Genomic DNA, 57,671 nt, shown 5'->3' on the forward strand with positions numbered 1-57,671 from the left:
TCACCGAGCGCGTTTTCAAAAACTGACGGCGCTTAGCGCCGTCATCCTGCGTGCGTGAAATACTCGGGCGAAGATGCGAAGCATTTTCGCGTATTTCACGCCGGCGCCACAGCGCCGGTGCGAGTCGCAGGATCCACAAACCAATTCACTTTTCAAAACCCCCAACATAAGGAGAACCCCGTGGCAGAGATGTACTACGACGCCGACGCCGACCTGTCGATCATCCAGGGCAAGAAGGTAGCCGTCGTTGGCTACGGCTCGCAGGGTCACGCGCACGCAATGAACCTGCGCGACTCGGGCGTCGAGGTCGTTATCGCCCTCAAGGAAGGCTCGAAGTCGATCCAGAAGGCCGAAGAGGCTGGCTTCACCGTTAAGACGGTGGCTGACGCGGCTGAGTGGGCCGACCTCATCATGATCCTCGCCCCCGATCAGCACCAGCGTGCGATCTACAACGAGCAGATCAAGGACAAGCTGACCGCGGGCAAGACCCTCGCGTTCGCCCACGGCTTCAACATCCGTTTCGGTTACATCGAGGCCCCCGAGGGCGTCGACGTGATCCTCGTTGCTCCCAAGGCCCCCGGCCACACCGTGCGCCGCGAGTTCGAGGCTGGCCGTGGCATCCCCGACATCATTGCCGTCGAGGTTGACGCGACCGGCAACGCATGGAACATCGCACTGTCGTACGCGAAGGCGATCGGTGGCACCCGCGCCGGCGTCATCAAGACGACCTTCACCGAGGAGACCGAGACCGACCTGTTCGGCGAGCAGGCAGTGCTCTGCGGTGGCATGAGCCACCTCGTGCAGGCCGGCTTTGAGACGCTCACCGAGGCTGGCTACCAGCCCGAGATCGCCTACTTCGAGGTGCTGCACGAGCTCAAGCTCATCGTCGACCTGATGTGGGAGGGCGGCATCGCTAAGCAGCGCTGGTCGATCTCTGACACCGCTGAGTTCGGTGACTACGTCTCGGGCCCCCGCATCGTTGACGCGGGCGTCAAGGAGCGCATGAAGGAGGTCCTCACCGACATCCAGACCGGTGCGTTCGCGAAGCGCTTCATCGAGGACATGGACAACGGTGGCGTTGAGTTCCAGGCCATGCGCGCCAAGGAAGAGCAGCACCCCATCGAGAAGACCGGTGTTGAGCTGCGCAGCCTGTTTGCATGGCAGCAGACCGACGCCGACTACGTCGATGGTTCGGCTGCACGCTAAGCACTAGCGGGTACAAGGGCGCTTGGAAATCCAGGCGCCCTTTGCTGTCCCCGCGGTGCAGGGCTGGCTCTAACCAGCGCGCTTCGTGCGCGCTGTAGCCCGAGCGGTCCACGGGTCCTCGGGCCACGGATGTTTCGGGTACCTACCGCGCATCTCGCGCCGCACCTGTTGGTACGGCCCGTCCCAAAACGATCGCAGGTCGTCGGTCACAGCGAGGGGCCGCCGCGCGGGCGAGAGCAAATGAAACAGCACAGGCACACGACCATCGATGAGTCGGGGACTCTCGGCCAGCCCAAACAGCTCCTGTAGTTTCACCGCCACCACAGGGCGGGCATCGTCGAGGTCGTATGTGATGCGCACACGCGAGCCCGAGGGCACCACGAGGTGCTCGGGCACGAGTTCATCGAGGCGCGCCGCTTCAGGCCACGGCAGCAGCCGGCGGAGCGCCTGCGCGAGATCGAGCCCCGCGAGCGCAGCGCCGGGGCGCAGCTTGGAAAGATCCGGCACGAGCCAGTCGTCGAGCCGCGTGAGCAGCGCGTCGCTGCTCACATCGGGCCAGGGCGCGCCGAGAACGCGGTGGAGCAGTGCGAGCCGCGCGCGCAGCGCACTCGCGCCGTCACTAAAACTGAGTGCTTCGAGCCCTTCTGTGCGCACGTACGCGGTGTAGGCGGGCCCAATGTCACTGGGCTCTGCCCGCACAGGGGAAGAGGCGAGTACGATTGCGCCCAGCGTGCGCTCCTCGCGCACCCGCAGCTTGCCGGCCTCGATCGTCGCGGCCCGCGAGGCAGCAACGAGCCTGTGCGCCACTTCGACCGCGACCTCTTCGCCCAACGGTGCCGCGAGCCGAATCACGGCGCCCGTGCCGTCGGCGGCGCGGCCCCCCGTGAGCTGTACCTCGTGCACCGCGAGCCACTCGTGAGCTGCGAGTTCGCTACCCTCGGGCAGGGCGGCCCGCGTGCCGCTCGCGAGCAGGTAACTGCGCGCGTGCTCGCTCGTGCGGCGCGCGACCCACTCGGGGCGGCCGAGGGCGACGATGGTGCCCGGGGCGAAGTCGTGGGCTCCGGATCGGGCCGTGGTAGGAGCACCCGAGCCTTCGGTATGGGCCGCCGCGGCGTTTGATCCACGGGTGCTCGAGCCGCCCGCGCGGGCAATGCGTTCGAGACGCTGTACCTCGCGCTTCCAGCGCGGCGCCCCCGGGTGCCGCCCGGCGCGCAGCGCGCGCAACAGCTGAGTTAGATCAGCGTGCGGATCACGGTGGTCGTCAGAAACCGCGGCCACCACCTCAGCCGCGAGTCGGGGGTCATGCACCGCCCGCGCTCCCTCGGTGAGGGCGCGGGCCGATCTCGCGCCGATCGGCAACAGCGCGACCGCGCGGCCCGCCGCCGTCGTGTACCCCGCGTCGTCGATCAGATCGAGCGCACGCAGCGTGCGCGCAGCTTGGCGTATGGCGGCCTCGGGCGGGGGAGTCAAAAGCGCAAGCCCCGCCGCCTCGGGCGTACCCCACGCCGCCAATAGGAGGGCCGCATCGGTGAGGTCTGCCGAGGCGATTTCGGGCTGGCCTGCCTGGCGCATGTGCGCATACTCGGCTTCAGAATACGCTCGCACGACGCGCCCGGGACCCTGGCGGGCGGCGCGGCCCGCACGCTGTTCGGCGCTTGCGCGCGACGCGCTCACGGTTGTAAGCCCCGCCATGTCGCGCCCGCGATCGCGGCGCACCTCACGGGCGAGCCCCGCGTCGACGACGAGCCGCACCCCGGGCACCGTCAGTGAGCTTTCGGCGAGCGACGTGCTGACGATGATGCGCGGTGGGTCTGCAGGGCCGCGGCCACGCACGGCCCGATCCTGCTCGCGCGCGGGCACCCGGCCGTGAAGCGGCAGGATCTCAGGGGAGGTTGCGCCTGATCCGGAGCTTGAACGTAGCAGCGCGACGAGATCGTCGACCTCACGTGCACCCGGCACGAACACGAGCGCGTCGCTGTGCGCGGGGTCGTGCGCGTGGGCATCGCGCTGTGCCTTGAGCGTGACGTGGGCTAAATGTGCGAGGTAGTCGCGCGTCACGCCGCGTTGATCGAGCCGTAAGCCAGCGAACGGTTCGTGGGTGACAGTGAGTGGATGCAGGACCGACGGCACCTGCACAACGGGGGCGCCGCCCAGCAGCTCAGACACGCTCGCAGCATCGAGCGTCGCAGACATTGCCACGACAATCAGATCATCACGTAGCGCGCGGGCTTCGGCTGCCATGCCGAGCAGCAGATCACCCTCGACCGTGCGTTCGTGCACCTCGTCGAGTACAACCGCTGCGACCCCCGGCAGCTCGGGGTTGTCGATGAGGCGCCGCAGTAGCACACCGGGAGTGACCACCTCGACCCGGGTGCTGGCGCTCACGTGACGCTCGCCCCTCATCGTGACGCCCACCAGTTCGCCGAGCGGGGTGCCCGATAGCTCTGCGAGCCGGTGGGCGGCGGCCCGAGCGGCGATGCGCCGCGGCTGCGTGAGAATCACGCGCGGTATGGGGCCCGTATCAGCGGAAGCTGCCTGCGCGATCAAATTCGCCACGAGCGGGGGTACAAAGGTCGTTTTGCCCGTGCCTGGCGGGGCGGTGACGACGAATGCGCGGGCCGCCGCGGCGCGTTCAAGCTCTTGTTGGGCGCGTGAGACGACGAGTCCGTGGCCGATGCGGGCGAGGTCAAAGGGAAGCGCAGTCACGCAGCTAGCTTACGAGGCGGGGCGTGTGGCGCGATGTGTGGCGCGATGTGTGGCGCGGTGCATGGCGCGGTGGGGAAGGCGTGCCGGGCTCGGCAGACTCAAAGATGAGTTTAGCTAGTGTGGTGATCGTGCGAAATAAGAACGATGGCGGGGCGCGCGAGAGCCGCCTTGTGAGCGGGTGGACTGTCGAGGGTGCTCCCGAACAGGCGAGTTCCGGGCAGGGGGCACCCGAGCAAGGGGCGACGCCCGAGGCGCCAATGGCCGCGCCCGCGCTTGCTGCAGCTGAGCAGCAAGTCGACGAATCGGGTGCGGGCGGGAGTGAACCTACGGGGGAGCGCGCGCAAATGTCGAACGCGACGCTCGTGGTGCTGGGGGTATTTGGTGGCATCTACCTGATGTACACGTGGGTCTGGTTTAGCTGGGCCGAGTACTACGCGAGCGCAAACGACCTCGTCGCCGCGTCGAGCGGATCGCTCGGCGGCGTGCTGCAGCAGATCGTGTTCTGGATCGCGCCGCTCGCGCCGATCGGATGGTTTTTCACCGCGCTACTGATGAACCGGGGTGCTTCGACGCTGCGGCTCGCGCTGTGGATCGTGCTGGGTGCGGTGGTGCTGGTGCCGCTGCCCATGATTATGTGGGGTGCATAACATGACACGCCGAATTATTTCTTGGGCCGTGTGGGCAATCATCACCGGCCTGTATGTCTACATGGTGGTAGCTGCCGTGGGCAACATCGTGCTGCTGCCCCAGATGGTGGCGAGCATTGGGGTATCGATAACCGGGGCTGGCTGGTTCTGGATGATATTTGGTGTCGCTCTGCCGCCGCTCGCGTATGCGCTCGCGCTCGTATTCGCCCGGCGCAGTGGCACCGCGGTGCGCTTACTCGCGCTCGCGACCGGGTTGTGCGCGGCCGCCGCGATTCAGCTTGAAGTGCTGCTGCTGGTGCCACAGTCGAGCTTCTTCGGCTAGTTTTGGGGCCGAATGCGTCGCTGCGTGACGCCGCGCGTCATCGTGCTGTCGCGTGAGACCCTAGAATGGAACCCCGGCCCGTGTTTGCACAGGCTGGGTACCCAATGCCGCTGACCCGAAGGATTCGCTTGATGTCTGCGCCGGTCGTGCTGATCGCCGAACAACTTTCGCCCGCTACCATCGCCGCACTCGGCCCCGACTTCGAGGTGGTGCACGTCGACGGTACTGACCGCGACGCGCTGCGCTCGGCGTTGGCCACGGCGAACGCCGTGCTTGTGCGCTCGGCAACACTGATTGATGCCGAGGCGCTCAGCTGGGCACCCCAGCTGCAGGTCATCGCCCGCGCTGGCGTGGGCCTCGACAACGTCGACATCAAGGCTGCCACGCAGGCCGGTGTGATGGTCGTCAATGCCCCGACCTCGAACATCATCAGCGCTGCTGAGCTGACGGTGGCCCACATTCTGGGTCTCGCACGCCACCTGCCGCGTGCGCACTCGTCGCTGTCAGAGGGACTTTGGAAGCGGTCGTCGTTCACCGGTACCGAGCTCTACGAAAAGACCGTCGGCATCGTCGGCCTCGGCCGCATCGGCGCCCTCGTTGCCGAACGTCTGCGTGGTTTTGGTGTTGAACTCATCGCGTTCGACCCCTACGTCACCGCAGTGCGGGCACAGCAGCTGGGCGTCGAACTGGTGTCGCTTGACGAGCTCGTAAAGCGCGTCGACTTCCTCACGATCCACATGCCGCGCACGCCTGAGACGCTCGGCATGATCGGTGCCGAGCAGATGCGCGCCATGAAGTCGACCGCGTACGTGGTCAACGTAGCTCGCGGCGGCCTCATCGATGAGGCGGCGCTCGCTGATGCTCTCAAGGCCGGCGAAATTGCCGGAGCCGCTCTCGATGTGTTCATGCAGGAGCCCCCGGCCGATACCTCACTCACGGGTCTGCCGAACGTCAACGTCACCCCGCACCTGGGCGCTTCGACCGCAGAAGCACAGGAGAAAGCCGGTGTGTCTGTCGCGAAGTCGGTGCGCCTCGCACTCGCGGGCGACCTCGTGCCCGACGCGGTGAACGTCGCGGGCGGCGTGATCGATGAGTATGTGCGCCCCGGCCTGCCCCTCACCGAGAAGCTTGGCCAGGTCTTCGCCGGTCTCGCGGGAGCACCGATCGCTTCTCTCGACATCGAAGTGCACGGTGAGCTCGCTGAGCGCAACGTTGAGGCCCTGCGCCTGGCAGCCCTCAAGGGCGTCTTCTCCAAGGTGGTGAGCGATCCCGTCTCGTACGTGAACGCGCCGCTGATCGCTGAGCAGCGCGGCGTCGAGGTGCGATTCTCGAAGGACGCGATCTCAGAGAGCTACCGAAACGTCATCACGCTGCGTGGGGCGCTGACCGATGGCACTGCGATTTCGGTGTCGGGCACGCTCACCGGCCCCAAGCAGGTTGAGAAGATCGTTGAGATCAACGGCTACGAAATCGAACTGCCGATCCCAGAGCACCTGGTCGTCTTCAGCTACACCGATCGCCCCGGCATCGTTGCGGTATACGGCGGCATTCTTGGCGAGGCGAGCGTCAACATCGCGGGCCTGCAGATCGCGCGCGACGATAAGAAGGGCACGGCGCTGTCGGTGCTCGCGGTCGACGCTCCGGTCGAAGAACACGTCATCACATCGCTGCGCGCAGCGATTGGCGCAGAACGGATCCACACGATCGACGTCGACGCTCAGTAGCTCGTCCTCGTCGTAAACGGCACCGTCTCCCCGCATTCACGGGGTGGCGGTGCCGTTTTTCGTGCACAGTGATAGCCTGGTCTAGTGGGCAAAAGCCCACGGTACGACATTCGAGCGCGCAGGCTGCGGGCTGGTCTTCGGTGGTAGTTCCCTCTGTGATGCACGCTCCCAGGGTGGCCTTCTACTGAACATCAGCAGTGCGGCACACGCTGTAACCTACGCCGCGCGCTCACCCGAACAAAGGAGATCCCGTGGAGGGTCCTGAAATCAAGTTCGCCGAGACCGTTCTCGACAACGGCCGCTTTGGCAAGCGTACGATCCGTTTCGAAGCCGGCCGTCTCGCGCAGCAGGCGCAGGGCGCGGTTGCCGCGTACATCGACGAAGAAACCATGCTGCTGTCGGCCACCAGCGCGTCGAAGAACCCGAAGGATCACTTCGACTTCTTCCCGCTGACCGTTGACGTCGAAGAGCGTTCATACGCCGCGGGCAAGATTCCCGGCTCGTTCTTCCGTCGCGAGGGTCGCCCCTCGACCGAGGCGATCCTCGTCTGCCGCCTCATCGACCGCCCGCTGCGCCCGTCGTTCGTTGACGGCCTGCGCAACGAGGTGCAGATCGTTGTGACCGTCATGTCGATCGCTCCCGGTGAGTTCTACGACGCGCTGGCGATCAACGCTGCAAGCGCCTCGACCCAGATCTCGGGTCTGCCCTTCTCAGGCCCCATTGCCGGCGTGCGCCTGGCACTGATTCCCGGCTCGGGCGACAACGCAGACCAGTGGGTCGCGTTCCCCAACGCTGAGCAGGTGGGCGAGGCAGTGTTCGACCTGATGGTCGCTGGCCGCGTCGTCACCAAGGCAGACGGCACCGAAGATGTCGCGATCATGATGGTCGAGGCTGAGGCAACTGAGGGTTCATGGAACCTCATCAAGGCTGGCGCTACCAAGCCCGACGAGGCGATCGTTGCCCAGGGTCTCGAGGCAGCTAAGCCTTTCTTGACCCAGCTCGTGAAGGCACAGGAGCAGCTCGCCGCACAGTCGGCAAAGGCCGTGCAGGAGTACCCCGTGTTCCTGCCCTACACCGACGAGGCATACGCCGCGGTGGCGGAGCTCGCGCAGGCAGAGCTCGAGAACATCTACCAGATCGCTGCCAAGCAGGAGCGTCAGGACGCCGATGACGCACTGAAGTCGCGCGTCAAGGAGGCTATCGCAGCCAAGGTCGCTGCAGGCGAGCTGGCCGCAGAGGTTGAAGCTCAGGTTTCGGGTGCGTACAAGGCGGTCACGAAGAAGGTCGTACGCGGCCGCATTCTCGCCGGTGGCAGCCGCATGGACGGCCGCGGCCTGCGCGACATCCGTGCGCTTGACGCAGAGGTTCAGGTCATTCCTCGCGTGCACGGTTCTGCGATCTTCCAGCGCGGCGAGACCCAGATCTTGGGCGTCTCGACGCTCAACATGCTCAAGATGGAGCAGCAGATCGACTCGCTGTCGCCCACGACCAGCAAGCGTTACATGCACCACTACAACTTCCCGCCCTACTCGACCGGTGAGACCGGCCGCGTAGGTAGCCCCAAGCGCCGCGAAATCGGCCACGGCTTCTTGGCAGAGCGCGCACTCGTGCCCGTGCTGCCGAGCCGCGAAGAGTTCCCCTACGCGATCCGTCAGGTGTCTGAGGCGCTGAGCTCGAACGGTTCGACCTCGATGGGCTCGGTCTGCGCATCGACCCTGTCGCTGCTCAACGCTGGTGTGCCGCTGCGCGCGGCCGTCGCGGGTATCGCTATGGGCCTCGTGTCTGACGAGGTCGACGGCGAGACCCGTTACGCCACCCTCACCGACATTCTCGGTGCAGAGGACGCGCTCGGCGACATGGACTTCAAGGTCGCTGGTACCTCTGAGTTCGTGACCGCGCTGCAGCTTGATACCAAGCTCGACGGCATCCCCTCTGACGTGCTCATCGGCGCGCTGGCGCAGGCCAAGGAGGCGCGCGACACGATCCTCGGCGTGCTGAACCAGGCGATCGACACCCCCGACGAGATGGCGCCCACCGCGCCCCGCGTCATCACGGTGAACATCCCCGTCGACAAGATCGGTGAGCTGATCGGCCCCAAGGGCAAGACGATCAACGGTATTCAGGACGCGACCGGCGCCGACATCTCGATCGACGACGATGGCACCGTGTACATCGGTGCGGTTGATGGCCCGTCGGCTGAGGCTGCACGTGCGCAGGTCAACGCGATCGCTAACCCGCAGAACCCCGAGGTGGGCGAGCAGTACCTCGGCACCGTCGTGAAGAACGCCGCATTCGGCGCCTTCGTGTCGCTGCTGCCCGGCAAGGACGGCCTGCTGCACATCTCTGAGGTGCGCAAGCTCGTTGGCGGTAAGCGCATCGAGTCGGTCGACGAGGTGCTCTCGGTGGGCCAGAAGGTGCTCGTCAAGATCACCAAGGTCGACGACCGCGGCAAGCTCTCGCTCGAGCCCGTCATCGAGGAGCAGGCGGCAGACGCCACTGACGAGGCTCCCGCGGCCGAGTAACCTCGCGCCGCGATCCGGCAGCTTGTGCCGGATCCGGATCATGTGTTCGCCCGCCGCACCCTTCGGGGTGCGGCGGGCGAACGTGATTGAGCGGTATGCTGCTCGCAACGACCGCGAGGAGTGTGCGATGCAGCTATACCGTGCGAGCGTGTGTGACACGCCAGTCAGCCCGTTTGCTGGGGGCGCGCTGCGCTCGGAGGAGGACGCGGGCCTACTTGTGCGCGATGGCGTGATCATCGATCGTGGGCCATTTGACGGCGTACGTGACAGGTGGCCCCGCGCCGAGGTGATCGAACTGCGCGGCGGGGTGTTGATTCCTGGACTCATCGACACCCACGTGCACTACCCGCAGGTGCGGGTGATTGGTGAGCTTGGACGGCCACTGCTCGACTGGCTCGATGCGTGCGCGCTGCCCGAAGAAACTCGGCTTCAAGACGTCGCTTACGCGCGCGAGATCGCGCACGAGTTTGTCGCGGGGCTGGTGCACGCGGGCACGACCACGGCGCTTGTGTTTGGCTCGCACTTCGCCGCCGCTACCGACGCGCTGTTTACTGAGGCGACGCGGGCGGGCCTGCGTATCACGGCGGGGCTCGTGACGAGCGACCGGGGGCTGCCCAGCGCGCTCCTGACAACGCCGGATCGAGCGCGCGCCGAAGCCGAGGCGCTCATCGCCCGCTGGCACGGTGTGGGCCGCACCCGCTACGCGGTGACACCGCGCTTCGCGCTGTCTGCCTCGGCGGAGCTGCTCGCCAGCGAGGGTGAGTTGCTCGCCGCCCACGAGGGGCTCTTTTTCACGTCGCACCTCAACGAGAATGCCGCCGAGATCGACGTCGTCGCGGGGCTGTTTCCCGAGGCGCGAGACTACCTCGACGCGTACGACCGGGCTGGGCTGGTGGGGGAGCGCAGCGTGTTTGCGCACAACGTGCTCCCGAGCGAGGCCGAGCTGGCGCGCCTTGGCGGGGTGGGGGCCGCGGTTGCGCACTGCCCGACCTCGAACTCGTCGCTCGGCAGCGGCGTGTTTGCGTTTGGCAGGCACATCGACCACGGGGTGCGTGTGGCGCTCGGCACCGATGTGGGGGCGGGCACCGGGTTCTCACTTTTGAAGGAGGGGGCACAGGCGTACTTTATGCAGCGGCTTGCGCACGGCGGCGGGTTCGAGCTGTCTGCAGCGCACCTGCTGTATCTCGCGACGAAAGCCGGTGCCGAAGCGTTGGGGCTCACGGGAGACACCTCGGTACGGGTGGGCGAGCTTTCACAGGGGTGCAACTTCGACGCGGTGTGGGTGCGCCCCGAGGCGGGTTCGACGCTCGATGTCGGGCTGAAGCACGCCCCCGGGCCAGATGCGGCGATCGCACGAGTGTTCGCGCTCGGCACGCCCGCCGACATCGCGCGGGTGTGGATCCAGGGAGAGGAGACGCTGCGGCGATAGGCTGAAGTAATGCGCGAACCCATTCTTCTGCCCCTCGACCAGCCCGAACTCTCGGTTGACTTAAGCGGTGGCCTCGTACGCCGCACGGTGCACCCGAGCGGCTTGCGGGTGCTCACCGAACACATGCCCGGCGCCCGCAGTGCCACGATCGGGTTTTGGGTGGGGGTCGGCTCGCGTGACGAGCAGGCCGAGAACAATGAGGCCCCCGGTAGCCTCGGCTCCACGCACTTTCTCGAGCACCTGTTGTTCAAAGGCACGCCCACACGTGACGCGTTTGAGATTGCGACGAGCTTCGACCGCATTGGCGCCGAACACAACGCTCTGACCGCAAAGGAATACACCTGCTATTACGCGAAGGTGCGTGATGCAGACGTGACACAGGCCGTCACCGTGCTCACCGACATGGTCGCGAACTCGGTGATCGACGAGGGCGAGTTTGAGACCGAGCGCGGCGTGATTTTGGAAGAAATCGCGATGGCAGCCGACGACCTCGCAGACGTGGCGGGCGAGCGCCTGTTTGAGGCCGTGTTTGGCGAGCACACGCTCGGACGGCCCATCGGTGGCCACCCCGAGACGATTAAAGACGCTGTGCGCGACGACGTGATGCTGCACTACCGCGAGCGCTACGATCCGACCACTCTGGTCGTTACCGCTGCTGGTGCGGTTGACCACGACCAGCTTGTAGACCTGGTGCTCGAAGCGCTCAATGCGTCACCCGAGGAGCGGTGGCACACCGGTCGATCCGGCACGCCCGTGCGTCGTTCGCAGGCTGCGAGCAGCGTCACGCGCGGTGAGCGGCTGCACATCACCGAGCGGCCGAGCGAGCAGCTCAACCTCATGATCGGTGCCGAGGGACTGCAATCGAACGACCCGCGACGCTTCGCCTATGGGATCATGAACTCGGTGCTCGGCGGAGGCATGTCGAGCCGCCTGTTCCAAGAGATTCGTGAGAAGCGCGGTCTCGCTTACACCGCGTACTCGTTTGGTGCGAGCTACTCTGACGCCGGACTCTTTGGCATCTACGCGGGGTGCGCCCCCGAGCGTGCGCAGGAAGTGCTCGAACTCAGCCGCATCGAGCTGGGTCGCATGGCCGAGTCAGGCGTAACCGAAGAGGAGCTGGAACGCTCACTCGGTCAGATTGCGGGTTCATCGGCGCTCGCGCTCGAAGACTCTGATACGCGCATGGGGCGCCTCGGCCGCGCCGAAATTGGCGGCGGTGAGCTCTACGACCTTGACACCTCACTCGAGCGGTTCCACGCCGTCACCGCCGAAGATGTGCGTGCGATCGCCGCCGAGATCGCGTCGCGGCCGCAGACCGTCGTCGCGGTCGGTGACGTGTCGCGGGCGGGTACCTTAGAAGCATGAGTGTTCGAGTAGCAGTTGCTGGCGCCACGGGGCGCCTGGGAACGTTAGTGTGCGAGGTCGTCGAAGCGACGCCCGGGTTTGAGCTTGTGGCGCGGCTGCGCAGCACGTCGGCCCCTGAAGACGGGGCGAACGCCGACCTGGTCGTCGACGTCAGCCACCCTGACGCTTCAGCTGGCATCGTGGAGCGTGCGCTCGAGCGTAGCCAGAAGGTGATCATTGGCACGAGCGGCTGGTCTGCCGACCGGCTCGCCGAGTTGCGCTCGCGGCTTGATAAGACGCCCGACGCCGGTGTCATTGTTGTGCCTAACTTCTCGCTGGGCTCGGTGCTGGGCACGGCGCTCGCGCGCATCGCCGCCCCGCATTTTGATGCCGTTGAGATCATTGAGGCGCACCACCCGCACAAGGTTGATTCGCCCTCGGGTACTGCGGTGCGCACAGCCGAGCTGATGGCCGAGGCACGCGGCGGTAAGCCGACAGAGGCGCCGTTTGCCGAGCAGCCGGCGCGCGGGCAACTCGTCGCGGGAATTCCCGTGCACAGTCTGAGGCTCGCGGGCGTCGTAGCGAAGCAAGAAGTGCGGTTCGGTGGCCCCGGCGAAGTGCTTACGATCACACACGACACCCACTCGGGGGAGGCGTACCGCGCCGGTATTCACGCCGCGCTTCAGGCTGCCCCGGGCTGCACCGGTCTCACGGTCGGGCTTGACGCAGTGCTCGGACTCGGCGGCATCGCGTGATGAGCGCGCGGGCGCGGGCGATCGCGAGCGTCGCCCTCATGAGTGCGTTGCTTGCCCTCTACTTTGTGTTCACAGGGGTGCGAGCGGTAGCGCTGCTTGCCTCGGGCAGTATCGTGCCGGTGCTCATGGGGCTGGCGATGTTGATCCTGCCCCTCATTGGCGCGTGGGCGCTGTGGCGCGAGCTGCGCTTTGGGCAGCAAGCCACGGCCCTCGTTGACCGGCTTGCGGACTCGGGCGACCTGCCCGAGGAGCTGGCAGCGGCCCGCGAGGCGGGCACGCGGCCCGACCGAGACGCGCTCGACGCCTCGTTCGATCGCTACCGGGCTGCGGCCGAGGCGGCGCCGGATCAGTGGCAGTCGTGGGCGAGACTCGGGCTAATGTACGACGCCTGTGGCGACCGAAAGCGTGCTCGTGCAGCTATTCGACAATCGATATCGGTGGATTCTGGGAAAAATTGAGATGAATCACGCGCCGATTAGTATTTTGACGCCGAGATACATAGACTCGATCCCCGTACGAGAGTGGTTTTAGCGACGCGAGATTTTTCGCGCCAATAGTTCCCTCCACACTGGAGCATACGCGCGCAATAGGGCGCGCCAGAAAGCATGAAGTCACATGGCGAAATATGACCTAAATGCCCCGACACCGGAGACGCGAACGCTTGATTCGCACACCGGTATCAGCAAGAAGGGGCTCCCCTCGGGCACAGTGGGTGTGCTCGGGGCTCTTGTGATCGGTCTGTCGACCTGTGCCCCCGCATACACGCTCACCGCGGCCGTCGGCCCGGCCGCGAGCGAGGTGGGTTACCAGACTCCCGCGATCTTCCTCATGGGTTTCATCCCCATGCTGCTGGTCGCGATCGGCTACCGCGCGCTGAACTCGGCGATGCCGGACTCGGGCACCTCGTTCACCTGGGCATCGCGGGCGTTTGGCCCGTGGATCGGGTGGATGGCGGGTTGGGGGCTCATTGCCGCCACCGTGCTGGTGCTTTCGAACCTGGCAGGAATCGCGGTCGAGTTCTTGTTCCAGTCGATCAGTATTCTTGTGGGTGACCCGTCAATTGCTGAGCTCTCGGGTAACCGCTTTATCAACATTGCCGTGTGTCTCGTGTTCATGGCGATCGCGACGTTCATCTCCTACCGCGGCATGACTGAGACCAAGATCTTCCAGTACATCACCGTTGCGTTCCAGATGGCGATCCTGATCTGGTTTATCGTTGCCATGTTTGTGGGCGCAGCAGACCCCGCCAACAGCGAGGGTCGCATGCCCGAACTGTCGTGGTTTAACCCGCTTGAGGTGTCGAGCGTGAGCGCGTTTGCCGCCGGAATTGCTGTCTCGATCTTCGTGTACTGGGGCTGGGACACGGTGCTCACGATGGGCGAAGAGACCAAGCCTTCGAAGGGTCGACTGTCGACCGAGAGCAAGGCCGCAATGATTCTCGTGGGCATTCTCGTGGTCCTCTACGTGGGTACGGCGACAGCGACGGTTGCGTACGCAGGTCTGGGCGACGGGCCTACGGGGCTCAACAACCCGAAGATTGCTGAGAACGTGTTTGCGGCGCTCGCGAACCCGGTGATGGGACCCGCAGCGATCTTGCTTTCGGTCGCGATCTTGGTGAGCGCGCTCGCATCGATCAACTCAACCGCGATTTCGCCCGCGCGCACCCTGCTCGCGATGTCGCACTATGGTGCGCTGCCGGCCGCGATCAAGAAGATTCACCCCAAGTACAAGTCGCCGCACGTAGCGCTGCTGCTGTCGGCTCTGGTCGCCTCGGCGTTCTACGCTGTGATGCGTTTCATCAGTGAAGACGTGCTGTGGGACACGATTACGGCGCTCGGCATGATGGTCTGCTTCTACTACGGCATCACCGCGCTTGCGAGCCCCTGGTACTTCCGCAAGACCGCCTTCAAGGAGGGCGTGGGGGCTGCATTCTCGAAGTTCATTCTGCCGGGCCTCGGCGGTGTGCTGCTGCTGGTTGTGTTCGTGCAGACGACGCTTGACAGCATGGACCCGGAGTTTGGTTCAGGCAGCAACATTGCCGGTGTCGGTCTCGTCGGGATCATCGGCGTGGTCGTGCTTGGGCTCGGTGTTGTGCTGATGTTTGTGCAGGCGCGGGTGGCGCCCGCGTTCTTCCGCGGTGATGTGCTGTCGAAGGCTGATGCCACGTCTGACACTTCTGCGATGGCGCTGTTCGACGACGGCCTCGGCTCGTAGGGTTCGTTTGTGAACGGGGGTGCAGCGCCATTTTGTGGCGCTACACCCCCGTTTTCGTCGTTATCCCGCGGGAGCTTGTTCCCCTTCGTCATCCTGCGGGAGCTTGCGACTCGCAGGATCCATGCGCTGGATGCTGCGACTCGTTCCTCGCGCAGCATGACGGGGAGGGAAGTCGCGCAGCATGACGGGGAGGGAAGTCGCGCAGCATGACGGGGAGGGAGGCCGCGCAGCATGACGGGGAGGGAGGCCGCGCAGCATGACACGGGGAAGCACACACAGGCACGAGGGGTAAACTCGCGGGGTGAGTACTCCCGAGATTCTGACCCCGTACGAAGACCTGCTGCGCGAGGTTCTCGAGCACGGCACCCCCAAGTCTGACCGCACCGGCACTGGCACGCGGAGCCTCTTCGGGCGACAGATTCGGTTCGACCTCGCAGAGTCCTTTCCGCTCATCACGACGAAACGCGTGCACTTTAAGTCGGTCGCGGTCGAACTACTGTGGTTCTTGCGCGGCGAGAGCAATGTCTCGTACCTGCGCGACAACGGCGTGACGATCTGGGACGAGTGGGCAGACGCGCAGGGCGACCTGGGCCCCGTATACGGGGTGCAGTGGCGCTCCTGGCCGACCCCCGCGGGTGAGCACATCGACCAGATCTCACAGGTGATCGAACAGATCCGCTCGAACCCCGATTCGCGCAGACTTATCGTGTCGGCCTGGAACGTCGCGGAGCTCGACCAGATGGCGCTCGCCCCCTGCCACGCGTTCTTCCAGTTTTACGTCGCTGACGGCAAACTCTCGTGCCAGCTATACCAGCGGTCGGCCGACATGTTTCTCGGTGTGCCCTTCAACATCGCCTCGTACGCGATGCTCACCCTCATGGTGGCGCAGCAGACCGGGCTCGAGCCTGGCGAGTTCGTGTGGACTGGCGGTGATTGCCACATCTACAACAATCACATTGAGCAGGTAGAGCGTCAGCTTGCCCGCGATGCGTTCCCGTACCCGAACCTGAAGATCACGCAGCGAGATTCGATCTTCGACTACGAGCTCGCGGACTTCGAGGTCGTCGGTTACGAACATCATCCCGGCATCAAAGCGCCGGTAGCGGTATAAGAGAGAGCGCGACAGGTGGCACGCACGAGGCTGGGTCTGATCTGGGCGGAGGCCCGCGGCGGTGTTATCGGTAAGGCCGGCACGATGCCCTGGCACCTTCCCGAAGACCTCGCACACTTCAAACGCACAACAATGGGTGCGCCCGTCATTATGGGACGCCGCACTTGGGAGTCGCTGCCAGGCTCCGTGCGCCCGCTGCCGGGGCGCCAAAACATCGTGGTCACGCGCAACAGTGCGTACGAAGCGCCCGGAGCCACTGTTGTGGCATCTGTCGAAGCGGGGCTGCGAGCCGCAGACGCGGCAAGCGACGGCGTCGCTGATCCGGTGATCTGGAACATCGGGGGAGCCGAGCTATTTGGTGCGTCCATCGCGGCGGCGACCGAGCTGGTCGTGACACGCATCGAGGCCGACATTGAGGGCGGCGATACTTATGCCCCCGCGATCGGCGAGGGCTGGCAGCTCGCCACGCGCGGCGAGCTCACCCGCTCGGTAACGGGCCTCGAGTTCCGGATCGAGCGCTGGCTGCTGTCCGGCTGAGCCCAGAATGGCATCGGGATCCGGAGCCTGGGCAGGAACACGCCGCGCGTACGGTAGCCTAGACGGGTGGCAACTCATGAGAACCCCTTCGGACAGGTACTGGTAGCGCTCGTTACGCCTTTTCAGGCTGACGGTGAGGTTGATTGGGCTGCCACCGAGAAGCATATAGACGAGTGCATTCGTAACGGTGCCGACGGCATCGTAGTGACGGGCACCACAGGAGAAACCAGCACGCTCACCGACCCCGAGAAGCTCAAGCTCGTCGAGGTCGCGAAGTCGGTTTCGGGTGGCCGCGCGAAGATCATCACGGGCGGTGGCTCAAACGAGACCGCACACGCGATTGAGCTGTACAAAGCGAGCGAGAAGGCTGGCGCAGACGGTGTCATGATCGTCACGCCCTACTACAACAAGCCGACCCAGGCGGGTCTACTGACGCACTTCCGCATGGTGGCAGACGCCACCGACCTGCCGGTCATCTTGTACGACATTCCGGGCCGCACCGGTGTGCCGATTGAGTACGAGACGATTCTGCGCCTCGCGAAGCACCCGAACATTCTGGCCGTCAAGGACGCGAAGGGTGATTTCAGCCAGGTCAGCCGTGTGCTCAACCAGACTGACCTCATGTACTTCTCGGGTGACGACGCGAACGTGCTGCCGCACCTCGCGATCGGAGCTACGGGCCTCATCGGTGTCACCGCGAACGTCGCTGCTGCACCCTACCGCGCGATCATCGACGCGGTGAACGCGGGCGATCTGCATACAGCACGCAAGGTGCACCAGCAGCTCGAACCGCTCGTGCGTGCGGTGATGACGCACGTTCCCGGCACTGTTGCCGCAAAATACATTCTTCACGGCCTCGGCCGTATTGGCAGCCCCCGGGTACGGCTGCCCCTCGTAGGCCCCGAAGAGTGGGAGGCCGCCCTCATTGAGGACGAGCTCGCGCTCATCAAGGACGTTCCGGGCGTCGACCTTTCAAACTTCAGGCCGGACCGCAATGCGGCTGCCGGCGGTGCCCTGCCCCAGATTGCAGGCACCACCCGCTAATAAACAGGAGGCCCCGTGCCCAACCCCCCTTACGCCCCTCCCGCTCTCGCGAAGGGCGCACTCCGCATCACTCCGCTGGGTGGTCTCGGAGAAGTAGGCCGCAACATGACGGTCTACGAGATCAACGGCAAGTTGCTGATCGTCGACTGTGGTGTGCTGTTTCCTGAGGAGCACCAGCCAGGCGTCGACCTCATTTTGCCTGACATCTCGAAGATTGAGCACCGGCTCAGCGACATTGTGGCGGTCGTGCTGACCCACGGCCACGAAGACCACATTGGTGCCGTGCCGTACCTGCTCAAGATGCGCGAAGATATTCCGCTCGTCGGTTCGAAGCTGACCCTCGCGTTTGTTGAGGCGAAGCTCAAGGAACACCGCATTCGCCCGAAGACTCACGTGGTGCGCGAAGACGAACACGCTAAGTACGGCCCGTTTGACCTTGAGTTCATCGCGGTGAACCACTCGATTCCCGACGCGCTTGCGGTCGCGATTCGTACCGAGGCTGGGCTGGTGATTGGCACTGGCGACTTCAAGATGGACCAGCTGCCGCTTGACGGCCGTATCACCGACCTGCGCGCGTTCGCGCGGCTCGGCGAAGAGGGCGTCGACCTCTTCATGACCGACTCCACGAACGCCGATGTGCCCGGGTTCACCTCTCCCGAGAAGAACATCGGACCCGTCATCGAACAGGTGATCTCGAAGACGCGCGGCAAGGTCGTAGTGGCGAGCTTCTCGAGCCACGTGCACCGCGTGCAGCAGGTGCTTGACGCAGCCTACGCGAACGGTCGCCGCGTCGTGCTGCTCGGCCGCTCGATGGTGCGCAACATGAAGATTGCTGCCGATCTGGGGTACCTGACGGTGCCCGAGGGCGTTATCGTCGATCTGAAGAAGAGCGGTGACATTCCCGACCACCGCATCGTCTACATGTCGACCGGTTCACAGGGCGAGCCGATGGCGGTGCTCAGCCGCATGGTGAACCGCGAGCACCAGATCGAGGTCGGCGAAGACGACACCGTGATTCTTGCTTCGAGCCTGATCCCAGGTAACGAGACCAGCGTTTACCGCATCATCGACGGGCTCATCAAGCTCGGCGCAAACGTGGTGCACAAGGGCAACGCTAAGGTTCACGTTTCGGGCCACGCTTCGGCTGGCGAGCTGCTGTACTGCTACAACATTGTGCGCCCCAAGAACGTGATGCCGATTCACGGTGAACACCGCATGCTGGTCGCTAACGCAGCGCTCGCAATCGAAACCGGTGTGCCGCAGAACCGCACCGTGATCGCTGAAAATGGCACTGTTGTCGACCTAGTTGACGGCGTGGCACGTGAAGTGGGCCAGCTCGAGATCGATTACATCTACGTAGACGGCAAGAGCGTTGGTCGTGTCACTGACGACGATCTGCGTGACCGTCGCACGATGGCAGAAGAAGGCTTCATCTCGGTCGTGACCGTGGTTGAGACCACGCTCGGCCAGATCGTCTCGGGCCCCGAGATTCACGCCCGCGGCGTAGCAGAAGATGCCCGTGTGTACGACAAGATCAAGCCACAGATCGCTAAGGCGCTCGAAGATGCCATGAATGACGGTGTCACCGATCGCCGTGGCCTGCAGCAGGTCGTGCGTCGCACCGTTGGCCGGTGGGTCGGCACGAAGCTGCGCCGCAAGGCAATGATCGTTCCCGTCGTGGTGGTGGTGTAACGAGTGACCCGGATTCCCGGTACGGCCGGGGGCGTAAAGCCGAGCGACGTGATTGCTCGGCTTGCGACCCCGGCTGAGGTCGTTTCGTGGGATGCGCTTATCGCGCAGAACCCTGGCGGCGGCGAAGTATGGATGGGTGAGAGTTACCTTGCCCTGAAACGCGACGAGGGCCGATACCTCGATCGACGCGTGATCGTCGAACGACCGGGGCGGCCTCCCATCGCGGTCGGTGTGCTGGCGAAGCGTGTGCCGCTGCTCGGTGAGTGGTGGCACCTGCCGGCTGGTCCGGCTGGCGAAGACGTCGAATCGGTGATGGAGGCGGCTGAGGCGGTCGGCCGTCTTGCCCGTGCGCGGGGCGCATTCCTGGTGAAGATCGAGCCGCGGCTCGCGGTCGCGGCGTACCCGACTGCGGCAGGCGCGATCCGGAGCCGCGGTTTCATCGATACCGTACGCGTGATTCCGAATCCCTCCACCGTGCTCGTGAGCGTGGCCACTGACGCCGAACCCGGCACAGAACAGGCCGATAAGGAGCTGCTCGCGAGCCTCGGTAAGAAGGCACGCAACGCGATCAACCGTGCCGCTCGTGACGGCATCGTCGTGACCCGCGCAGCCGCGACCGATGAGGACTGCGCCGCGCTCTACCGGCTGCTGCAGGAGACCGCCGAGGGGCGGTTCGTGCTGCGCAGCGAACGGTACTACCGCGAATTCTGGCAGCGCTTTCAGCGCAGCGGTGACGGGCAAGTATTTCTTGCGCACCGTGATGGCGAGCTCGTAGCCGGCGCATTTGCGATGGGCCTCGGGCAGAAAACCACCTATAAAGACGGTGCGTCGGTGCGCGCAAAATCGGGCTACGGTGCATCGCATGCGCTGCAGTGGGAGGTGCTGCGCTGGGCGAACCAGCGGGGCGCATCGCTGCACGACCTGTGCGGCGCGCCACCCGCGAACCGCGCAGACGACAAAGCCCACCCGCTGCACGGTGTCGGCCAGTTTAAGCGGTCGTTTTCGGCCGAGATCACCGACTACCCCGGCGCATTTGACCTGCCGCTTAGGCCGCGGGCCTACGCGCTGTGGACGAAGCTCGGTGACCGCGTGATGCGCAGGCTGTCGCTCGCGCGCTGGAAGGATCCCTACTACTAATGGCCGCAGGAATCATGCGCGCGAGCGCGCTCATGGCCTCGGGCACGATGGTGTCACGCGTGCTCGGCCTCGCAAAGGCCATGTTGCTTGCATACGCGATCGGCTCGGTCGGCTCGGTGTCTGCCGACGCCTTCGCGAACGGCAACCTGCTCCCCAATACGATCTACATGATCTTGATGGGTGGCGTGTTGAACGCCGTGCTCGTGCCGCAGATCGTGAAGGCGGCGCACGGAAGCGACGGGGGCGCTGGCTACATCAACAAGGTGCTCACGCTCGTGACGGTGGCGCTGATCGGCGTCACAATGCTCGCGATGCTGGCGGCACCCTGGATCGTGCGCGTCACCGTGCAGGGCTGGTCAGACGACCAGTTAGCGCTCGCAACGGCTTTTGCGTACTGGTGCATTCCACAGGTCATTTTCTACGGCGTTTACACGGTCATGGGGGAGGTGCTCAACGCGAAGAGCATCTTTGGGCCCTTCACGTGGGCGCCCGTGTTAAACAATGTGATTGCGATCGCTGGCATCGTCGTTTTCATCGTCATGTTTGGCGCCGACGGCACCGGCACCCGCACCGTGCTCGACTGGAGCGTGCTCTCGATCGGCGTGCTCGCGGGCAGTGCAACCATTGGCATCGTTGCGCAGGCGCTCATCTTGTTTGTGTCGTGGAAGAAGGCTGGTATTCGGTACCGCCCCGACTTCCAGTGGAAGGGCGTGGGGCTCGGCCAAACGGCCAGGCTCGCGGGCTGGACCCTCGCGATGGTGCTCGTCATGCAGCTGGGCGGTATCGTCACGAACCGTATCGTGTCGATGGGCACAGGCGAAGGGCCCTCGACGAGCGCGATGCAAAACGTGTGGCTGATCTTCATGATGCCGCACTCAGTGATCGCGGTATCGCTCGCCACGGCCTACTTCACGCGGCTCGCCGAATGGGGCCAGACGGGGCGCATGCGTGAGTTCGTCGAAGATTTCTCGGCTTCGACCCGTCAGATCGCGCTCGTCATGATGTACGCGGCGGTGGCTATTTTCGCGGCTGCGCCGTTCATCTCGCGCATCATCAACTTTGGTGCGACTGACCTGCAGGTCGACCAGTTCGCGCTCGCGCTGCAGGCCTATTCCATTAGCCTCGCGGGCTACAGCTTTTTGTTTATTGTGCAGCGCGCCTTTTACGCGCTGTCAGATACGCGCACGCCATTCGTGTTCACGAGCGTTCAGATGGGCGTCGTGATCGCACTGTCGCTCGTCTTGCCGTTCGTCGTGCCTCCCGCCATGATCGGCGCGGGTTTCGCGCTCGTCTGGTCGATCGCGACGCTGCTCCAAGCGCTGCTCGCCACCTGGCTGCTGCGCCGCAAGATCGGGTCGATCGACGGCCGACGAATCGCGCAGAGCCTCGTCAAGTTCGTGCTGGCCGCGATACCCGCTGTGCTCATTGGGCTCGTTGCGACGTGGCTCTTGAACGCCTCTGTTGCCCATGTTGGCGCGCTCCTCGCCGTTGTCTTCGCCACGGTCGTTGCCCTGGTCGTCGGGGCTGGGTACGCGGTCGCATTGCGCGCGTTGCGCTCACCCGAACTCGCAGAACTCACGGGCTTTCTTGCCCGTAAACTCGGAAGGAATTCTTCGTGACTCTCACTGTGACCCCCTGCACGGATCGCGCCCACTGGGACGCGACCGTGAAACGCTTAGGCGGGCATCCGCTGCAGCTGTGGGGCTGGGGCGAGCTCAAGAGCGCGCACCGGTGGAGTGCCGAACGCGTGCTCGTCACCGACGCCGCAGGCGAGACCGTTGGCGCCTGCCAGCTCCTCACGCGCAAGCTGCCCGCGCCTCTGGGCGGTTTCGTGTACGCGCCTCGCGGCCCGGTGCTGGCCCGGGATTTGGGCGATCCGGATCGCCCAGCGCAGTCACCCGCGCCGGGGGCGGTAGCTGACGCCATTGCACAGTATGTGCGTGGCTCGCGCCGCGCGGTTGCTGTCTCGGTTGAGCCCGACGAAGACGATGGGGCGTTCGCGCTCACTGCGTCGTGGCGCGAGGCACAGACCCCCGTGCTGCCAGCGCGCACGCTCATTCTTGACCTGCGCAAGGACGAAGATGCGCTGATCGCCGACATGACGAAGAAGCACCGGCAGTACGTGCGCAAGTCGGGGCGCGAAGAGTCGCTCGAGATTCGCAAGGTCGAAACTCTCGCGCAGCTCGACGAGTGCCTCGAGGTGTATCACGCAACGAGCGAGCGCGCCGATTTCGGGCTGCATGAAGACTCGTATTACCGCGACGCATTCACGATGCTCGGCGACGACAGCCCGGTGTGGGCCGCGTACGTCGACGGTAAGGTTGTCGCCTTTTTGTTCATGGCGAAGAGCGATCGCACCGCGTTCGAACTCTACGGTGGTATGAACGAGGTGGGTCAGAAACTGCGCGCCAACTACGCGCTCAAGTGGCACGTGATTCGCGAGATGAAGCAGCTGGGCATCACCCGGTATGACTTTGGTGGGCTCATCAACGACGGTGTCACGACCTTTAAGAAGGGCTGGGCCTCGCACGAGAACCTGCTGGCGGGGTCGTGGGATCGCCCGGGGCCCGGGTACACAGCCTGGACGCGTGGCCTGCCGCTCGCCAAACGGGTGGTCCGAGCGCTTCGCCGCAGATAGCGCTTCAGGCAGTCGCTGGCTGCGCGAAAGAGGCGCGTGTTTACGCGGTTCTCGGAGCGTCAGCTAGCGAATGTCGGAGGTCGAACGTACCCTCGAATTATGGCCAATAAATCTTCGTCGCGCGCAAAATCGGGAAAGAGCACCCCGGGGTCGTCTCGCGCGCGTGCTGGCGGCGGCCAAGAGAAGACCCGCGTGCTTGCGCAGCCGGCCGATACCGAAAGCGGTTTTGTGCGGGCGTGGCAAGCTCTCGCGCACGGCGTGGGCGGCGCGGCGCGGGTGTTTCGGGCAGAACCGCTTGACCCGGCAGACCGCCGCGACGGGATCCCGTTGTTTCTCGTGTTGCTCGCTATCGCGGGCGCTGTCATCGAGTGGTTTCTTATTGCTAACCCCGTCGCGGTGCAACTGGATGCCTGGTCATTTGGGGGTCTTTTTGGGCGCGTAGCATTTGGATTTCCGATCATCATGATCGCGTTCGCGATGTGGCTGTTTAATAATCCGTCTAGCATTAACGACAACAGGCGCATTGCTATCGGACTGTTTCTCGCGATTATGAGTGTCTCGGGCATCACCCATATCTACGGTGGGCTACCGCAACCACAAGACGGAATGCCTGCGCTCGCTGAAGCAGGGGGACTGCTGGGGTGGATGGTGGGCACCCCGCTCTACGCGCTCACCATCTGGGTCGCCGTGCCGGTGCTCTCGATCGTGCTGTTGCTGTCTGTGCTGATCGTGACGAAGACGCCACCGAGCCGCATTGGGCGGCGCCTGAAAGAGGCGTACGCCTTTCTCTTTGGGGTGGTAGAGACCGAAGAACCAGCCCCCGGAACCGACGCGCCTGCGCAGCGGGGCAAACGCGGCAAAGACAAGCAGACTCCGCTATTCGATCTCGCAGACCACGAAGACGACGAACCAAAGCCTGAGGCGGGGGCGATGCCGTGGTGGCGCCGCAACTCGACGGGGCGCGAGGTTGACCCCGAATACGCGGGCAACCAGGCCGCACTCGACGCGGCGCTCGCTCCAGGCAGCGCCGAAGGGGCGTTCGAGAGCGCCTTCGCAACTGATGACGTTGAGACCGAGAGCGCTTCGGAAAGCGTTACGCCCGCACCTGACACCGCTGCCGCGGCACCGACCGATGTGTTCCCCGCCGACCTGTTCGATTCGCTTGATCACGCTGAGGCCGCGGTGGCGGCCGCCGGCGCTTCTGGGGCCGCGCGTGCATCGGGGCTGGGTGATGACTCGTGGGATGACTTCGCGGGCTCAGTTGACCCTGAACCAGAGGCACCCGAACCACTTACCGCCACCACACCGTTTGTGGTCGCGCCGCCGCACGATCCGAACGCGGTCAGGGAATACCAGCTGCCCGACGAGATGACACTCGCCGCAGGGGCCGCGCCGCTCGCGCGCACCGAGGCCAACGACCAAATCACTGCCGCCATTGGGCGCGTGTTTGAAGAGTTCAAGGTTGATGCCCGAGTATCGGGTTTCTCGCGCGGCCCGACGGTGACGCAGTACGAAGTCGAGCTTGGCCCGGGCGTGAAGGTCGAGAAAGTGACGGCGCTGTCCAAGAATCTGTCGTATGCGGTGGCATCGAATGAGGTGCGCATCCTTTCGCCGATCCCCGGTAAGAGTGCGATTGGTATCGAGATTCCTAACAAGGACCGCGAGAACGTGGCCCTGGGCGACGTGCTGCGCTCGCACAGAGCCCAGCGCACGACCCACCCGATGGCTATCGGTGTGGGCAAAGACGTCAAGGGCGGGTTCGTGGTCGCGAACCTCGCGAAGATGCCGCACCTGCTCGTCGCGGGCGCAACCGGATCGGGTAAATCGAGCTTCATTAACTCGATGATCACGAGCATTTTGATGCGGGCGACGCCCGAGCAGGTGCGCATGGTGCTCGTCGACCCCAAGCGCGTCGAACTCACGGTCTACCAGGGTGTACCGCACCTGATCACCCCCATCATCACGAACCCCAAAAAGGCCGCCGAAGCGCTGCAGTGGGTCGTGAAAGAGATGGACATGCGCTACGACGATCTCGCGAGCTTCGGGTTTCGTCACATTGATGACTTCAACGAGGCCGTACGCTCGGGTAGCATCGTGCTGCCCGAGGGGAGCGAGCGTAAGCTCAAGCCCTACCCCTACTTGTTGGTCGTGGTCGACGAGCTCGCCGACCTCATGCTGGTCGCTCCGCGAGATGTCGAAGATTCGATTCAGCGCATCACCCAGCTCGCGCGCGCAGCGGGCATCCACCTCGTGCTCGCCACCCAGCGCCCCTCGGTCAATGTGGTCACCGGTGTCATCAAATCGAACGTGCCCAGCAGGTATGCCTTCGCAGTAGCCTCTGGCACCGACTCGCGCGTGATCCTAGACGAAGTGGGCGCTGAACGGCTTATCGGCCAGGGCGATGGCTTGCTTCTCTTGAACGGTGAATCGAGTCCTGTGCGTGTGCAGGGCGCGTGGGTAGGCGAGGCAGAGATCGCCGAAGTCGTCTCCCACGTCAAAGCCCAGGCGCAGCCCGAGTACCGCGCCGACGTGGCACAGGTGGTCGAGAAGAAAGAGATCGACGCCGATATCGGTGACGACCTCGAAGTGCTCCTGGCGGCGGTCGACCTTGTAGTGAGCTCGCAGTTCGGTTCGACATCGATGCTGCAGCGCAAGCTGCGGGTCGGGTTTGCGAAGGCAGGTCGACTGATGGACCTGATGGAATCGCGCGAGATTGTCGGCCCCTCAGAGGGGTCGAAGGCGCGTGACGTGCTCGTGGCGCCCGAGCAGCTGCCAGAAGTACTCGCGCGCATTAAGGGTATGCCCGCCGCGCCCGCGGCTACGCCCGTACCGACGGCTCCCGCTGCGCAGTCAGTAACCTCGGCGCAAGTTGCCTCTGCCGTCGAGCCCGACAGCCGTTACGATGACCCCGTAGCCGCCTACCAGGCAGGTCTTGAAGAAGTCGACGGCACCGACACTAGCGGCGATGAAGACGCCTGGCAGCTGACTGGCCGCGATTAAGCGCTCGTAATTACTTGCTCCCCACGCACCGGCCCAACCGAAACGAGAACCGAGTGAACGACACCGCCGCGAAACCCAGCAACTGGAACGCCCCTAACATCATCACGGCTGCGCGCATCGTCGCAACACCATTTTTTCTCTGGCTATTACTCGCCCAAGGCGGACAAAATGAAGCGCTGCGGTGGGCAAGCGCGGCTTTCTTCGTGCTCGCGATCGCGACCGATGCGTGGGACGGTCACCTCGCGCGGTCTCGTGGACTCATCACCGATCTCGGCAAACTGCTTGATCCGATCGCCGATAAGTTTCTAACTGGGGCGGCGCTTGTTGGGCTCTCGATCATCGCCGAGTTGCCCTGGTGGATCACGATCGTCGTGCTCGTGCGCGAAGTGGGCATTACGGTGCACCGGCTGATCGTCGCGCACGACGTAGTCGTGGCGGCGGCGTGGATGGGCAAGCTGAAGACCGTGGCGCAGTCAGTCGCCATCACGCTCGCGCTCGCGCCGTTCGCGCAAATCTTGGGTGACTTCGCTCCGATCGCATACTGGGCTAACGTCGTGACGATGACCATTGCGGTCGCGCTCACAGTGCTCAGTGGTATTGATTACATCATCGCGTTCGCTCGCTCAAGCGGAGCCAAGCGTGGCTGAGACAGTACTCGCGCACACCATTGTTGCTCGTGCTCGTATGATTGGTGCGCGCATTGCGGTGGCCGAATCGCTCTCGGGCGGGCTGGTAACCGATGCGATCGTGAGCGTGCCCGGCGCTTCGAGTGTCTTCTCAGGCGGCATTGTGGCCTACGACACCGAACTGAAACACACGCTGCTGGGGGTTGAAGCGGCACTGTTGCGTGAAGCGGGACCGGTTGACGAGCGTGTTGCGCAGCAGATGGCGCGAGGTGTGCGCAGCGCCTGCGCAGTGGACGGTAACCCTGCCCTCGTTGGGGTCGCGACGACGGGTGTCGCGGGCCCCGACGCAGACTGGGCGACTGGACAGCCGCCGGGCACAGTATGGATCGGGGTGAGCTCGCCAGCGAGCGAGCGAGCTGAGTTATTCATGTTCGAGGGCGATCGCGCTGCGATCCGGGAGGCGACAGTGGCGGCCGCGCTTGCGATGCTGAGCGAAGAGCTCGGTCGCCTTGCCAGTTGAAGCAACCTGCGATGGCCCTGTAATAATTGAGAACTTGAGTCGACTCCACTCAGGTTCAGCGAAGTTTCAGGAATAGAGGCGGTAGGCTCTCGGTTACCTCTAGTGGCGCAGAAAATACGCCGCTCGGTTGGGGGATTCTCGGCTGAAACAGGTATGGTTATTGCACTAACTGCTGTTGTGCAAGTGAGGGAGGGTTCACATGGTGCTGATGCGTCAAGAGATCGGCGACGTACTACGTGACTTCCGGTTGCAGAAGGGTCGTACCCTGCGGCAGGTGGCCGGTGAAGCGAGTGTAGCGCTTGGTTACCTCAGTGAGGTGGAGCGCGGGCAGAAAGAGGCCTCGAGTGAAATTCTCGCGGCGGTCGCAGACGCGCTCGAAACTCCCCTCTCGGTCATTATGGGCGAAGTGAGTGAGCGCCTTGCTGTCGTTGAGGGCCTCTCGCTGCCCATGGCAGGGCGCGTGCCCGACACTGTGCCGGCTGATTTTGTGGCGGGCTTTGCGCCCGAGCTCGTTTCTTAACCAGAGCTAGTTCGAACGTGAGGATCAGCGAGTTTCGCCGGGCCTGCGCGGCCGAGTTTGGTGAAGACTATGCGGCAGTGCTGCTGCGGGATCACTGGTTGCGTGCGCTCGGGGCGACCGCCCAAGAAGCGCTGGCTGCCGGGGTAGATGCGAGGGTGGTCTGGGAGTCGCTCTGCGCCGACCTTGACGTACCCGAAGCGCGCAGGCATGGCCGCGGGTTGAAGTCTGCGCCGAGGTAGGGCGATGTAGGTGCCCGGGATCGTTGATGTGCGACACGCCGAGCCGTCCTCGAAGATTCGTTCGATAGGTGGTAGCTTCGTCCACAGGGCGTCTAGCTAACGCGTTATGCACAGCTTCGGCTCGGGGGCTTCCCGATGTCGGTGGTTGGTCATAACGTGTGAGACATCGACACCTAATGCCTTGTCGGCCGCATGCGGCATCGACAGTCGGTAGGCAGCAACCACGCGGCGACGCCGCTCACGAGTGAGGACACATCATGGCAGCACCCAAAGATCGCGAGAAGGCTCTCGAAGCAGCTCTCGCCCAGATCGATAAGAACTTTGGCAAGGGCGCGATCATGCGCATGGGCAGCGCTGAGCGCGCGCCGGTAGAGGTTATTCCGACCGGTTCGGTAGCGCTCGACGTCGCGCTCGGAATAGGCGGGTTGCCGCGGGGCCGCATCATTGAGATCTATGGCCCTGAGTCGTCGGGTAAGACCACGCTCACGCTGCACGCAATCGCCAACGCGCAGCGCGCCGGTGGTATCGCGGCGTTCATCGATGCCGAGCATGCGCTAGACCCCGAGTACGCCCAGAAGCTCGGCGTAGACATCGACGCGTTGCTCGTAGCGCAGCCCGACACGGGCGAGCAAGCGCTCGAGATCGCCGACATGCTCATTCGTTCGGGTTCGGTCGACCTTGTAGTGATTGACTCCGTCGCAGCGCTGGTGCCTAAGGCTGAGATCGATGGTGATATGGGTGACAGCCACGTGGGTCTGCAGGCCCGCCTCATGTCGCAAGCGCTGCGCAAGATCACCGGCAGCTTGAATGCAACGAAGACCACTTGCATCTTTATCAACCAGCTGCGCGAGAAGGTCGGCGTGTTCTTCGGTAGCCCCGAGACCACGTCGGGTGGTAAGGCGCTCAAGTTCTATGCCTCGGTGCGACTCGATATTCGACGCATTCAGACACTCAAAGAGGGTACCGACGCGGTCGGTAACCGTACCCGCGTGAAGGTCGTCAAGAACAAGATGGCGCCGCCGTTCAAGCAGGCCGAGTTTGACATCCTGTACGGCAAGGGCATCTCCCGTGAGGGCTCGCTCATCGACTATGGCGTCGAGCACGGCTTCATTAAGAAGAGCGGCGCGTGGTTTACGTACGAGGGTGACCAGCTTGGTCAGGGCATGGAGAATGCCCGCAGGTTCCTCATCAATAACCCCGAGATGGCGCTCGAGATTGAAGAGAAGATTCTCACCAAGCTTGGCGTGAATGGTCGTACCGTGGAACAGGCGCCGACCGACGCAAAAGCCGGCGAGGCCAAGGCAGCCGAGGCCAAGGCGGGCGACGCGAAAGCTGGCACGAAAGCCGACGTGAAGGCCGACGCGAAGGCCGACGCGAAGGCCCCTGCGGCTGCAAAGGCGGCACCGCAGCGGGCGAGCGCCTAGTCCCATGGCGGTTCGCTTTCTGCCGCCCCCTGAGGAGCGTGCGTCGACACCGCGAGAATCGACCGAGAACCTCGCAGAGGTGGTAGAGATGCGGTCGTGGCTTCGCGCGACCGATGCGGATGCCGCTGCGGAGGACGACGCGCCAACCTCGGATTCAGGCTCGACTGAGACTGAATCCGAGGTGCGGTCCTTGGTAGACGAGTCGCCCCGGGTGGACGAGCCGTGTGTGTCCGCGGTACCAGCCGCGATCCCTGCTGGCGTTGAGGCTGAGTGCGCTGAAGAAGTGCCTGCAGATCGTGGACCAGCGTACGATGACGCCGTACGTTTGCTGGCTCGTCGTGCCAAGTCGAGCGGTGAGCTGCGTGGCGATCTGCTGGCGCTCGATCACCCCGCCGACGAAGTCTCGCTTGTAATCGACGAGTTCATCGACAGTCACTACCTTGACGACCTCGGGCTGGCACGTGTGCAAGCAGAGAAGCTCCGCTCCTCTAAGGGTGCGAGCCGCGGTCAGATCACGCGCAAACTACGCGAGCGCAAACTTCCAGATGCGGTTATCGACGAGGTGATCGGCGAGCTCGACACTGACGAAGAGTACGCTTTGTTGCGTGAGGCAGCGGCGAAGCGCGCCGAGAAGTTGGGTGGTCTCGACCGCGCTACCGCTCAGCGTAGGCTCATCGGGTTTCTTGCTCGGCGTGGCTGGTCGGGTGAACCGGCGATGCGCGCGGTCAACGAAGCGCTCGACGGCGGTGGACTGGGCAAACGCGGGCGTAGCGGTAGTGGAGTGCGCTTCGAATAGCGCACTCCGGGTGCTGCACGCAATCCCGTGACCAGAACCTCAGCAGCCCGCCGGTAGACTGGTGCGCATGAGTTTTGCACCAACCGAAGCAGTCTTAGATCAGACCGCGATTGCGACGTCACCCGCCGCACTGCGACCCGATGGAAGCCCGCGCAGCTATTCGGTGCGCACGCTCGGCTGCCAGATGAACGTGCACGACTCCGAACGGCTTGCGGGCTCCCTCGAGGCGGCGGGCTATGTGGCCGCAGATCCGTCTGAGCGGGCAGACGTCGTCGTGATCAACACGTGCGCGGTGCGCGAGAACGCGGCCCAGAAGCTGTACGGCAACCTGGGCTACCTCGCGAGCGTGAAGCGCGAACACGAGGGCATGCAAATCGCTGTTGGCGGCTGCCTCGCGCAAAAAGATCAGGGCACCATCGTCGAGAAGGCGCCCTGGGTCGATGTGGTGTTTGGAACCCACAACATGGGGTCATTGCCGGTGCTCCTTGAGCGCGCCCGGCACAACGAAGAGGCGCAGGTCGAGATCCTTGAAGCGCTTGAGATCTTCCCCTCCACGCTTCCCACGAAGCGCGACTCAGCTTCGAGCGGTTGGGTGTCCATTTCGGTCGGCTGCAACAACACCTGCACGTTCTGCATCGTTCCCGCACTGCGTGGTAAGGAGAAAGACCGCCGCCCCGGCGACATTCTCGCAGAAGTGCAGGCCCTCGTCGACGACGGCGCCATTGAAGTCACGTTACTCGGGCAGAACGTCAACACGTACGGTGTCGAGTTCGGTGACAAGCTCGCATTTGGTAAGTTGCTGCGTGCCATGGGCGAAATTGACGGCCTTGAACGTGTGCGCTTCACAAGCCCTCACCCCGCCGCGTTTACCGATGACGTGATCGACGCAATGGCCGAAACGCACAACGTGATGCCGTCACTGCACATGCCACTGCAGTCCGGTTCAGATGCGGTACTCAAAGCGATGCGTAGGTCGTACCGTTCGAAGAAGTACCTGGGCATTCTCGATCGTGTACGCGAAAAGATGCCCGACGCTGCGATCACCACCGACATCATTGTCGGGTTTCCCGGCGAAACTGAAGAAGACTTTGAAGACACGATGCGGGTCGTTGAAGCCTCAAGGTTTCAGAGTGCATTCACCTTCCAGTACTCCATCCGCCCGGGCACACCCGCCGCTGAGATGGAGAACCAGCTGCCCAAGGAGGTCGTGCAGCGTCGATACGAACGCCTGCACGAGCTGCAGGAACAGATGTCACTGCGCGAAAACCACGCCCAGATCGGCCGCACCGTCGAGGTGTTGGTGTCGGCGGGCAGCGGCAAGAAAGACTCCGCGCAGAGCCGACTATCGGGCCGTGCCGAAGACAACCGGCTCGTGCACTTTTCGGTGCCCGAAGGGGCCGAAGAGCCGCGCCCAGGCGACGTTGTTACCGTGCAGGTGACGAGCGCGGCGCCGCACTTCTTGATCGCCGACGAGCCTGCCGGGTACCGGGTACGGCGCACGCGGGCTGGCGACGCGTGGGATCGCAGGCAGGCTGAGAGCTGCGGCGTGCCCACCCCTGCGGCCGGGGGAGCTCCTAAGGCGGTAAACCTGGGCCTCCCCACCATTCGCACGCGATGAGCGCGGTCGCGGCTCAGCCGCCGACGCTGTGGGCCGTGGTAGGTGCGACCGGCACCGGCAAGTCTGCGCTGTCGCTCGCGCTCGCCGAGCAGCTCGCGGCCGGTGGTCGCCCGGCCGAGATCGTGAACGCTGACGCGATGCAGTTCTACCGTGGCATGGACATCGGCACGGCGAAGCTGCCCGAAGCAGACCGGTGCGGGATCCCACACCACCTGTTTGACGTGCTTGATCCAACGAAAGAAGCAACGGTCGCGTGGTATCAGCCACGGGCACGCCGCGTGATCGACGAGATTCACGCGCGCGGCGCCGACGCCATTCTCGTGGGCGGATCCGGACTCTACGTATCGAGCGTGGTCTACGACTTCCAGTTTCCTCCCCGAGACGAAGCGATCAGGGCACAGCTTGAAGCCGAGGCGGCAGCGCACGGTACCGCCGCGCTGCTTGCGCGCCTCGCCGAGCTTTCGCCCGAGACGGCGGCCGCGGTAGACGCTCGTAACCCTAGGCGCGTCGTGCGGGCGCTCGAAGTCGCGCTACTTGGCGGCGATGCGCGCGTCACGTTGCCGAGCGAGCCAGAGCTGTGGCGGCCAGCCACCCGGCTCGTGAGCGTTGATTGTGAGCGAGCGGCGCTCGTAGCGCGCCTCGACGCGCGCGTGGAGCAGATGTGGGCGGCAGGTCTGATCGACGAGGTACGCGGGCTCATTCCTCGCGGCATTGAACGTGGCGTGACGGCGAGCCGCGCGATCGGCTACGCGCAGGCGCTCGGCCAGATTCAGGGGCGGCTTACCGAGGCTGACGCGATCGCCGAGACGCAGGCGCTCACGCGCAGATACGCGCGCAGACAGGTGGCATGGTTCAAACGCTACCCGGGCATCGAGCACGTGACGGGCCCAGACATTGATGCCGTGATGGGGGAGTCGCCCGCAGCCTAGCGGGGCCTGCCCCATACACTGGAGCAATGACGACGCTGCGTTTCACCAAGGGCCATGGCACGGGCAACGACTTTGTGCTCTTCACCGACCCAGACGGCGCGGTCGAGCTGACTCGCGACCGCGTGCGCGCGCTCTGCGACCGGCACACGGGAGTCGGCGCCGACGGAGTCATTCGCGCCGTGCGCAGCCGTGCGCTGCCCGAGGGCGCCGCCGTGCTCGAAGAAGAACCCGAAGCCGAGTGGTTCTTCGACGTGTGGGACGCCGATGGCACGCCGAGCCCCATGTGCGGCAACGGGATTCGCGTGTACGCCCACTACCTCATCTCTGAAGGTCTCGTGGCGCCCGAGCGCACCGACACGCTGCCCATCGGTACGAGGGCAGGTGTGCGTGACGTGCTTGCCGGGGCGTCGGGCTACACGGTCGACCTTGGCCGCTGGCGGCTCGCGGGGGAGCCCCTCGTGTCAGCTCGCGGGCTCTACGTGCCCAGGCCGGGGCTCGCGGTCGATCTCGGCGTGCGACACGTCGTCACCGCCCTCGCAAACGCGAGCGAGCTCGAAGCGGTTGACCTGACACAGTCACCCAAACTCGACACTGATGACACCGCTAACTTTGAGTTCGTGGTGCCCGACGAGCAGCTCGTGAAGAACGGGGTTGCACGCATCAAAATGCGTGTGCACGAGAGCGGCGCGGGCGAGACGCGCTCGTGCGGCACGGGCGCTGCCGCGGCAGCGCTCGCGTTTCGCCACTGGGGTGGCGCTGACATGCCGCACCACTGGGCGATCGAGGTGCCCGGCGGCAGGCTCTCGGTGCGCATGTTTCCGACGCAGGAGGGCGAGCACGTCTCGCTCAGCGGCCCGGCCGAGCTCGTCTACGCGGGCGAGATCGAGCTGCCATCCAAGTAGCTACTCGCAGCCCACCCCATCACCGTCACGGTCGAGGTGCCGGCCGTAACCTGGCTGGCCCTCGTAGACGGGCGCCGCCCCGGCCTCGCGCGCCGCGGTGCAATTCTTGAAGTACGTGTCAGCGACGGGAGGCGCGGGCGCGGGTGCTGGTTCGGGCGCGGGCGCAGGCTGCTCAGCCGGGGCCGGATCCGGGGCTTGCGAAGCCAGGAGCTTGCCCTCCAGCGCTGCTGCGAGCGAGCTTTCGACCGCGGGCTCATCGGGGCAGGCCTGAAGCACGCGCTGCATGGCGTCGCGCTCGGCCGCCGTCACCCACAACCTGTATGCGGCCTTCACCGACACCTGCTTGGCCACGTACTCGCAGCGAAACGCGCGGTTGCTGGGCAGCCAGCTCGCGGCGTCGCTATCGCCCTTCGCGCTGTTCGCCGGGCCGTCGGCCGCGTACAGGTTAATCGGGTCGTTTGCGAGGGCGACGCGCGCGTCTTGGCTGAGCTGCTGTGCACCCTTCTGCCACGCATCTGAGAGTGCCACGACATGATCGATTTGCACGGCGCGTGACGTGTCTTGACCGCGCACAAAATCGATGGTCTGGCCGGTGTACTTGTCGGCGAGCGTGCCAGAGAGCACCTTGCAGCGCCCCGACAGCGTGATGCCGGTGAGGTCGCGCTGCAGTATGTCGTTGCGCGTGTCGCAACCGTTGCGGTCGGCGTCAAACCACGGCGACCCAAACATGGCTTTGCGGTCGTACCCGGTCTTGGGCGAACGGCCCTTCACCGCGAGCGTGGCGAGCAGCTCGGCCGCGCTCCCCGCGGCGGGTGCTGTGTCGGTCTTGCTGCCGGCCCCCGCGGCGTCGCCATCAGTTGGGGGTGACGAAGGTGCTTTGACTTCGGGTGTCGTGTTCTGGGCAAGCGGTGCCTCTTCTACGACGCTCGCAGACGGGGCGTCTGTCACTGCGGGGGCTGCCTCCCCGCAGCCGGTGAGCAGAAGCCCGAGCGCCACGAAGAGGGCGGCCGCTGGGCGCACACGAGTTCGAACGGCACCGCCCGGGGTGCCGCGCTGCAAGGCGATCACGCTTGCGCGCCGTCTGTGGCGGTGGCCTCGGCGCCCTGCGCGAGCTGTGCGCCCTGCGCGGACGCCTCGGCGCGTAGCACGTGAAAGCCCTTCGAACGCGTGGCGCGCGTCACGGCGAGACCCGTGAACTCACCGGCGATCCAGCGCTGCAGCGAGTCAGCACCCAAATGTTTGGCGACTACGAGCGATGCGACGCCGCCCGGCGCAAGCCGCGGCAGCCACTGCCGCAAGATGCTGTGCAGCACCTCCTTGCCCACGCGGATCGGCGGGTTTGAGTGGATCTGCGCGAACACCACGTCAGCTGGTACCTCATCGGGCGCACTCACGTGCACGTTCGTGAGCGCGAGACTCGCGGCGTTCGCCGCGGTCAGTTCGCGCGAGCGCTCGTTCACGTCGATCGCCCAGACCTCGCGCTCGCGGTGATTGAGCGCGGCCGCGAGGGCGATGGGTCCCCAGCCGCAACCGATGTCGAGGATCGCTCCGGGGGCTGCATTTTGATCCGGATCAATATCTGCGGTCGCAGCAGCTTCGGCCGCGAGATGGGCGAGCAGAATTTGTGTGCCGCGGTCGACATGCTCGGGGCTGAAGACGCCGCCTGCGGTGGTCACGCGGCGGGGAGCGCCCGCGAGCTCCACCTCGATCTCTCGGGGTCGGTAGTCGCCAGACGGGGTTTCAGAGAAGTAGTGCTCGCTCACCTCCCCAGTATCTCAGCCCATTGATGGGTGGGGGCGCAGTGCGCGCCGTTGGCCCGCGCAGTTGGCCTGCACCGTTGGCATATGTAGCGCGATGCAGTCGACCTGCGCAGGCGTGCCGCGTAGACTGGGTGGTACATGACTAACGATAAGACTGTAGGCCACGAGCCGAACGAGCCCGCACGCGAGAACGACGCTTTTGACGCCGACTCACACGACGCGGGTGTCTTGAACGTCTCAGACGACGAGCTAGGCGATTTTGCTGCTTTTGCGCCAGGAGAGCAGGGCGATGACGCTCTTGCCCGCATCTTGCGCCGGGGTGATGGCTCGGCGAACGTGATTCGTGATCTGTCGAGCGCTCAGGCCCTCGGCAGCGACGACCATGACGCGCTGGCGAGCGCCGACGATTTGATCCGCATGGAACGTGAGGATCGTGCGTCGCTCAAGCGGGTCGTTGGGCTGTCGACCGAACTCGAAGACGTGACAGAGGTTGAGTACCGCCAGTTGCGGCTCGAGAATGTGGTGCTGATCGGCGTCTACTCTGGTAACGGCCGCGCCGGTCAAGAGGACGCCGAGAACTCGCTGCGCGAGCTCGCAGCGCTTGCCGAGACCGCAGGCGCCCGCGTGCTCGACGGGCTGCTGCAGCGGCGCGCGTTCCCCGACCCCGCCACCTACTTCGGTAAGGGCAAAGCACAAGAGCTCAAGGAGCTGGTCGCGGCGCTCGGCGCCGACACCGTCGTCGTTGACACCGAGCTGCGGCCCGGCCAGCGGCGTGCGCTTGAAGACGTGGTGAAGGTGAAAGTGATCGACCGCACGGCCGTGATTCTTGACATCTTCAGCCAGCACGCCAAGAGCCGCGAGGGCAAGGCGCAGGTTGAACTGGCACAGCTGCAGTACCTGCTGCCGCGTCTGCGCGGCTGGGGTGAGTCGATGTCGCGCCAGGCGGGCGGCCAGGTGGGCTCTGACGGAGCTGGCATGGGGTCGCGTGGCCCAGGCGAGACGAAGATGGAGCTCGACCGGCGCAAGATTCATAACCGAATGGCGAAGCTGCGCAAGGAGATCGCGGGCATGGCACCCGCGCGTGAAGCGAAGCGAGCCAACCGCAAGCGCGGTGAGGTGCCGTCGGTCGCGATCGCGGGGTACACGAACGCGGGCAAGTCGAGTCTCGTGAATAAGCTGATCGACGCACAAGAGCTCGTGCAAAACGAGCTCTTCGCCACGCTTGACACCGCGATTCGCCACGCCGAAACGTCTGACGGTCGCAGCTTCACCTACGCCGACACGGTGGGGTTTGTGCGCAATCTGCCGCACCAGCTGGTGGAGGCGTTTCGTTCGACGTTCGAGGAGGTCGGTGAGGCCGACGTCATCTTGCACGTCGTTGACGGCGCCCACCCCGATCCCGCGGCGCAGCTGCGCACCGTGCGAGAAGTGATCGCTGAGGTGCGCGCGCAGGCGATCCCCGAGATCGTGGTGTTTAACAAGTCTGACCTGATCGATGATTCGCAGCGGCTTGTGCTGCACGGGCTCGCCCCCGACGCCGTGTTCGTGTCTGCGCTCACGGGCGCAGGCCTTGACGAGCTGCGTGTGCGGGTCGATGCGGCGCTGCCCACGCCCGATCAAGAAGTCACCGTGGTGGTGCCCTACGATCGCGGGGGGCTTGTAGCCGAGATGCACGAGCGAAACCGGGTGGTCTCGACAGAGTATGTCGAGGAGGGCACCAGGGTGCACGCCTTCGTGTCGGGCGAGATGCTCGCGAAGCTCGCGCCATACCTTGCCTGAGTCGCTATAAAACTTTGTTTGTCAACCCATCCGAAGGGACAACTATGATCGGATCCACAAACAAGCCAGCGAAGCGGGGCAGGAGCCTCGCGATGGGGGTTACCGCGGCGCTTGCGGGCATGCTGCTTATCGCTGTACCAGCAGGCGCGGCGGGCGCGGTAGAAGGCTCGGAAGCAGCCGATGCCGTCACCGAAATTGAAACGCCTGCTTCACCCCCCCCGGCGGGTGGTGCGGACACTGAGCCCGCGGCAAATTCTAGCGCGGACGAAGCGCCAGAACAGACCGAAGCTGATGCACCGGTAGCGGAGGCAGCTGCTACGGACCGCAAGATTTCTGGCACTGTGAAGTTTCCGGCGGGTATGACTCTCGCCCAGAAGCGGTCGCTGAGGGTATATATCAACAAGGACGGGGCTACCTCCGCGGGAATTCGTTACATCTATGGGATGCCCGGGTTCTCCTACAATCCCACTGCGGCTGGGACAACCGCGACCTGGACCGTGTCAGGTCTGAATCGCATTAAGTACCACATCTGGGTCGACGTAGCGGCTACTGGTTACCAGAGCGCACCCCTGTACATGGGCCCGCCCAACGCAGCCACCGGCTACGACGGGCCTATTGATCTTACGAACCAGTCCTTCACTGCCCCGGTACAGGACATTAACGTCGGCAGCGTCTCAGTGACAGTGAGCGCTGAAATGTCAGTGAAGGGTGCTTACGACCTCACGCTTGTGAACCAGCAGACGGGAGCAGAGACCGATGTGCGAAACTCCGTGTTCTCGGGCGACACCGTAGGCAACGTGAACAATTCTCGGCATGATTTCAACGGATCGCCCGGAACCTACATTCTGCGTGCCAAACTCACGAACAACGGCGTGAAACTTTACTACGACGGCACCATATTTGGAACGCGCGACATCAGTGAAGCGACGCCGTTCAAGATCGAAAGGCACCAGCGCATTAAGCTGAAGCAATTTGATCTGCGTGAATTTATGGATGTTCCCGTTGACCACAAGTTCGCGGACGATATCGACTGGCTCGCCAGAGAAGGGATCACGACTGGCGTCAAGCAGGCTAACGGCACCCTGAAGTTCCTGCCGAAGGACACCGTCTCGCGTGAAGCCATGGTTGCGTTCCTGTTTAGGCTGGATCCGGAGTCAGGGTCATACAAGGTAAAAGGGAAGAGCCCGTTTACCGACGTGACGCCCAAGCACAAGTTCTACAAACAGATCATGTGGGCCTATGAGAACAAGGTGACAACCGGCACCAAACAGCTCGACGGCTCACGCAAGTTTCTGCCGGGCGATCGCATCACCCGGGAAGCCATGGCTGCGTTCATGTACCGCCAGTACAAAGCCGAGATCTCAACCAAGCCGGGCGCGAAGAAGCTCGTAGACGTTCCCAAGGGGCACAAGTTCTACAACGAGATCACCTGGATGTCGTCGAACGGCATTACAACCGGCGTGAAGCAGGCTAATGGATCGCTCGCCTTCGAACCGAAGGACCGTACATCGCGAGAGGCGACTGCCGCATTCTTGCATCGTGCAGAAATGAAGAAGTAGCTGCTACACCAGCCCGCGCGGTGACCGCGTAAATTCGGTCACCGACGCGGGCATCGCAATACCCTCATTCAAGTCGGGGGCGGGCAGCACGCCCGAGACCGTCGGGCCCAGTTCGATGACGCCGGCCCACGCAGGGCCTGCGATATCGCCCGGCTCGTCGTCGGGCATCTCCTCAGACACCCGCAGCGACCAGCGTTCGATTGGCATGGCGAGCAGCATCGTCGCGGCGAGTTCCTTGCGCGTGGAGGGCCGAGTCTCGGCGGAACGGCCGGGCAAGAGTCGATCTGTGAGGCGCCTGAGCAGAACATCACGCTGCTCCTCGGGCACCGCGGCGAACCGGCCAAAGACGACAGCACTGCGGTACCACATAGATGACTCAAACATCGACCTCGCCACCACGAGCCCCGTCGCTCGCGTGATCGACACCGACACCTCTTGTGGCAATAGCGCGCGCATCCAGCGCGATCCGGTTGAGCCGTGAATCACGAGGTGGTCGTCGAACACGCCAAACGCGGTGGGCATCGCGACGGGCTGCCCCTCGACCACGACTGCGACATGCGCGAGCACGGTCTCGCGGCAGAGCGCGTCGAACGCGGCACGCTCGGTTGTCATTTTCTCGGGCATACGGCGAGGTCGCATCGGGTGTGATGCGGGGGATGATGAGGCCATGGCAAAGTCTTTCGAGTTGAAGAGTGTAGACCTCACCCAGCCTGGCCGAACGCATCGCCTACTGGTATGCCAGAACCGTCGAAACATGACAGACCAATTATCGTTTCGGCGAGCAACTGCACCCCTTGCATAAGCTGCGGCACAGGGACCGCGCCATACCCAAACACGATGCCGCACACGGGACTGGTGCTGCCACTCACGCCGGTCGAGGTGAACTCGGCGAGAGTCTCGACGATCACGCCCCGCATGCCCAGCCGGGCTCGCACTCGCTCGGCCGCGGCTGCAGACGGCAGCGATATCACGAGGTGTAGGCCGCCTGAGCCCCCGAGCGTGCGAATGCCGTGCCCTGCAAGCTCGGCTAACACCAGTGCCCGACGGTGCTGGTATTCGCGCTTGTTGCGGGCCACCGAGCGTGCGAAGGCGCCGTCACCGATGAACTCCGCGAGCGCGATTTGCGTGTGCGCCGAGACCGTCGCCCCCATCGCCTCGCGCACGCTGAGCAGCGCGTCACGCAGGGCGCCAGCGGTGGGAAGCGCAATCATGCCGCACCGAAGTGAAGGCGACAGTATCTTGTTGAGGCTCGCAATATAGGTCACGACACCGTACGAATCGGCCGCCGCGAGCGCGGGCATCGCGGCGCCGTCATGCCGAAACTCGCTGTCGTAGTCGTCCTCAATGACGAGCACGCCATGAGCGTGCGCCCAATCCAACAGGCTGCGGCGTTCGCCCGCCGGCAGACTCCCGCCCAGCGGAAACTGATGACTCGGGGTGAGCATCAAGGCGTCGAACGGTGCCTGCTCGTAGAGCGCGGCGAGCTCAGCCTGCCGTACGCCACGCTCTGTGACAGCCAGCGGCACGAGCGCGGCGCCCGCGGCCGCAAGAGCGGCAGCACCCGCAAGGTAGCCAGGGCTCTCCACCACCACGCGTGGCGAACGGCCGAGTACACGCGCGAGCGCGAGGGCAACGATCACGAGCGCCTCAGACGTACCCGACGTGATGACTGTGTCATCGGCGTCGCAGGCGAGCCCGCGGTGCAAGCGCGTGTGCGCGGCGAGCCTGGCCCGTAGCTGCTGCGTGCCACGGGGCTCAGGTGACTCCACCGCCCACGGCATGCGGGCCGCGGCCGCCAGCGCGCGCGACCACGCCCGCGGCGGTTCGGCCGCGACGTAAGGCAGCCCAGACCGCAGATCGATCGCGGCCGCGGCCAGCTGCGGCCTGTGATCCGGATCACGCGGCTGCGCCGTGGTGCCCTGCGCCGTGTCGCCGCGTGCAGCGTGGACAAGGTGCCGAGCAGCCTCCGTGACGCGGGTGCCCGAGCCCTGCACCGTCTCGACGAGATTGTCACCGATGAGTCGCTCGTAGGCCCCGACCGCGACGGAGCGCGAGACGCCGAGGGCCGCTGCAAGCTTGCGTGTGGGCGGCAGTAAATCACCCGGTGCGAGGGCACCCGTGGCTATCGCGTCACGTACGCTGCGCGTGAGCTGCTCGGTGAGCGTGAGCGGCGAACGACGGTCGGGCACGAAGTGAGGCAGAACGTCCATCGAGCTCGCTTTCGTGTGTGGGGTGGGGTGTAACACTACGTGATGCGCCGTAATATTTCGTAGTTCATACAGTGACACAAACGAGCGGCCGGGGTGGCCGCGAGAATACCTTGGTCTCACCAGCGGCGCCCGAACAGGTGCGCTCTTCTCAAAGTCGAAGGAATCGCATGTCTGCAACCTCACCCCTGTCCAACGCCACGATCCTCGGGTACCCCCGCATCGGTCGGCGCCGTGAGCTCAAGCGCGCCGTCGAGTCGTTCTGGAAGGGCAACACGAGCGAAGCCGAGCTGCAGGCCACCGCCCGCGAACTGCGCGCCGTCACCCGTGAACGCCTCGCCGAGCTCGGCCTGCCCAAGACGGGCGGAGCGATCCCCGAGAGCTTCAGCTTCTACGACCAGGTACTCGACGCCACGCTCGCACTCGGTGCTATCCCCGGCCGGTTCGCGGGCGTCACCGGCAGCGACCTCGAGATCTACTTCGCGCTCGCACGCGGTGACGAGAAGCACCAGCCGCTCGAGATGACTAAGTGGTTCGACACGAACTACCACTACAGTGTGCCCGAGATCGATGAGGCGACGCCCTTCAAGGCAAACCCCGCCCAGCTTGTAGCCCAGGTCGTAGAGGCACGCGAAGCGGGCATCGACTCGCGCCCCGTCATCGTCGGCCCCGTCACCTACCTGCTGCTGGCCAAGGCCTCCGACGCAGCAAGCGCAGACTTTGCCCCCATCGACCGCCTCGATGAGGTTGTCGCGGTCTACGCCGAGCTGTTGCAGGCGCTCGCCGCAGCCGGCGCCACTTGGGTGCAGCTCGACGAGCCCGCGCTCGTGTCTGACTCTTTGTCGGTGCCGCGCGAGTTCGCCCTCGCCCTCGTCGAGCGTGCATACGCCACGCTCGGTGCGGCTACAGGCCGCCCGCAGATTCTCATCACCACCCCATACGGCGACGCTTCGGCTGCTCTGGCACGCCTGGGCAAGCTGCCGGTCGAGGCTGTGCAGACTGACCTCGTGCGCGGCACACTGCCCGCCGATGCTCTCGCCTCGGGCGAGCTGGCACAGGCGTTCGCGAACACCCAGCTGGTAGCGGGCGTCGTCGACGGCCGAAACATCTGGCGCACCGACCTGCGCCGTGCCTTCGCACAGGCAGCGCAGCTGCAGGCCGCCGGCATCAACACGGTCATCGGCACATCGAACAGCCTGCAGCACGTGCCACACGACGTCGCAGACGAGCAGCAGCTTGACGCTCAGCTGAAGAGCTGGCTGGCATTCGCAGACCAGAAGGTGCAGCAGGTAGCCACTCTCGCCGCGGGCCTCGAGAACGGTGCTGCAAGCATCGAAGCCGAGCTTGCCGACACCGAAGCGGCGCTCGCAGATCGCGCGCAGGCGGCGGGTGTGCGCGTGGACGCGATCCGGAGCCGCGTGAACGCGACAGGCACCGCAGATCGTGACCGCGTCACCGAGCAGCAGCGCCGTGACGCGCAGAAAGCCCTCGGGATTCCCGAGCTCGCGACCACCACGATCGGCTCGTTCCCGCAGACGACCGAGATTCGTAAGGCGCGCGCCGCGTTTGGCCGCGGCGAGATCGATCAGGCCGCCTACGACGGATTCTTGCGCGACGAGATCGAGCGCGTGATCCGGCTGCAGGAGGAGATTGGGCTTGACGTGCTCGTGCACGGCGAGGCAGAGCGCAACGACATGGTGCAGTACTTCGCTGAGCTGCTCGACGGCTTCGCGGTCACCGAGAACGGCTGGGTGCAGTCATACGGCACGCGCGCCACGCGCCCGTCGATCCTGTGGGGCGACGTGTCTAGGCCCGCGCCGATGACCGTCGCATGGTCGGCGTACGCCCAGTCGCTCACCCCGCGCCCCGTGAAGGGCATGCTGACGGGCCCGGTCACGATTCTCGCATGGTCGTTTGTGCGCGATGACCAGCCGCTCGCTGATACCGCCAACCAGGTGGCGCTCGCGCTGCGCGACGAGATCGACGACCTTGTCGAGGCTGGCATTCACATCGTGCAGGTCGACGAGCCGGCGCTGCGGGAGCTGCTGCCGCTCGACGCGAGCCGCCAGGCCGACTACCTCGACTGGTCGGTGGGCGCGTTCCGTCTCGCGACCGGAGGTGCAGCGGCTGAGGTGCAGATCCACACGCACCTGTGCTACTCAGAGTTCGGCGAGATCATTGGCGCCGTCGATGGTCTCGACGCCGACGTGACGAGCATCGAAGCGGCGCGCAGCCGCATGGATGTCGTCGAGCCGCTGGGTGACCACGGCTACTCACGGGGCATTGGCCCGGGCGTCTACGATATCCACTCACCCCGCGTTCCCAGCACTGAGGAGCAGGCCGAGCTGATTCGCATCGCCGCGGCCCGCATTCCGGGCGAGCAGCTGTGGGTCAACCCCGACTGCGGGCTCAAGACGCGCGGCTACGAAGAGACCATTGCGAGCCTCACGAACCTGGTGCGCGCGGCGCGCGAGGTGCGAGAGGCCGTGCCCTCGGGCGTCGCGTGAACACGCAGCATGTGAGCGCGCACGACGCGCGCACCGCGGCGGGGGAGCATGCCCCCGCCGCGTGGCCCGCGGGCGAACTGCCGACGGAGCCCGTGGGCTCGCTCCCGCGGCCCGCGCGGCTGCAGCGTGTGGTGCTTGACGCGGAGCTTGGGCTCGTGTCGGCGAGCGAGCTGGCTGAGGCGCAAGACCGTGCGGTGAGCGACACGATCGCGGGCCTCGAAGCGACCGGCTCTCCGATCGTCACCGACGGCGAACAGCGCAGGCAGAGCTTTTCGAGTTACCCGCTCGGGCCCGATCCCGAGCGTAGCGCGCCGGGCGAAGACCCGGTGTTTGCCGTCTTCGCCGACGGCCATCACCGGGTCGTGCCGAGGCTCGCGCGCGCACCGTTTGAGTTTCGTGGGTGGGCCGCCGACGACGTCAAGGCTGCCCGCTCGCTCACCACGCTGCCGCTGAAGCAAGCGGTTGTTTCGCCGTCGATGCTGTCGCTCATGTGGACTGACGACCTGGCCGGTTCATACACGCGCGCCGAATTTCTCGACCATGTTGTGGCGGGCTGCGCAGAAGACATTCGCCGCTCGTTTGCGGCCGGGGCCGCGCGCGTCACGATCGACTTCACCGAGGGGCGGCTTGCTCTGCGCCGTGACCTGCGCGCGCCCTGGGCGGGGCCCGCCGCGCTCAGCGGGTTTATCGAGCTGATGAACCGCGTGCTCGATTTGGTGCCTGCGCCCCTGCGCCAGGCGGTCGGTGTGCACACCTGCCCCGGCAACGATCACGACAGCGCGCACAGCGCCGACGTCGACTATGCCGAACTGATTCCCGAGCTGTTTCAGATCGAGGCTGGCTACTTTCTGGTGCAGGCCGCGGGTGAGTCTGATCCGGATCGAGTGGCCCGGCTCGTAGGCCGTCAGCTGCGCGACCTTGCTGCGGCCGGCGGGCGCACGCCGCGGGTACTCTTTGGTGTCACCGACCCCACGAACCCGAAGCTCGAAACTGATCGCGAAATTGCCGAACAGCTCGTGCGTGCGGCCCGATTCGTGCCCCCTGCACAGTTGGGTTCAACCGACGACTGCGGGTTCTCGCCGTACTTGATTGACGAGAAGCCCAGGCACGGTTCACCCGACTTTGCGCGTGACGTCGCCTTTGCCAAAATTGCCGCGCGTGTGCGGGGCACAACGATTGCGAGTGCCGAGCTCGCTGGACGCCCCGAGGAGGTGCTCGTATGAGCTCATCTGATACTCGCGCATCGGGTGACCTACTGCTCACCGGCAGCGCGCCGACCAAGCCACGGTTTTCGTTTGAGGTGTTTCCGGCTCGCAGTGGTGCCGCGGCGCTTGCGCTCGGAAACGCGGTGCAGCATTTGGCCGCGGCGGGGCCCGACTTCATCTCGGTGACGTACGGTGCGAACGGGTCGCACCGAGGTGCTTCACTCGACCTGGTGAAGTATCTGCGTGATCACACGAATGCCCTACCGCTCGCACACCTCACGACGGTGGGCGAGACGCGCGAGGCCATTCTTGAAGCGATTCACGGCATCATGGACGCTGGCGTGCACGACTTTCTCGCGCTGCGGGGAGACCCACCGCGCGGGTCTAGCGAGTCTGATGCGGCCGTGGCCGGTTCGCTCAGCTCGCTCGAGCTCGTTGAACTGGTGGCACAGGCGAGGGCCGAGCGCCCGCCGTTCACGAGTGTGGGGCGCACGTGCGTCGCGGCCTACCCCAACGGGCATGCGCTGTCGCGTTCTCGCGCCGAGGACGTTGACTGGCTCGTGGCGAAGCAGGAAGCAGGCGCACAGTTTGCGATCACGCAACTGTTCTTTTACGCCGACGAATACCTCGCGTTCGTGGCCGACGCCCAGCGCGCAGGGCTTACGATTCCGGTGTTGCCGGGCCTCATGCCGGTGGCGACAGCGGCACAGCTGCGCAAGGTCGCCGAGCTGGCGGGCCGCCCGGCGCCCTCAGAGCTGATGCGCGCAATCGAAGAAGCTGGCGGTTATGCACCAGAGCTCGGGGTTGAGCACACCATCGAGCTGTCTCGCGAGTTGCTTGACGGCGGGGCGCCCTCCCTGCATCTCTACACGTTCAACCGTCACGAGCGTGTGCTCGCGGTGCTGCGAGAGCTTGACCTGCTAGCGCCCGCGCTGGTCTAGCGGGGGCCGAGGAGTGGTCGCGGGCTGCTAGATCGAGCGCAGCACCGCGACCACTTTGCCGAGGACCTCGGCGTGGTCACCCAGGATCGGCTCGAACGCGCTATTGCGGGGCAAAAGCCAAGTGTGGCCGTCGCGACGTCGAAACACTTTGACGGTCGCTTCGCCGTCGATCATGGCGGCTACGATATCGCCGCTGGTCGCTTCGCGTTGCTGACGAACGACAACGAAGTCTCCGTCACAAATCGCGGCGTCAACCATCGAATCGCCCACCACCTTGAGCATGAATACCGTGCCGTTGCCTACGAGCTGCCGGGGCAGCGGCATGATCTCTTCCACCTGCTGGTCAGCAGTGATCGGTACGCCGGCCGCAATCTGCCCGACGAGTGGCACGAAGGCAGTCTCTTCAGCTGACACGGGAGTGTCGACTGGGGGCTCGTCCACGGTGGGGCTCACGAGAATTTCGAGCGCGCGCGGGCGGTGGGGGTCCCGCCGAATGCAGCCCGCCAACTCGAGTCGGTTGAGCTGGTGGGTGACGCTCGAGAGTGACGAAAGCCCCACGGCGTCGCCGATCTCTCGCATGCTCGGTGGATACCCGCGCGTGGTTACCGAACTGACGATGTACTCGAGAATAACGCGCTGTTTCGCGGTCAGCCGGTCTAAGCGCTCTAACCGTTCTGCATTGGTGACCATGATGTCGACTCCTCGTTGCTGTGCTTCGCGGCAGGCGGGCTGTCGACGTCAGTGTCGGAGGTGCCTGCTTGAGTGCTCTCGTTGGTTCGAAAGCTTACCCGGCTTTGGTGCGACCCGCCAAACAAGTGTTCGAGAATTCCGTGCGCAAGTTTGGTGAAGATCGAACGAAGGGGTTGCGGTTTCGATATATCGAAGTTATATTCGAAAGTGATGTTCGCCCGTGTGGTGAACGCTCGATTGAAGGGAAATGACAATGAGTGCAGCAGTGACGCAGGTGCCCATCATTCAGAGGGCACAAGCGGGCGCAGTCGCGCCCGCGGCGCGAGTGGCGCCCGTGCGTATTCGACTCACACGCCGCGGCCGCGTCGTCTTTGGCGGACTTGCAGCGTGTGCGGTGGCGGCATCGTTTGCCCTGGTGGCGACTCTTGGTGCACCGCAAGCTGTGGCGTCTGGGGAACCCAGTGGTGCTGAGTTTGGGTACATTGTGGCGGCGCCGGGAGCTTCGCTGTGGCAGCTGGCAACCGAGCTCGACCCGGCGATGGATCCCCGCGAGTTGGTGGCAGAGATCATTCAGCTCAACCAGCTACGCGGCGCCGACATCGCGGCGGGTCAGCCCATTGCGGTGCCGCTGCGCTATAGCGACAGCGGTTCGGTGATGGCCGCTGAGGAACTGGGGCTGTAGCCTGGCGTAGCATCTGGCGGGCAGCGCTGCTCGCCCTCTATAGACTGGCTGCGTGACCAGTTTGAGTGATCTTCCCCTCCGTGCCAATCTCGTGGGTAAGCGGCCCTATGGCGCTCCGCAAGACCCGGTTCCCGTGAGCTTGAATGTGAATGAGAACACGCACCCCATTCCCGACGAGGTTGTCGCAGACATCACCGCGGCGCTCGAAGTTGCCGTGCGCACGGCAAACCGGTACCCGGATCGCGAGTTCGACGGCCTGCGAGTAGCGCTAGCCGGCTACCTGGGGCATGGCCTCACAGCAGAGCAGCTGTGGGCCGCGAATGGTTCCAACGAGGTGCTGCAGCAGGTGCTGCAGGCCTTCGGTGGGCCCGGCCGCACCCTACTGAGCTTCACCCCAACCTATTCGATGTACCCGCTGCTGGCCGATGGCACTGACACTGGCTGGATCGCGGTGCCGCGGCCCGAGGGGTACCGACTGGCAGCCGATGATGTACGTGCGGCGCTCACCGAGCACCAGCCCAGCATCGCGATTCTGTGCGGCCCCAACAACCCGACAGGAACACCGCTCGACCGCGACGTGATTCTCGCCGCGTATGACGCGTTCGACGGGATACTGATTGTCGATGAGGCATACTTTGAGTTCGACGGCGAACGAGAGAGCGCCGTCACGCTCCTTGAGGGGCGCCCGCGGCTCTTGGTATCGCGCACGATGAGTAAGGCGTTTGCATTTGCGGGGGTGCGTCTTGGTTACCTAGCCGCAGACCCCGCCGTCATCGATGCCTTGCGCCTCGTGCGCCTGCCCTACCACCTGTCAGCCCTCACGCAGGCAGCGGCCACCACCGCGATCAAGCATGCGGCAACCATGCTGGCCACGGTTGCCGACATTCGCTCTCAGCGCGACAGGCTCGGTTCGGCGCTGTCTGCGCTGGGCTACCGTGTGCACGAGTCGGGCGCCAACTTCTTGCTCGTCGGAGGCTTTGCCAACCCCAACGCGGTATTTGAGCAACTGCGTGCGCAGGGCATCCTGATCCGGAACCTGGGTATTGATGGCCACCTGCGCATTACAGCTGGCACCGAGAGCGAGACGACCGCGGTGATCGACGCGATCACCGCGCTGACGCTTCAGAGCTAACGGGGCTCTCAGCGTCGCTGCACACACGCGGCGATAGGGTGCTGGGTATGCCTACAGCGCCCGAAGCCATGCCCCGCCACGTGCTCGAACGCCAGCTGCGCACATCGCGGCTCGTTAGTGTGATTCTTGCGGTGGTAGCCGCCCTCGCCCTCGTGTTTGGGGCGGTGCAATGGTCGCAGAGCTCTGGCGCGGGCCAGGGCGCTGCAGCAACTCCGCAGGCGGGGGCGCAGACGGGTGCACAGGCCGAGGGCGAGTCGCAGGGCGCCCCGCTCGAGCGTCGCATCGAGGGTGACCCGATGGCGATCGGTGATATCGACGCACCCGTCGTAATGACCGAGTGGGTCGACCTGCGCTGCCCCTACTGCGCCGTGTTTACGCGCGACACGCTGCCCGACGTGATCAAAGAATACGTTGACGCGGGCAAGGTGCGCATCGAAATGAACGACGTCGCCTTCTTCGGCGAAGAATCCCTGCGAGCATCTGCCGCGGCACGCGCCGCGGCAGAACAGGGGCGCTACTTTGAATTCATCGACGCGATCTACCAGGCGGCGCCAGAGTCGGGGCACCCCGACCTCACGGCAGACGAACTGCTGGGGCACGCCAAGACGGCCAAGGTGCCAGACCTTGCACAGTTTAAGAAAGACATGGCCCGCGAAGACCTGCGAGCCGCGGTGTCAGCAGACACCGAGCGTGCCAGCCAGCTCGGCGTGACGGGTGTGCCGTTCTTTGCCGTGGGTGGGCAGGGCGTGAGCGGTGCCCAACCCATCGAGACGTTTCGCCAGTTTCTAGATGGGGCCGTCGGAGAAGCTCAGTGAACCTCACCCTCGCCGGTGCGTTCTTAGGAGGAGTGCTCACGCTGCTGAGCCCGTGCTCGGTGATGCTCCTACCCGCATTTTTTGCTTACGCGTTCACGAGCACGGGCGCGCTGCTCGCACGCACGGGGGTCTTTTTCTTGGGGCTTGCGACCGCGCTCGTCCCGCTGGGCCTCCTCGCCGGCACGGTCGGGGCCTGGGTGAGCACGAATCGGTTTGAGCTTGTCAGTGTCGCGTCGATTGTGGTGATGGTGCTCGGGCTGGTGTTGCTGATTGGTGCGCCGATGCCCGGGGTGATGCGCCAGCGGGGGCCCGAGAGCGCCTCTGCCGTTGCGGTGTTTGCGCTCGGTGCGGTGTACGGGCTCGCCGGCGTGTGCGCGGGCCCGCTGCTGGGCGCTGCGCTGTCGTTTGCGGCGTTTGGGGGCAGCGCGGCGTTTGGGGGAGTCGTGTTGCTCGTCTTCGCGGCCGGCATGACGCTGCCGCTCTTCGTGCTCGCGCTCGTGTGGAACAGGGTGCCCGCCGTGCGGGGGCTCGTGCGGCCGCGTGAGCTGCGCATAGGTAAGTGGCGCAACGCGTGGACCAATGTGATTGGCGGCGCGCTGACCATTTTGATCGGTGCGCTGCTGTTTGTCACGCGCGGCACCACCACGCTCGGCGGGCTCGTCGGGGCCACCACCCAGGCAAAGCTCGAAGCCGACGTGCTGCGCGTAACCGAGGCCGTGCCGAACTGGGCCGTAGCGGTGGTGTTCATCCTTCTCGCGGGAACCTGGGCCGCGACTGTGGTGCTGCGCCGGGGTCATACCGCTACTGCCGATCCGGCGGCCGAGCCAGCAACCCTGCCCGTGGCCGAGCGAGCAGGCGAAGCTGAGTAGACTGGGGAGTATGTCCGCAGCATCACGAACAGCGTCGCTCGAGCGTGTCACGAGCGAATCGCAGATTACCGTCTCAGTCAACCTTGATGGCACCGGCGAAGCCGATGTCGAAACCGGTGTTCCCTTCTTCGATCACATGCTCACCGCGTTCGCGCGGCACTCGCTCACCGATCTCACGGTGCGAGCAACGGGTGACGTGCACATCGATGTTCACCACACCGTCGAAGACACCGGCATCTTGCTGGGTCAGGCGCTGCTTGAAGCGCTCGGTGACAAAAGCGGCATCTCGCGCTATGGCGACGCGCTCGTGCCGCTCGACGAAGCACTCGCACAGGCGGTCGTTGATATTTCAGGGCGCCCGTACCTCGTGCACTCGGGTGAGCCGGCCGGTTTCGAATTTCACCTGATCGGTGGGCACTACACGGGTTCGATGGTGCGGCACTTCTTCGAAGCACTCGTGCTCAACGCGCGCCTCACCGCGCACATCAAGCTCATTGAGGGCCGTGACCCGCACCACATCGCAGAGGCTGAGTTCAAAGCTTTTGCGCGCGCCTTCCGCGTCGCAAAAGCGAAAGATCCCCTCGTGAAGGGGATTCCGTCCACGAAGGGTGCTCTGTGACACGCAAGCGCGTGGTCGTACTCGACTACGGCTCAGGCAACGTGCACTCCGCGGTGAAGGCACTCGCGGCCGCCGGGGCAGACGTGACACTCTCGCGTGACCCGAAGCTGGTGGCAGAAGCAGATGGCCTGCTTGTGCCGGGAGTGGGCGCCTTTGGCGCGGTCATGCAGCAGCTGCGCGCAGTGCGCGGCGACGAAATGATTGAACGCAGGCTCGCGGGGGGCCGACCGGTGCTTGGCATCTGTGTCGGGCACCAGGTGATGTTCGCGCGTGGCATCGAGCGTGGCGAAGACACCGAGGGCCTCGATCAATGGCCCGAGACCGTGCACGAGCTGCGCGCAGACCTGCTGCCCCACATGGGATGGAACACGGTCGAAGCGCCCGAAGACTCGGTGCTCTTTCGCGGCATTCGTCATGAACGGTTCTATTTTGTGCACAGCTGCGCCGCGACCGAGTGGTCGATCGAGGGGCGCGGTGAATCGACCAGGCCGCGCGTGACCTGGGGTGAACACGGCGAACGATTTGTCGCCGCCGTCGAAAATGGACCCCTCAGCACCACCCAGTTTCACCCCGAAAAGTCGGGGGAGGCTGGCATCCAGCTGCTGCGCAACTGGATTGCCACGCTATAACTCTTGCGCCGTGGCGCACACCACACACGACACACCACTCACGAGGAGACATTCGAGATGACCGAGTTTGCCAATAGTCCCGGGCTTCAGCTGCTTCCCGCCATCGACATGGTTGACGGCAAGGCGGTGCGCCTCACACAGGGCGAGGCCGGCACCGAGACGAACTACGGCAGCCCCGTTGACGCGGCGATGGACTGGATCGACCAGGGCGCCGAGTGGATTCACCTCGTCGACCTCGATGCGGCATTTGGGCGCGGCTCTAACGTGTCGGTGGCGAAGAAGATCATGCGCCGCGCGGGCAGAGTGAAGATCGAGTTCTCGGGCGGTATTCGCGACGACGCCAGCCTCGAAGCAGCCCTCGAGATGGGCGCGAGCCGCGTAAACCTCGGCACGGCAGCGCTCGAGAACCCCGAGTGGACCCGCGCTGTCATCGCCCGCCACGGCGAGAAGATCGCCGTGGGGCTCGATGTGCGCGGCGAAGTCGTTGCTACGCGCGGCTGGACCCAGGAGGCCGGCAATATCTGGGACGTGCTCGAGCGCCTCGAAGACGCTGGTTGCCCCCGCTACGTGGTCACCGACGTCACCAAAGACGGCACCATGCGCGGCCCTAACGTCGAACTTTTGGGTGAAGTGTGTAAGCGCACCGACCGCCCCGTTGTCGCATCGGGTGGCATCTCGAGCCTGGACGACCTCGTCGCGCTGCGCGAGCTTGTGCCGCACGGCGTTGAAGGCGCGATTATCGGCAAGGCGCTCTACGATGGCGCGTTCACGCTGCCCGCGGCGCTCGACGTCGCTTCGAAGTAGAAAGCCGCAGTAAACATGGCGATTAAACGACTTCCCTCCACCGGTGACGCCCCGAGGTCGACGGGGGTGCCCGAAAGTCTTGTGCCGGGTGGCGCTGCTGACTCCGCGGGGTTTCCGTGGGAGGGAAGAACGTTTGATCATCACGAAACCGCGTTCGAGGGTGATGACGGAGCGGCACCTGCCCACCTCACCGAAGCCGTGACCGCACTACGCAAGGCGGCCGCAGAGGCCGCCGCAGCTACGACTGCAGAAACACACTGGGAGGCGGTGGGCAGGCTCGCGGGCGCCCACGCCGACGTGATCGCGGCGCTGGGCACCGCGCGCGTGCTCGTGCCGATGCTCGCAGAAGCGGGCGACATTGGCGTGACTCCAGAGGGCAAAACGGTCGAGAAGTCGCAGGAGCTCTCAATCGTTGCGGTCGCGGCCCCCGACGGCCGCACCGTGCTGCCCATCTTCAGCTCGGTCGCGGCGATGACCGCCTGGAACGACACCGCGAGGCCCATCCCGGTGCCGGGGCCGCAGGCCGCGGTCGCCGCCGCGCAGGAGGAGCACGACCTGCTCATCCTCGATGCCGGCAGCCCAGGGCTCACGTACGGTGTGCGCCGGCCCGCGATCGCGGCCCTCGCGCTTGCCGAACGCTACGTACCGGCCTGGGCCGACGCTGAAGTCTCGGCCGCTTTCGAAGCCTCGGCTGCCGACGAGCCCGATGTCGCGCGGGTGTGGATCGCCCCGGCAGATCTCGCCGGCACGCTCGCCGCCCCCGAGGTCGATGTCAGGATCCGGATCTCTCGCGAACTCGCCCGCCCAGAGCTTGAGGCGCTTTTGGGTCGCCTCGGGGCGCGGTGGGCGGCGCAAGAGGTGATTGCCGAGCGCGTCGATTCGCTGCGCGTGCAGCCGATCCTCGCGCAGGCGCCGCGCGCTTAGCGGCACGTAGAAAGTGCTACGCTCACGGGGTACTAAATACCGGGTTACCCGGTGAAGGAGCTTTCACGTGGCGCAAACATCTACGACTCCGCGCGCACCGCAGCGCGCGGAGTGGACCGGCCAACTCGGATTCATCGTTTCGGCGATCGGTTCGGCCGTTGGTCTCGGTAACATTTGGCGATTCCCGGGGGTCGCCTACGAGAACGGCGGTGGTGCTTTTCTCATTCCATACATCGTTGCTTTGCTCACCGCGGGCATTCCGATTCTGTTTCTCGACTACGCCATTGGACACCGATTCCGAGGCTCGGCGCCGCTCGCGCTGAGGCGACTTGCCGGTAAATTTGGCGAGGGGATCGGCTGGTTCCAGGTGATGATCTGCGTGTTCATCGCGATCTACTACACCGCCGTGCTGGCCTGGGCGTCGAGCTACTTCGTGTTCTCGTTTGACCTGAAGTGGGGCGACGACGCGGCCGGGTTCTTTACGGGCGACTACCTGCAGTTGGCCGAGTCACCGTTCACCATGACCTTCGTGCCGGCGGTGCTGATTCCGCTCGTCATCATGTGGCTCGTCGCACTCGTCGTTCTGGGAGCAGGCGTGGTCAAGGGCGTGCAACGCCTCAACATGATCGCGATTCCTCTCTTGATCGTGGGGTTCATCATTCTCGTTGTGCGTGCACTGTTTCTCCCCGGTGCGGTCGACGGGCTGAACGCCCTGTTCACGCCCGACTTCGCTGCGCTCGCTGACCCCGCCGTGTGGGTCGCCGCCTACAGCCAGATCTTCTTCTCGCTGTCGGTCGCGTTTGGCATCATGATGACGTACGCCTCGTACCGCAAGCGCCGTTCAAACCTCACGGCCCCCGGCCTCGTGGTCGCATTTGCGAACTCGTCGTTCGAGATTCTCGCGGGCATTGGCGTGTTTGCGACGCTCGGCTTCTTCGCGTTTCAGCAGGGCGTGAGCGTCGGCGAACTCGACGGTATGGCCGGTGTGGGGCTCGCATTCATGACGTTCCCCGCTATCGCGAGCGAGATGCCGGGCGGCCAAATGTTTGGTGCCCTGTTCTTCGGCGCGCTCGTGCTGGCGGGCCTCACTTCGCTGATCTCCATCATGGAGGTGATCCTCGCGGGTGTCATGGACAAGTTCAACCTCACCCGTAAGCAGGCGACCTTCGGTATTGGTGGCGTGCTCGCCGTGATCTCGGTGATCCTGTTTGGCACCACCTCAGGCCTCACCGCCCTCGACACAATCGATAAGTGGGCGAACGAGGTTGGCATCGTCGGCTCGGCCGTCGTGATGACGATCACCGTGCTGTGGATTCGCCGCGCCGGCACCGAACTGTCGGGGCACTTGAGCGTGCTATCGACGTTCAAGGTCGGCCGCGTGTGGCTGTTCTTTGTCTCGGTGGTGGGCCCGATCGTGCTCGGCTACATGCTGATCGCGACGATCGTGGGGCTCATCAACGAACCCTACAGCGGCTACGACTCGGGCTACCTGCTTATCGTCGGCTGGGGCTCGGTCGCGGTGATGATCATCGCTTCGGCGCTGCTCACCCTGAGCCCGTGGCGATACAACCCAGACCGCTTTGCGCCCTGGCCGCACGTGCCCGGCGAACGCGCATTGGGCGGGCCCGCGAAGAACTCCAAAACCGAAGGCGGCGCACGATGACTCCCATTGCAACCCTGTTTCTCGTGATCGCCCTCGTGGTGATCTGGGGCGGCCTGATCGCGAGCGCGATCTTCCTGTCGCGGCAGACCGAGGTCGCTGAATACCCCGCGGGCGGTGACGACGCACCGGGCGAACATGTCGAGTAGGCTCGTTCCATGAGCCTCATCGACGACGATCGCCCGTACACGCAGCGCACCGAGGTGCGCCGAGTCGGCAGAAGCGGGCTGCACCTGCCACTCCTGTCGCTCGGCCTGTGGCAGAACTTCGGTGATGATCGCGCGCGTGACACGCAGCGCGAGATCATCACCGGCGCGTTCGACCGCGGCATCTACCACTTCGATCTCGCCAACAACTACGGCCCCCCGTACGGCGCGGCCGAGCGCAACTTCGGGCAGATTCTCGCGAGCGATCTCGCCGCTCACCGCGACGAGGTCTTGATCTCGACGAAGGCTGGCTGGGATATGTGGCCGGGGCACCACGGCGCCGGCGCGAGCCGTAAGCACCTCATCACGAGCCTCGATCGCTCGCTCGAGCGGCTCGGTGTCGAGTGCGTCGATGTGTTTTACACGCACCGGCCGGATCCCCGGGTTCCGCTCGAAGAGACGGCCCGGGCCCTGGACCACATCGTGCGCACGGGCCGTGCCCACTACATCGGTATGTCGTCTTACGGCGCTGAGGCGAGCCGCACGCTTTCGCAACTGATGCGTGAACTGGGCACGCCCATCACGATCCACCAGCCGTCGTACAACATGCTGAACCGGTGGATCGAGACCGAGGGGCTGCTCGACGTCGCCGCAGACGAGGGCTTTGGCATCATTGGGTTCACCGCGCTCGCGCAGGGCATGCTTACGAACAAGTACTTGGGCGGGATTCCCGCGGGCGCGCGCGGTGCCGGCCCGAGCTCATTTAGCAACGAGGCGCTGACCGACGAACTGCGGGATCGCCTGCGCGCGCTCGCGGCGGTGGCCGACAATCGCGGTCAGTCGCTCGCGCAGCTGGCGCTCGTGTGGGCGCTGCGCGACGAACGCGTCTCGAGCCTCGTCGTGGGGGCCAGCCGAGTGTCGCAGCTCGACGAGAACTGGCGGTCCCTGGCTAGGCTCGAGCTCACCCCCGACGAGATCACCGAGATCGAGCGGATCCTCGACGGAGTAGACGTCAACGTCGACCTGTGGCGCGACGCGCGCCAGGGCGGCGACGTGCCCGTCATGCTCTAGCGGCGCGCGCGACTGCGCCCCCGTCATTCTGCGCGACGAAGGAGTCGCAGAATCCAGACGTATGGATCCTGCGAGTCGCAAGCTCCCGCAGGATGACGGGTGGGGTGTTGCGCTGCGCCCCCGTCATTCTGCGGGGCCTTCTACCACGTCATTCTGCGAGGCCTTCTACCCCGTCATTCTGCGGCGGCCTTCTACCCCGTCATTCTGCGGCGGCGAAGCCGATCGCAGAATCCACCCTCACAAAAAGTTCAGCAGCAGCACATAGCAGGCGGTGCCCGCCGCGATGCTTACGAGCGCGCGGCGCTTCGACAGTAGGTGCACGACGATCGTGACCGCCGTCGCGACGAGCACGGGCCACACCCGGCCCTGCTGTGAGGCGAGCTGATCGCGCAGCACGACAATGGCAAGGATCACGAGGATCCCCGCGGGCATCCACTGCCCGAGCGCCTGCACAAACTTCGACTTGCGCAGGGGCTTGAGGGCAGCGAAGGGGAGTGCGCGCAGCGCGAGCGTGATGGCTCCCGCGACGACGACGCCCGCAATGAGGTAGCCGGTGCTAGGCACGATCGCCTCCTCCGTCGGTGTCGTTCGTTGAAGCGTCGCCGGCTGGAGCTGCACGCTTGCCCAGCAGGTATCGCACGCCGAGCAGCCCCGAGTAAATAATTAGCGCGACCAGCAGCTCGCTACCGCCCGAAATCAGCATGGCAGCGGCGACCGCTACGCAGGCGAGCAGGGCCGACGGCAGCTCGCGGCGACCCCTGACCGCGTCCATCGACATGACGACGAAAAGCGCCACGAGCGCGAACTCGAAACCTTCGATGGGCGCGGGCAGTGCGCCCGCGATGACGACGCCGACGAGGCCACCGAGCACCCAGTAGAACTGCATGGCGAGCTGCCCGGTGAGCATGCGGGCCGAGCTGAGGCGATCCGGATCCATGAGCACGTAGGTGGCGTACGCCTCGTCGATCATCGCGTATACCGAGTAAGCACGGGGAAGCCCCGGGCGCACGCGGCCAATAGGAAACGAGAACGCATAGAACACGTGCCGAAAGTTCACGGCGAACACCGTGGCCGCGATCGTGACGAGCGGGGTGGCGGCCGCGAGCATGCTCACGAGCAGTAGCTCCACTGATCCGGCGAAGATGCCGATCGACAGAGCGGGCGCGAGCCACCAGGGGAGCCCCGCTTGGATGACCAAGATCCCGAGTGCGATGCCGAGCGGAAAGATGCCGAGGCCGACCCCCAGGGAGTCCCGGAGGCCGGCCGCGGTGCCCGCTCGACGGGGCGGGTTAGTTGACAGGGCCCGTGTACTTCTCGCCGGGGCCCTGACCGATCGCGTCGGGAATCGGTGAGGCCTCGCGGAACGCGAGCTGCACCGAGCGCAGGCCGTCGCGCAGGCTGCGCGCGTGCATGTCGCTGATCTCGGGCGCCGCTGCGGTAATAAGGCCCGCGAGAGCGTTGATGAGCTTGCGGGCCTCGTCGAGATCGATCTGGTTCTCGGGGTCGTCTGCGAGGCCCACCTTGACGGCGGCGGCGCTCAGCAGGTGAACGCAAGCGGTGGTGATGACCTCAACAGCCGCGACATCTGCGATGTCTCGCGTAGCTTGAGTCACGCTTTCGTCGTGCTCGGGGAGGTCTGTGGTCTGCTCGCTCATGCTGTCCTGACTGTTGAATCTGATTCTGTGCTAAGATTTATTCGGTTCTCGGCTCGCGCCGAGATATCGGAAGAGGAGATACTCCCACCCGGCACCACAACTAGGTTACCGGGTAGTTGACACCCCGCCTTACGGCAGCTTTCAGGGTGTGGGAACGTGCATGCGCGACCCCGAATCCTCCTCCGATGCTTCATGACGAAGTCCCCATCATCGAGAGTAGAGGAGCCGGCGATCAGCGATCCCCGTACGAATGACAGAATCCGCGTCCCCGAGGTGCGACTGGTTGGTCCCAGTGGCGAGCAGGTCGGTGTCGTGCCGATTGATACTGCGCTACGCCTAGCGGCCGACGCCGATCTCGATCTCGTCGAGGTTGCCCCGAACTCTAAGCCTCCCGTGGCAAAGATCATGGACTTCG

Annotated in this window: 54 protein-coding genes (2 of these 54 running past the window's edge); 45 read left to right on the forward strand and 9 right to left on the reverse strand. The window is 65.0% G+C overall.

What is annotated here, in order from left to right; genetic code table 11:
- On the forward strand, nt 1-26 hold the 3' portion of the coding sequence (gene ilvN / locus ACXR2W_RS05010; protein ID WP_458814219.1) for an acetolactate synthase small subunit. Its footprint begins 484 nt before the window's first position; 26 of the gene's 510 nt are visible here — the last part of the coding sequence; its start codon lies beyond the left edge, outside the window; the stop codon is at nt 24-26.
- 163 nt (nt 27-189) lie between these two features.
- On the forward strand, nt 190-1,206 hold the full coding sequence (gene ilvC, locus ACXR2W_RS05015; RefSeq protein WP_458814351.1) for a ketol-acid reductoisomerase: 1,017 nt from the start codon (nt 190-192) through the stop codon (nt 1,204-1,206).
- A 69-nt stretch (nt 1,207-1,275) separates the two neighbouring features.
- On the opposite strand, the gene hrpB is transcribed toward ilvC, so the two are convergent.
- Nucleotides 1,276-3,912, reverse strand: a complete 2,637-nt coding sequence (gene hrpB / locus ACXR2W_RS05020) for an ATP-dependent helicase HrpB (protein WP_458814221.1) — start codon at nt 3,910-3,912, stop codon at nt 1,276-1,278.
- Nucleotides 3,913-4,040: 128 nt separating this feature from the next.
- Here hrpB and ACXR2W_RS05025 point away from each other — a divergent pair, with 128 nt between their 5' ends.
- The 26 genes from ACXR2W_RS05025 (at nt 4,041) to dapF (ending at nt 33,602) form a co-directional block, all read left to right on the forward strand.
- Nucleotides 4,041-4,559, forward strand: coding sequence for a hypothetical protein (locus ACXR2W_RS05025; protein WP_489948828.1), 519 nt, complete (start codon nt 4,041-4,043; stop codon nt 4,557-4,559).
- A 1-nt stretch (nt 4,560) separates the two neighbouring features.
- Nucleotides 4,561-4,881, forward strand: a complete 321-nt coding sequence (locus ACXR2W_RS05030) for a hypothetical protein (protein ID WP_458814225.1) — start codon at nt 4,561-4,563, stop codon at nt 4,879-4,881.
- A gap of 131 nt (nt 4,882-5,012) precedes the next feature.
- Nucleotides 5,013-6,605, forward strand: a complete 1,593-nt coding sequence (serA, locus tag ACXR2W_RS05035) for a phosphoglycerate dehydrogenase (protein ID WP_458814227.1) — start codon at nt 5,013-5,015, stop codon at nt 6,603-6,605.
- 251 nt (nt 6,606-6,856) lie between these two features.
- The gene (locus ACXR2W_RS05040) at nt 6,857-9,127 is read left to right on the forward strand and encodes a polyribonucleotide nucleotidyltransferase (RefSeq protein WP_458814229.1); all 2,271 of its coding nucleotides are present in this window, start codon (nt 6,857-6,859) and stop codon (nt 9,125-9,127) included.
- 127 nt (nt 9,128-9,254) lie between these two features.
- Nucleotides 9,255-10,556, forward strand: coding sequence for a guanine deaminase (guaD, locus tag ACXR2W_RS05045; RefSeq protein ID WP_458814231.1), 1,302 nt, complete (start codon nt 9,255-9,257; stop codon nt 10,554-10,556).
- Between the two features lie 9 nt (nt 10,557-10,565).
- Nucleotides 10,566-11,921 (forward strand): M16 family metallopeptidase, encoded by a 1,356-nt coding sequence (locus ACXR2W_RS05050; RefSeq protein WP_458814233.1) that lies wholly within the window; start codon nt 10,566-10,568, stop codon nt 11,919-11,921.
- Nucleotides 11,918-12,655 carry a 4-hydroxy-tetrahydrodipicolinate reductase gene (gene dapB / locus ACXR2W_RS05055; protein WP_458814235.1) on the forward strand — a complete coding sequence of 246 codons (738 nt, stop codon included), beginning with the start codon at nt 11,918-11,920 and terminating at the stop codon, nt 12,653-12,655. Before ACXR2W_RS05050 ends, dapB begins: the two co-directional genes overlap by 4 nt.
- A 38-nt stretch (nt 12,656-12,693) precedes the next feature.
- Entirely contained in the window at nt 12,694-13,113 is a 420-nt protein-coding gene (locus ACXR2W_RS05060) for a hypothetical protein (RefSeq protein WP_458814237.1), read from the forward strand.
- A 157-nt stretch (nt 13,114-13,270) separates the two neighbouring features.
- Complete coding sequence (locus tag ACXR2W_RS05065) at nt 13,271-14,869, forward strand: APC family permease (protein WP_458814238.1); 1,599 nt, start codon at nt 13,271-13,273, stop codon at nt 14,867-14,869.
- A gap of 301 nt (nt 14,870-15,170) precedes the next feature.
- Nucleotides 15,171-15,980 (forward strand): thymidylate synthase, encoded by an 810-nt coding sequence (locus tag ACXR2W_RS05070; RefSeq protein WP_458814240.1) that lies wholly within the window; start codon nt 15,171-15,173, stop codon nt 15,978-15,980.
- Nucleotides 15,981-15,995: 15 nt separating this feature from the next.
- Nucleotides 15,996-16,517 (forward strand): dihydrofolate reductase, encoded by a 522-nt coding sequence (locus tag ACXR2W_RS05075; RefSeq protein ID WP_458814242.1) that lies wholly within the window; start codon nt 15,996-15,998, stop codon nt 16,515-16,517.
- 66 nt (nt 16,518-16,583) lie between these two features.
- The gene (gene dapA, locus ACXR2W_RS05080; protein WP_458814244.1) at nt 16,584-17,561 is read left to right on the forward strand and encodes a 4-hydroxy-tetrahydrodipicolinate synthase; all 978 of its coding nucleotides are present in this window, start codon (nt 16,584-16,586) and stop codon (nt 17,559-17,561) included.
- Between the two features lie 15 nt (nt 17,562-17,576).
- A complete protein-coding gene (locus ACXR2W_RS05085; RefSeq protein ID WP_458814246.1) occupies nt 17,577-19,253 on the forward strand; it encodes a ribonuclease J in 1,677 nt (558 codons plus the stop codon).
- A gap of 3 nt (nt 19,254-19,256) precedes the next feature.
- The gene (locus tag ACXR2W_RS05090; protein WP_458814248.1) at nt 19,257-20,390 is read left to right on the forward strand and encodes a lipid II:glycine glycyltransferase FemX; all 1,134 of its coding nucleotides are present in this window, start codon (nt 19,257-19,259) and stop codon (nt 20,388-20,390) included.
- Entirely contained in the window at nt 20,390-22,009 is a 1,620-nt protein-coding gene (murJ, locus tag ACXR2W_RS05095; RefSeq protein ID WP_458814250.1) for a murein biosynthesis integral membrane protein MurJ, read from the forward strand. Before ACXR2W_RS05090 ends, murJ begins: the two co-directional genes overlap by 1 nt.
- On the forward strand, nt 22,006-23,028 hold the full coding sequence (locus ACXR2W_RS05100; RefSeq protein WP_458814252.1) for a lipid II:glycine glycyltransferase FemX: 1,023 nt from the start codon (nt 22,006-22,008) through the stop codon (nt 23,026-23,028). The genes murJ and ACXR2W_RS05100 overlap by 4 nt, the downstream gene beginning before the upstream one ends.
- 99 nt (nt 23,029-23,127) lie before the next feature.
- Complete coding sequence (locus ACXR2W_RS05105; RefSeq protein WP_458814254.1) at nt 23,128-26,028, forward strand: FtsK/SpoIIIE family DNA translocase; 2,901 nt, start codon at nt 23,128-23,130, stop codon at nt 26,026-26,028.
- 53 nt (nt 26,029-26,081) lie between these two features.
- The gene (gene pgsA / locus ACXR2W_RS05110) at nt 26,082-26,675 is read left to right on the forward strand and encodes a CDP-diacylglycerol--glycerol-3-phosphate 3-phosphatidyltransferase (RefSeq protein ID WP_458814256.1); all 594 of its coding nucleotides are present in this window, start codon (nt 26,082-26,084) and stop codon (nt 26,673-26,675) included.
- Complete coding sequence (locus tag ACXR2W_RS05115; protein WP_458814258.1) at nt 26,668-27,174, forward strand: CinA family protein; 507 nt, start codon at nt 26,668-26,670, stop codon at nt 27,172-27,174. Before pgsA ends, ACXR2W_RS05115 begins: the two co-directional genes overlap by 8 nt.
- A 199-nt stretch (nt 27,175-27,373) precedes the next feature.
- Nucleotides 27,374-27,694 carry a helix-turn-helix domain-containing protein gene (locus ACXR2W_RS05120; protein ID WP_458814260.1) on the forward strand — a complete coding sequence of 107 codons (321 nt, stop codon included), beginning with the start codon at nt 27,374-27,376 and terminating at the stop codon, nt 27,692-27,694.
- A 17-nt stretch (nt 27,695-27,711) separates the two neighbouring features.
- Nucleotides 27,712-27,933, forward strand: coding sequence for a DUF3046 domain-containing protein (locus tag ACXR2W_RS05125; protein ID WP_458814262.1), 222 nt, complete (start codon nt 27,712-27,714; stop codon nt 27,931-27,933).
- 257 nt (nt 27,934-28,190) lie between these two features.
- The gene (gene recA, locus ACXR2W_RS05130) at nt 28,191-29,357 is read left to right on the forward strand and encodes a recombinase RecA (protein ID WP_458814264.1); all 1,167 of its coding nucleotides are present in this window, start codon (nt 28,191-28,193) and stop codon (nt 29,355-29,357) included.
- A gap of 226 nt (nt 29,358-29,583) precedes the next feature.
- The gene (locus ACXR2W_RS05135) at nt 29,584-30,153 is read left to right on the forward strand and encodes a regulatory protein RecX (RefSeq protein ID WP_458814266.1); all 570 of its coding nucleotides are present in this window, start codon (nt 29,584-29,586) and stop codon (nt 30,151-30,153) included.
- Nucleotides 30,154-30,220: 67 nt separating this feature from the next.
- Complete coding sequence (gene miaB / locus ACXR2W_RS05140; protein ID WP_458814268.1) at nt 30,221-31,771, forward strand: tRNA (N6-isopentenyl adenosine(37)-C2)-methylthiotransferase MiaB; 1,551 nt, start codon at nt 30,221-30,223, stop codon at nt 31,769-31,771.
- Entirely contained in the window at nt 31,768-32,700 is a 933-nt protein-coding gene (gene miaA / locus ACXR2W_RS05145) for a tRNA (adenosine(37)-N6)-dimethylallyltransferase MiaA (RefSeq protein ID WP_458814270.1), read from the forward strand. Before miaB ends, miaA begins: the two co-directional genes overlap by 4 nt.
- A 26-nt stretch (nt 32,701-32,726) precedes the next feature.
- A complete protein-coding gene (gene dapF, locus ACXR2W_RS05150; RefSeq protein WP_458814272.1) occupies nt 32,727-33,602 on the forward strand; it encodes a diaminopimelate epimerase in 876 nt (291 codons plus the stop codon).
- Here dapF and ACXR2W_RS05155 read toward each other — a convergent pair whose 3' ends face one another.
- Nucleotides 33,603-34,670: a GmrSD restriction endonuclease domain-containing protein gene (locus ACXR2W_RS05155; protein ID WP_458814274.1), complete on the reverse strand. Its 1,068-nt coding sequence runs from the start codon at nt 34,668-34,670 to the stop codon at nt 33,603-33,605.
- Nucleotides 34,667-35,365 carry a class I SAM-dependent methyltransferase gene (locus ACXR2W_RS05160; RefSeq protein ID WP_458814276.1) on the reverse strand — a complete coding sequence of 233 codons (699 nt, stop codon included), beginning with the start codon at nt 35,363-35,365 and terminating at the stop codon, nt 34,667-34,669. Before ACXR2W_RS05160 ends, ACXR2W_RS05155 begins: the two co-directional genes overlap by 4 nt.
- Nucleotides 35,366-35,500: 135 nt before the next feature.
- Between ACXR2W_RS05160 and hflX the strand changes: the two genes are divergently transcribed.
- Both hflX and ACXR2W_RS05170 read left to right on the forward strand, forming a co-directional pair.
- Nucleotides 35,501-37,141, forward strand: coding sequence for a GTPase HflX (gene hflX / locus ACXR2W_RS05165; RefSeq protein WP_458814278.1), 1,641 nt, complete (start codon nt 35,501-35,503; stop codon nt 37,139-37,141).
- Nucleotides 37,142-37,260: 119 nt separating this feature from the next.
- A complete protein-coding gene (locus ACXR2W_RS05170; RefSeq protein ID WP_458814280.1) occupies nt 37,261-38,700 on the forward strand; it encodes an S-layer homology domain-containing protein in 1,440 nt (479 codons plus the stop codon).
- 3 nt (nt 38,701-38,703) lie between these two features.
- Here the strand turns inward: ACXR2W_RS05170 and ACXR2W_RS05175 are convergent, their stop codons facing one another.
- Together ACXR2W_RS05175 and pdxR are read right to left on the reverse strand one after the other, a co-directional pair.
- Nucleotides 38,704-39,369, reverse strand: a complete 666-nt coding sequence (locus ACXR2W_RS05175; RefSeq protein WP_489948830.1) for a pyridoxamine 5'-phosphate oxidase family protein — start codon at nt 39,367-39,369, stop codon at nt 38,704-38,706.
- Between the two features lie 32 nt (nt 39,370-39,401).
- Complete coding sequence (pdxR, locus tag ACXR2W_RS05180; protein ID WP_458814284.1) at nt 39,402-40,910, reverse strand: MocR-like pyridoxine biosynthesis transcription factor PdxR; 1,509 nt, start codon at nt 40,908-40,910, stop codon at nt 39,402-39,404.
- Nucleotides 40,911-41,077: 167 nt separating this feature from the next.
- Here pdxR and metE point away from each other — a divergent pair, with 167 nt between their 5' ends.
- The 3 genes from metE to ACXR2W_RS05195 are packed head-to-tail and all read left to right on the forward strand — an operon-like array spanning nt 41,078 to nt 45,560.
- Nucleotides 41,078-43,414, forward strand: coding sequence for a 5-methyltetrahydropteroyltriglutamate--homocysteine S-methyltransferase (gene metE / locus ACXR2W_RS05185; RefSeq protein WP_458814286.1), 2,337 nt, complete (start codon nt 41,078-41,080; stop codon nt 43,412-43,414).
- Nucleotides 43,415-43,425: 11 nt separating this feature from the next.
- Nucleotides 43,426-44,637, forward strand: coding sequence for a uroporphyrinogen decarboxylase/cobalamine-independent methonine synthase family protein (locus tag ACXR2W_RS05190; protein ID WP_458814288.1), 1,212 nt, complete (start codon nt 43,426-43,428; stop codon nt 44,635-44,637).
- A complete protein-coding gene (locus ACXR2W_RS05195) occupies nt 44,634-45,560 on the forward strand; it encodes a methylenetetrahydrofolate reductase (RefSeq protein ID WP_458814290.1) in 927 nt (308 codons plus the stop codon). Before ACXR2W_RS05190 ends, ACXR2W_RS05195 begins: the two co-directional genes overlap by 4 nt.
- A 27-nt stretch (nt 45,561-45,587) precedes the next feature.
- On the opposite strand, the gene lexA is transcribed toward ACXR2W_RS05195, so the two are convergent.
- Nucleotides 45,588-46,250, reverse strand: a complete 663-nt coding sequence (gene lexA / locus ACXR2W_RS05200) for a transcriptional repressor LexA (RefSeq protein ID WP_458814292.1) — start codon at nt 46,248-46,250, stop codon at nt 45,588-45,590.
- A gap of 253 nt (nt 46,251-46,503) precedes the next feature.
- Here lexA and ACXR2W_RS05205 point away from each other — a divergent pair, with 253 nt between their 5' ends.
- The 11 genes from ACXR2W_RS05205 to ACXR2W_RS05255 all read left to right on the forward strand — a co-directional run bounded on the left by ACXR2W_RS05205 (nt 46,504) and on the right by ACXR2W_RS05255 (nt 55,601).
- Complete coding sequence (locus ACXR2W_RS05205; RefSeq protein ID WP_458814294.1) at nt 46,504-46,932, forward strand: hypothetical protein; 429 nt, start codon at nt 46,504-46,506, stop codon at nt 46,930-46,932.
- 52 nt (nt 46,933-46,984) lie between these two features.
- On the forward strand, nt 46,985-48,064 hold the full coding sequence (locus ACXR2W_RS05210; protein ID WP_458814296.1) for a histidinol-phosphate transaminase: 1,080 nt from the start codon (nt 46,985-46,987) through the stop codon (nt 48,062-48,064).
- A 47-nt stretch (nt 48,065-48,111) separates the two neighbouring features.
- Nucleotides 48,112-48,879, forward strand: a complete 768-nt coding sequence (locus ACXR2W_RS05215; RefSeq protein ID WP_458814298.1) for a DsbA family protein — start codon at nt 48,112-48,114, stop codon at nt 48,877-48,879.
- Nucleotides 48,876-49,748 (forward strand): cytochrome c biogenesis CcdA family protein, encoded by an 873-nt coding sequence (locus ACXR2W_RS05220; RefSeq protein WP_458814300.1) that lies wholly within the window; start codon nt 48,876-48,878, stop codon nt 49,746-49,748. The genes ACXR2W_RS05215 and ACXR2W_RS05220 overlap by 4 nt, the downstream gene beginning before the upstream one ends.
- Nucleotides 49,749-49,758: 10 nt before the next feature.
- A complete protein-coding gene (gene hisB / locus ACXR2W_RS05225) occupies nt 49,759-50,367 on the forward strand; it encodes an imidazoleglycerol-phosphate dehydratase HisB (protein WP_458814302.1) in 609 nt (202 codons plus the stop codon).
- Nucleotides 50,364-50,996, forward strand: coding sequence for an imidazole glycerol phosphate synthase subunit HisH (gene hisH / locus ACXR2W_RS05230; protein WP_458814304.1), 633 nt, complete (start codon nt 50,364-50,366; stop codon nt 50,994-50,996). The genes hisB and hisH overlap by 4 nt, the downstream gene beginning before the upstream one ends.
- Before the next feature lie 57 nt (nt 50,997-51,053).
- Nucleotides 51,054-51,800: a bifunctional 1-(5-phosphoribosyl)-5-((5-phosphoribosylamino)methylideneamino)imidazole-4-carboxamide isomerase/phosphoribosylanthranilate isomerase PriA gene (gene priA / locus ACXR2W_RS05235; protein WP_458814306.1), complete on the forward strand. Its 747-nt coding sequence runs from the start codon at nt 51,054-51,056 to the stop codon at nt 51,798-51,800.
- Between the two features lie 15 nt (nt 51,801-51,815).
- The gene (locus ACXR2W_RS05240) at nt 51,816-52,724 is read left to right on the forward strand and encodes an SseB family protein (protein WP_458814308.1); all 909 of its coding nucleotides are present in this window, start codon (nt 51,816-51,818) and stop codon (nt 52,722-52,724) included.
- Between the two features lie 67 nt (nt 52,725-52,791).
- Complete coding sequence (locus tag ACXR2W_RS05245; protein WP_458814310.1) at nt 52,792-54,387, forward strand: sodium-dependent transporter; 1,596 nt, start codon at nt 52,792-52,794, stop codon at nt 54,385-54,387.
- Nucleotides 54,384-54,533 (forward strand): MetS family NSS transporter small subunit, encoded by a 150-nt coding sequence (locus ACXR2W_RS05250; protein ID WP_458814312.1) that lies wholly within the window; start codon nt 54,384-54,386, stop codon nt 54,531-54,533. Before ACXR2W_RS05245 ends, ACXR2W_RS05250 begins: the two co-directional genes overlap by 4 nt.
- Before the next feature lie 9 nt (nt 54,534-54,542).
- Nucleotides 54,543-55,601 carry an aldo/keto reductase gene (locus ACXR2W_RS05255; protein WP_458814313.1) on the forward strand — a complete coding sequence of 353 codons (1,059 nt, stop codon included), beginning with the start codon at nt 54,543-54,545 and terminating at the stop codon, nt 55,599-55,601.
- Nucleotides 55,602-55,838: 237 nt separating this feature from the next.
- Here the strand turns inward: ACXR2W_RS05255 and ACXR2W_RS05260 are convergent, their stop codons facing one another.
- From ACXR2W_RS05260 to ACXR2W_RS05270, 3 genes are read right to left on the reverse strand one after another with little or no spacing between them, the layout of a single operon-like run.
- Nucleotides 55,839-56,165, reverse strand: a complete 327-nt coding sequence (locus ACXR2W_RS05260; protein WP_458814314.1) for a branched-chain amino acid transporter permease — start codon at nt 56,163-56,165, stop codon at nt 55,839-55,841.
- On the reverse strand, nt 56,158-56,901 hold the full coding sequence (locus tag ACXR2W_RS05265) for an AzlC family ABC transporter permease (RefSeq protein WP_458814353.1): 744 nt from the start codon (nt 56,899-56,901) through the stop codon (nt 56,158-56,160). Before ACXR2W_RS05265 ends, ACXR2W_RS05260 begins: the two co-directional genes overlap by 8 nt.
- Nucleotides 56,891-57,256, reverse strand: a complete 366-nt coding sequence (locus ACXR2W_RS05270) for a DUF1844 domain-containing protein (protein WP_458814315.1) — start codon at nt 57,254-57,256, stop codon at nt 56,891-56,893. Before ACXR2W_RS05270 ends, ACXR2W_RS05265 begins: the two co-directional genes overlap by 11 nt.
- 192 nt (nt 57,257-57,448) lie before the next feature.
- Here ACXR2W_RS05270 and infC point away from each other — a divergent pair, with 192 nt between their 5' ends.
- Nucleotides 57,449-57,671: the 5' portion of a translation initiation factor IF-3 gene (gene infC, locus ACXR2W_RS05275; RefSeq protein WP_458814317.1), read on the forward strand. It continues 407 nt past the right edge of the window; the window shows 223 of its 630 coding nt (coding positions 1-223); the start codon lies at nt 57,449-57,451; the stop codon falls past the right edge of the window.

The organism is Leucobacter faecis (genome assembly GCF_054456695.2).

Bases quoted from the DNA above. Each gene is read 5' to 3' on its own strand.
- ilvC (WP_458814351.1), top strand. From the start codon at position 190: ATGTACTACGACGCCGACGCCGACCTGTCGATCATCCAGGGCAAGAAG.
- ACXR2W_RS05030 (WP_458814225.1), top strand. From the start codon at position 4,561: ATGACACGCCGAATTATTTCTTGGGCCGTGTGGGCAATCATCACCGGC.
- serA (WP_458814227.1), top strand. From the start codon at position 5,013: ATGTCTGCGCCGGTCGTGCTGATCGCCGAACAACTTTCGCCCGCTACC.
- guaD (WP_458814231.1), top strand. From the start codon at position 9,255: ATGCAGCTATACCGTGCGAGCGTGTGTGACACGCCAGTCAGCCCGTTT.
- ACXR2W_RS05050 (WP_458814233.1), top strand. From the start codon at position 10,566: ATGCGCGAACCCATTCTTCTGCCCCTCGACCAGCCCGAACTCTCGGTT.
- dapB (WP_458814235.1), top strand. From the start codon at position 11,918: ATGAGTGTTCGAGTAGCAGTTGCTGGCGCCACGGGGCGCCTGGGAACG.
- ACXR2W_RS05060 (WP_458814237.1), top strand. From the start codon at position 12,694: ATGAGTGCGTTGCTTGCCCTCTACTTTGTGTTCACAGGGGTGCGAGCG.
- ACXR2W_RS05065 (WP_458814238.1), top strand. From the start codon at position 13,271: ATGGCGAAATATGACCTAAATGCCCCGACACCGGAGACGCGAACGCTT.
- murJ (WP_458814250.1), top strand. From the start codon at position 20,390: ATGGCCGCAGGAATCATGCGCGCGAGCGCGCTCATGGCCTCGGGCACG.
- ACXR2W_RS05105 (WP_458814254.1), top strand. From the start codon at position 23,128: ATGGCCAATAAATCTTCGTCGCGCGCAAAATCGGGAAAGAGCACCCCG.
- ACXR2W_RS05120 (WP_458814260.1), top strand. From the start codon at position 27,374: ATGGTGCTGATGCGTCAAGAGATCGGCGACGTACTACGTGACTTCCGG.
- recA (WP_458814264.1), top strand. From the start codon at position 28,191: ATGGCAGCACCCAAAGATCGCGAGAAGGCTCTCGAAGCAGCTCTCGCC.
- miaB (WP_458814268.1), top strand. From the start codon at position 30,221: ATGAGTTTTGCACCAACCGAAGCAGTCTTAGATCAGACCGCGATTGCG.
- miaA (WP_458814270.1), top strand. From the start codon at position 31,768: ATGAGCGCGGTCGCGGCTCAGCCGCCGACGCTGTGGGCCGTGGTAGGT.
- dapF (WP_458814272.1), top strand. From the start codon at position 32,727: ATGACGACGCTGCGTTTCACCAAGGGCCATGGCACGGGCAACGACTTT.
- hflX (WP_458814278.1), top strand. From the start codon at position 35,501: ATGACTAACGATAAGACTGTAGGCCACGAGCCGAACGAGCCCGCACGC.
- ACXR2W_RS05170 (WP_458814280.1), top strand. From the start codon at position 37,261: ATGCTGCTTATCGCTGTACCAGCAGGCGCGGCGGGCGCGGTAGAAGGC.
- ACXR2W_RS05175 (WP_489948830.1), bottom strand. From the start codon at position 39,369: ATGGCCTCATCATCCCCCGCATCACACCCGATGCGACCTCGCCGTATG.
- pdxR (WP_458814284.1), bottom strand. From the start codon at position 40,910: ATGGACGTTCTGCCTCACTTCGTGCCCGACCGTCGTTCGCCGCTCACG.
- metE (WP_458814286.1), top strand. From the start codon at position 41,078: ATGTCTGCAACCTCACCCCTGTCCAACGCCACGATCCTCGGGTACCCC.
- ACXR2W_RS05195 (WP_458814290.1), top strand. From the start codon at position 44,634: ATGAGCTCATCTGATACTCGCGCATCGGGTGACCTACTGCTCACCGGC.
- lexA (WP_458814292.1), bottom strand. From the start codon at position 46,250: ATGGTCACCAATGCAGAACGGTTAGAGCGCTTAGACCGGCTGACCGCG.
- ACXR2W_RS05205 (WP_458814294.1), top strand. From the start codon at position 46,504: ATGAGTGCAGCAGTGACGCAGGTGCCCATCATTCAGAGGGCACAAGCG.
- ACXR2W_RS05215 (WP_458814298.1), top strand. From the start codon at position 48,112: ATGCCTACAGCGCCCGAAGCCATGCCCCGCCACGTGCTCGAACGCCAG.
- hisB (WP_458814302.1), top strand. From the start codon at position 49,759: ATGTCCGCAGCATCACGAACAGCGTCGCTCGAGCGTGTCACGAGCGAA.
- priA (WP_458814306.1), top strand. From the start codon at position 51,054: ATGACCGAGTTTGCCAATAGTCCCGGGCTTCAGCTGCTTCCCGCCATC.
- ACXR2W_RS05240 (WP_458814308.1), top strand. From the start codon at position 51,816: ATGGCGATTAAACGACTTCCCTCCACCGGTGACGCCCCGAGGTCGACG.
- ACXR2W_RS05250 (WP_458814312.1), top strand. From the start codon at position 54,384: ATGACTCCCATTGCAACCCTGTTTCTCGTGATCGCCCTCGTGGTGATC.
- ACXR2W_RS05255 (WP_458814313.1), top strand. From the start codon at position 54,543: ATGAGCCTCATCGACGACGATCGCCCGTACACGCAGCGCACCGAGGTG.
- ACXR2W_RS05270 (WP_458814315.1), bottom strand. From the start codon at position 57,256: ATGAGCGAGCAGACCACAGACCTCCCCGAGCACGACGAAAGCGTGACT.